Here is a 57,671-nt window from a genome sequence, read left to right as displayed (position 1 = left end):
CTCGTCGTGAACCGCCGCGAGCGCCTCGTAGCGGGCCTGTTCCTGGAACGCCTCGGCCACGAGTTCGAACTGCTCCCAAAGAGTGTAGTACTCGTAGTCCCCCCATCCGGACGGTGGTTCGGCGTGTCGGTCACTCAGCGAGTTGCCGAACCACGGCGAGACGTTGGTAGCGATCTCCTCGAAGTCCGTCCGGCCCCAGTTGTCCTGTTTGGCGATCCAGGCCGGGTCTGCCAGGTGGATATCGCTGTCCAGTTCGTACAGTTTCTCCTTGCTCGGTTCCCACGAAGAGTACAGTCCGGTCCAGTCCAGCGACACGCCCGGCAACCGTTCGACGAACTGGTTCCACAGCCCGCTGTAGTAATCCGGGGCGTGCATGGCCGTGACGGTATCCCCACGTCCCAGGGCGAACGCCATGTCTGCGTGGTGCGTGAGCCGCGTGAAGACGGTCTCCGGTGGCGAGTCGAAGGTCACCTCTCCCATCGGGGACATCGACACGGAGTGCGACTCGTCCGCAGTGGTTGTGTCTGTCTCCGTCACGGCCTCCGTCGGCGCGGAGCCGGTTCCCCGCTCGGCATCACCGCTGCATCCCGCTAGCAACCCGGCACTGAGAACCGTGCCCCCATACTTGACGTACTCTCTCCGCGTCGGTGACTCGATGTCAGTGGTGTCGTCAGCCATTATTTTAGGCTAGCCTAAAAATTATATAGATGTTCCGGTTCACCGACCCGGAACAATCCAGTATCAAGCTCCGAGTCCGGCGTCCGTGGGAAGAGTCCAGTATCAAGCGCAGAGCCCGGCGTCCGTGGGAAGGATCCGTGGGGCAGAGGGCGATTTCGTGGTAGTCTAACGGCCCCTATTCCGCCACGATCTCCTCGGCGCGGTCCGGTTCCGCACTATCGTCACCAGCAGCGTGTTCGTCGCCGTCGTGGCGGGCACGGATTGGATTCACGCGCGGTCCCTGTGCCGTAGCCGAGACCTCCGCCTCGATTTCGAAAACCTCCGCGAGTAGTTGCTCGGTCACGACGTCTTCGGGTCGTCCCCGGGCCTGTATCTCGCCGTCTTTGAGTGCGACCATCCGGTCGGCGAGGCGGGCCGCCTGCTCGATGTCGTGCAGGACGACCACGATGGTGATGTCGCTCTCGTCCCGGAGCGTCTCGATGATCTCCATCACCTCTAGCTGGTGGTGGAGATCGAGGAACGTCGTCGGTTCATCGAGCAATAGTACGTCGGTGTCCTGTGCGAGGACCATCGCGATCCAGGCGAGTTGCTTCTGGCCACCACTGAGGCTACCGACTTCACGTTCACGGAGGTGTCCACAGCCGGCCAGGTCAATCGCCCGCTCGACGGCGGCCTCGTCTTCCTCGGTGACACTGTCGAAGAACCCCCGGTGTGGGTACCGACCGTGGTACACCAGATCCTCGACCGAGATGCTGTTTGGCGACGTACTCTCCTGAGAGAGCAGGCCGAGCTTCCGGGCGATCGCTTTGGTACCCATCGTCTGGATGTCTTGCCCGTCCAGCAACACCGATCCCGCCTCCGGTTCGAGCTGATTTGCGAGGCCTTTCAGCAGCGTGCTCTTGCCCGACCCGTTCGGGCCAACGAGCGCAGTCACGGCCCCAGGTTCGGCGGTGATCGATTCACCGTCGATGACCGGTTCATCCGTCCCGGAGTACGAAAGCACCACATCGTCGCCGACCAGCGGCCGGTCCCGGCGACCGGACTGGGGACCAGCAGCGGTGTCGTTTGCCGTAGCGATACCGTCCGAGTTGGAGTTGTCCTGTGACATTAGATCTCACCCATCTGTTCCTGTCGCCGCATCAGGTAGAGGAAGTACGGTCCGCCGACGACGCCAGTGACGACGCCGACCGGAACCTGCGCGGGGTTCAGGGCCAGCCGTGCACCGACGTCCGCGACAACCATCAGCGCCGGACCGACGAACACGCAGCCGATGAGGAGCCGGCGGTAGTCGCTCCCGACGATGAGTCTGACGATGTGGGGGACCACGAGGCCGAAGAAGCCGATGATGCCCGCGACGGAGATGGCCGTACTGGCCGCCAGAATGGCGACCGCGGACAGCATGAACCGGACCCGCTCGACACTCATTCCGAGTGAATTCGCGGTCTCTTCCCCGAGCAGGAGGAGGTTCAGCTGTCGTGCGCCCGCCAGCGCGAGTAGCGTGGCGGCCAGCGTCGGGATGACAGCGATGCGGAACTCCTCCCAGCCGACGCCCGTTAGCGAACCGGTAATCCAGGCCAGCGCCGACTGGACAACGCCCAGGTCGTCGGCGAAGAAGAACAGCCCCCGCTGGAGGGAGGTAAACACCATGTTGACGATGACACCGGCGAGGACCAGTCTGACCGGACTCGTTCCGCCCTTCCACGCGATCATGTACACGAGCAGGAACGCGATGGAGCCGCCGATCGCGGCAAACAACGGCAGGAACGGAGCGAGACTACTGAACAGAACGAGGGTCAGCAGTACGGTGAGCCCCGCCCCGGAACTCACGCCCAGTATGAACGGGCTCGCCAGTTCGTTTCGGGTCACGGCCTGGAATATCGCCCCGGAGACGGCGAGACACATCCCCGCAAGCACGGCGACGATTACTCGCGGCATCCGGATGTTCCAGACGATGAGCGTCCGTTTCGGCAGTTCGGGCAGCTCAGTCCCGAAGAAAAACGACTGCCATGCCTGGACACTGAACAGTACCTTCGGGTCGAACACGGCCTGCCACGCCTCGAGGATGGTCATCGAGTACGCCCCGAAGCTCACCTGCAGGAGCCCGGCCACAAAGGCGACGGCGACGCTCGCGACACACAGTCCGATCAGGGACCCGTCGAAAGTTCCGAGCCAGGTCCTGGCCCGTGACAACACGTCGGTGGCCCCCCGTGTCTCGCTGGCCATTACTCGCCCACCTCCGCGAGTCCGTCGGTCGCAGTGACGTAGTCACGGATCGTTTCGTCATCTATCGCATCGAGAACGGCGGTCTGGTCGAGTCCCGAAACAACCGTCTCGGGGTCGAGGTAGCCCGCCAGTGTTTCCTGCCCTGCTTCGGTCCGGGTAGCTATCTCGTCAGATGTGATATACGACGACCGCCGCTCATCGAGGACCGCCTCGCGGACTCGCTGGAACCGACCCGAATCCGGATCGACAGGAGCATCCGAAGCGTACCGGTCGTCGAAATATTCGACCCAGGTCGCACGTTCGGTCCACTCGTCGTCGAGTTCAGCCTTCCGTCGGACCCAGTCTACGCCATCGGCGACAGATTCCCACCAGCCGTCGTCGATTCTCGCATCCGCAATTACCCGGCGTGCGACGCGTGCGCCCCGACCGGCCGCAATGATGGCCTGCATATCCGCCGCCTCGGACGGTGACGCAACGTAGAGAGCCGGGACCGGTGTCGTACCGTCCGCATCGGCATACGTGCTGTCGAAGGTTTCGTGTGCCTCGCCGTCGTATTCGTGGGTCTCGAACATCGCCGCGTCGTCGTCCAGGCCACGCATATACTCGCCGTCGTAGCGAGTCGCCGCAATGACCCGCTGAGTCGTGGCGGTCTCCCCGTCCTGCGTTTCGACGACGAATCCCTCCCCGGCGTCGGTTCTGTCGAGCGATTCGACCAGCTCGGAGACGATGGAACAACCGGCAGTTTCGGCGTGGTCCTGAATGCGGTCGTACAGCGTCTCTACGTCGATACCGGCCGGGAAACCGAGGTAGTTTTCGAGGTAGGCACAGCGCTTGAGCGACGACCGGCCGCGGTCGTAGATGACCGTATCGAGGCCCGCTCTGGCCGTGAACACCCCCGCCGAACAACCGGCTGGACCGCCCCCGACGATGATGACATCGTGGTCGAACGTCGTCTCCGTCAGGTTCCCCACTGCCACCATATTCACGACGCTCCGTCCAGTGTCCGTGACACCGACAGCCGGTGTGACGGTTCGGAGGTGTCGATCGATTCGTTCAACATACTGTTTAGGCCAGCCTAAATGGATAAAGCGTTTTCGAAATTTAGGCGGGCCGAAGTTTACGTCAGTAGTTTCGTACTCGTTGCTATGATTAAACCCCCACGGGCTCAGTCACCGGTCGCCACTCTGAGTTCGGGGAAGTACCGACCGTGGAAATCGAACGGGGCTGCGTGGGGGAGCGTTGCCCTGGCGCGCTCCTCGAACGTCTGACCGTCGAGGACGAGTAGCCGGGACCGGTCGGCGTCCGCGTCCAGCGCAACGACTAGCACCACGCCGTCGTCCGCAGCGTCGCCATCGGGTTCGGGGACGAACACCGGCTCACCGAAGTAGTCCCCGCCATCGTCGAACGTCTCGACAGCCCCCGTGTCCGTGTCGAGTTTCAGCACGCGACGGGCCCACTCGGTGACGGGGGTGTCCATCCCCATCGCGTACACGTAGCGATGCGGACGACACCACCGAGCCGGTGAGACGGTCGGCAGCGCGCTGCCGTCGGGGTACACCATCTCGCGCGACACCGTCGCGTCAACGTCGCGGTAGCGAGGCACACCGCTTCCGGTACCGAGGTCAACAGTGAACCGCTCGATGCGGCCGACGATAGCGCCCATTTCGCCCGCCCGGAGATTGTCCAGATACAGCGAGTCGATAGTCGTCGCGTCTGGTACTGTTTCGAGGTCGAACACGAGTTCCCTCCCGCCGGCTCGTTCGAACGCGTTGACGTGGTGAAAGCCGAACACGGCGTCGATGACCGGCTCCGCCACGACCGTCCCGGTGGTCCTGTCCATGACAACAATTCGGGTCCCGCGGTCTGGGTCCCACTCGAACTGCTCGATGAAGGGCGCCTGACGGCCGGGCTTGAGAAAACGTCGCGGGTCGAGTCGAAGCGGGAACTCCGTCAATACGACGTACCGGGGCGTGAGCGCGAAGCTGTGCATGTACGCCGGCTGGTCGGTGTCGACGCTCCCGACGTGTCGCCGGGACCCGTCGGGCGACATGGCAGTGACGTGGTACTGACTGGTCCGTCCGAACGCCGTGTCGACGTTGACGAGGACGCCGCTCGTCGGGTCGCGTTTGACGTGGGCACAGGATAGCTGGCCGGTCGGGACGCCGTCGTCGTGTTCGACGTGACCCGTCTTTTCGAGCGTGTTCGGGTCGAAACGCACCTTCCGTGGCGATTCGGTTAGTGCGACGTACTCCCGGCCGAACCGCTCAGCGATGATGTTCGTGTTGTCGTAGGGGTCTGTCAGAAACGTCGCCAGCCGCGAGCGAAGCGTCGTCTCGCCGGTCGCGAAGCCGCCCTCGAACTCGCCACTCGTCGCTGCCTCGTACGCGTCCGTCCGGAGGAAGCGGTTCCGATAGTGCACGGCGTCACTGTCGGGGTCAAAGGTGAACCGGTACAGCATCGCGAATCCGTCGAACCAGTGGTCGACACTGCTACCGTTTGGGAGGGAGAACGCGCCGGGTCCGTTCCGGATGAGACTGCCACGGAGCCAGTCCGGGAGGTCACCGTTCACGGAGATGGATGCCGCCGTCTCGTCGTGTAGCGAGTGGAACCCAGGGTGGAAAGTCATACCGTTACAATGGGTGACAGCGGCTAAGGCCTGACGCCCATGCTATCAGGGCATCACTCTCGTGTCGTGTACGCGTTCCCGCTGACGACGACACAGTCGTCCTGTGGCCCGTACGGTCGGTACGACGGCGAGTCTGTCCGGCGGCGGCGTAGCGACCGGAGCACGTCGGCTTTCACCCACGCGAAGCCGACCACGATGACGGCGAAGCCGGCGACGGTAACCGGGCCGAGTGTTTCACCGAGCAGGAGCCAGCCGCTGATGGCCGTCACTGCCGGGACCACGTAGGAAACCAGACTGGTTTCAGCGGCCCCGACTGTGCTGATCAGGCGGAAGTAGAGGAGGAACCCGATCGCGCTGGCGACGATGCCGAGGTACGCGATTGCCGCTAGCTGTTCGAACCCGACTGTGACTGTTCCGAGCCGTTCCGAGGGCAGCCCCGCACTGACGGCGTGCAGGATGCCGGCACCGAGCAACGTCATCCAGGCCTGGAGGCTCACGAGCGGGAGCGAACTGGTGTAGCGTTCGGTCAGGACTGCACCGACGGCGAAGGCCACAGCCGAACTGATGAGCAGGGCGACGCCGAGCAGTCGGCCACCGACCGCTCCCGGTGTGGGGTTCGCAATGATAACTACACCGATGAATCCACAGACGGTGCCGATGAGTTCGTGCGGACGGGCCCTGTAGCTCGGAATCAGCGTCGATGCGAACGCCGGCGTCACTACCGGCGTGAGACTGAGCAGGATCGCGCCGAAGGAACTCGGGACGTACTGCTGTCCGAGAAACAGGAGCGCGAAGTGTGCGCCGATGAGGACGGTGCCGCCGATGAGAATCAGTGACCAGTCATCGCGGGTCTGTGGGCGCAGTGACCGGCCACGCCAGAGGGCATAACCGAGCAGTACAACCGCAGCGATATCGTGTCGGACAGCTGCCAGCAGCACCGGCGGAACGCCTTCGAGACCAGTCTTGATCGCCACAAAGGAAAGTCCCCAGATGAGTGCGAGCGCAGCAAACAGCAAGCCAATATGTCGTGTCGAGCGTGTCATTCCAGTAGAGACCTACCGTATGTGCTGGAGGAGTATGAAGCTTCTATCGCCACTGTGACGCACACACACGGACTCTACGGCCTCGCCTGCCGTTCAGAAATTCCCGGAAACAGTGTGTGTCCGCAGTGCTATCGAAGCCAGTTGTACCGAGACGTCTCGTTCTACTCCAGTACGCGACACGGAGTTCTCATTCGGTCACCGTTCGGTCTCCCAGTTCACTGTCAGTAGCGTCGAAAACGAGGACGATGCCCACGTCGGCATCCCCGAGTGGATGCTCCGGGTCACCCAAGTGTATGACCCGGGTCAGGTCGACATCGTGTCGAAGTGCCAGCCCGGGTCGGTCCCGGTTTCGTCGATGTGCTCGGACCGACACGCCGGACAGCAGTCGGGGACAGCGGTTTCGGACCGGGGAACGTACACCGCGCCGTCACACTCCACACAGGCGTCCGCGACGACGGTCACGCAGTCGGCACAGAGATTGAAGTCGTCGACTGTGAGGTCTCGCAGGGGTTCGAGTTGTTTGTCCAAGAGGTACTCGTCGATAGCCGCCTGACAGTTTTGGCACAGTTGCATAGCGATCCAACTTGACGCATGATACCATGACACAAATAGTTGCTGCCCGGTTATCGATTCTGAAGTTACCGGCGGGTGGCGATCCGACGACAAGACCGGCGAAAAGTGACAAATAGCGGTGCGGGCTACGGTGCACGGAACACGCGAATGGTGTCCCGAGACGTGGGTTCTCGAATAAGTTGCGCGAACCCGAGCTCTGAGAACACTTGCTTCCAGTTGCGGTGATACAGTGGGAAGTCGTCGTCGACGTAGCTCACGTCAGTGTCTTCGCGTCCACGTTCGGGACTGTTGCCTTCGTTTTCAGCGATTACGAGGAGGTCCCCTGCGATGCGAGCGATCTCCTCGAACACCCACGCGTCGTCCGGGTGGATGTGCTGGAGCGTCTCAACCGAGTAGACGACATCGAAGGCGTCGTCCTCGAACTCGGTAACGATGTCCTCCAGCGCACCGGTGTGGAACGTCCCCGAATCAGCGAGCCGAGGGTAGTGTTCGGCCATCACGTCGAAGGACTCGTCGTTGATGTCGATACCAGTGAGATTCCCGTACCCGTTGGTCCGGAGGTGTGCCAGATGGCGGCCCGAGCCACATCCCAGTTCGATGATTCGGGCGTCGTCGTGGACGTAGTGGTCGAGCACGTTGCCCAGCGTCTCACTCACCTCGTTCGGCCCGAGTTCAGCGTAGTACGCCGGCGAGAACTTCCCGGAGCGGGAGGCCCAGTCGTCGCGAACGTCGTCCGGGTCCATACCCACCGTACACCGTTGCGGGATAAATGTACCACGAAGTGCGTGTCAGACGCTCCGTGGATGCAGTCAAGAAGTCACAACACATGGTTCGACAAGCCGCTCCTCTGTCGGCCTACAGCGGCTGAAACTCCAGTTTTGTGGCCTACGACTCGTGTTGGAGCAGCCGGTCAGCCCGCGTTTCAAGCTCTGTCTCGTCGATCTCGCCCGACGCGTACTGCTGTTTGAGGGTCTCCAGTGAATCCGGTTCAGCAGTCGCCTCGCGCTGTAACTGCACGTACAGCAGGACACCGATTGCCACAACGGCGATGATGAACGCTGCGAGCAGCAGCCACCAGCCGCCCGGGGCCATTCCCATGCCCGTTGCCCCTCCGTGGGGCCCCATCGGTCCATGCTGGAGTAGCGCAGTTGTTAGTAGCATCTGGGACACCTCTATGTGTAGCTACGGGTCTCAGCCCATAATCAGGGGCGCTGGTTCCCACAGAGTGAGAACGCGCACCGGAGCGAACAACCGTGATTGTAGCGTCGAAGCGGGTCCGGTAACCGGTATAGCCGGTGAATCGCGAGACCGGTTTCACCCGACTCGGAATTCCCGTCCGTACCAGTCGTCGATTCGGAGTTCGTACGGCGTTGTCGTCGATGTATCGTCCCAACTGACTGGATTAGGGGCGAACTGTGTGTTGCTTGCCAGTGAGGCGAGGGCCGGCTCTACTTCGCTGTAGGTCGTCTCAACCAACTCGCCTGTAACCACGACGCTTCGCCACACGGATTTGGGTTCGGTCTCCTCGTAGACGGTGAATCCGACGGTGGCGTCCGCCGTCAAATAACGGTGTTTCTGGCTGTCGTCATTCTCTGACAGGTGAAACGCCAGGCTATCGGTCGCCGGGTCGTACCCGAAGGCGACCGGGACCGGATACGGAGCCGCCTCCGTCGGGCTGGACAGTGCCAGCACGCCGATTCCGTTGTCAGTGAGGACGTCGACAACCGTTTCGTCACGTAATTCTCGCATCTCGACTGCGATGTTAACTGGAAACTACTTGGGATGCAGACCGCATTTTCACTCGGTGGGAACGTGAGAGTTACTTTTCAAATAATGGGTAACAGAACAGGTATGGGCACAGACTCGACGGGGGAGTTTGCCGAGTGGGACGAAGAACGGTACAGCACACATATCGAGCGGTTCGATGAGCAACACAAGCGCCTGTTCGGGCTGCTGAACGACCTCCACACGGCGATGAACGAGGGCCACTCCGAGGAGGAGGTCGGTGACATTCTCCGCGAACTCGAACGCTACACGGAGTACCATTTCGGTGACGAAGAGGAGTTCATGCAGAACTGTGGCTACGCCATGGACTGCAGCGACTGTTTCTACAATCACCGTGAGATGCACGAGGAGTTCGCCGGGAAAGTACAAGAACTCCGCGAGAAACACGAGAACGGGGAGTACGTCACGATGGAGGTCCTGACAGTCGCCCGGGACTGGCTCGATGCGCATATCGCCGCTGGCGACGAGGACCAGAACTACGCTGACTACTTCCAGAGCGAGGTCAGCGACGATTACGAGTACGAACCCGGACAGCTGTATCAGGAGCGAACAACGTCGGAGGACCCCGTGCCAGTTGACCGGCAGCCCGAAGACGCCGGCGTACGCCTCGACAGCGACGTCTACGGCGGCGGCTCGCTTTCGGTCCCGGAGGGGTCGGTCGCGGCCTGGTTCGAAGACATCGTTTCGGACCACGGGGACCGGACCGCGGCGCTCGTCCGGGACGACGGCGAGTTCGTCGAACGGAGTTTCGAGGAGATGGCCGAGCGAGCGAAGGCGGTCGCGGGCGGACTCCTGTCGACGGAACTGCGTCCCGGGGATCGACTGGCCATCAGAGCCCAGTCCCAGTACGAGTGGTCCGTGCTCGACCTGGCCTGTCATTTCGCCGGAATCGTCCCGGTCGCACTCTACCCGTCTGCGAGTGACGACCGGGCAGCTCAGATTATCGAGCGGACCGGCGCGACCGGACTCGTGGCGACGGGAGACGAGGCCGGGGATCTCTCGATGGCCGTCGAAACCGTGCTCGACTTCGAGGCGCTACCGACTGCTGAGGCGAGAGTGCTCCCCGGCCTGCAGACTGACGGTGACGAGGTTGCGACAGTCGCGTTCGACGTGGCAGCCCCTGCGGAGAAGGCCGGCTGCGCGCTGACACACCGGAATCTACTGGCGGCAGCAGAGAGTCTCCGGGAGGAGCTTCCCACCGGCCCCGGCGCGACCGGGACGTGTTCGCTCCCGCTGGCACACATCTATCAGCGCGTCTCGACGTACTATCTCTGGGCGACCGGGAGCGCCGTCGCCTACCTCGGGGCCGAGGAGTTCGTGGAACAGCTCGCGGCCATCAAGCCCGACGTGCTGGTCGGTGTCCCGAAGATGTACCAGCAGCTCTACGGGACGATACAGGACCGTCTCGGCGACATGGGCTGGATGAAGCGGAAGGTCGGCGGTCGAGTGGCGTCCTACGGGCAGGGTATCGTCGAGGGGCGGGGGACACCGCTGAAGTACAGGGCCGCCAAGCGGCTCGTCTACAAGCCGTTACGACGAGAAACGGGGTTATCAAACCTCACCTACGCCCTCTCCGGGACAGGCCGACTCGACGATCATCTGCTGTACTTCTTCCGGGGGCTGGGCGTTCCGATATGCGAGCTATACGGCTCCGTCGGAACAGCCGGTATCGGCGCGCTGAATCCGGCTGCGTCCTTCGTTGAGGAGTCAATCGGCGACCCGATGCCGGGCGTGGAACTCGCCGTCTCCGAAAGCAGGGAGATACTGGTCCGTGGCCCGACTGTCCTCGGTGGGTTCCTCGACGGCGACCAGACTGGCGCACAGACGCTCCGGGACGACTGGTACCACACCGGCGAAGTCGGTGAGGTGGGGCCGGACGGGGAACTGTCGCTCGCCGAGTGAGTGCTGCCAGTCTCGCGTTTGCTAGGTACCAGAACGTTTTCGTTGTTCGGGCCGGGTCAGACGAGGCGAGACCCAAGTGCAACGAGTGGCACGAGAACGAGTAGGTACGCAGCCGCCGAAATCGCCCAGTCGCGTCGGATAGCCGCTATTCGAGCCGACGGCAGTCGGGACCGCGGGAGCACGATAAAGACGAAGAAGCCGACCATCAGAATATAGAGGACAGCAGCGGCGACCACTGTTGCCAGTATCGACTGCCCGCCCACGAGCCCTTCGCTGGTGAGAAGCAGCCAGACGAACAGCGGGCCAGTCAGCCAGCGATCTAATGGACGACGTTCGCGAGGCGTCCCGGAGCGTCGTCCGGGGCGCTGTCCGTTAATACACCGGAAGCAATGAACGGCGGCGTTTCGCCTTCCGGCAGTCTGGCCATCACCAGGTCCATCGCAATCGTCGCGACGACACCGGCGGCCACGCCGACAACAAACCGGAGTGACACCGTAAGCGTCGTGACGAGAACTACCGGCTCTATGTGTCACTGGCGGGACTGGGCCGTATTTTGTCTGGCGGTTCGGGCCGACAGTGATACCGATTTGTTGGGTGCGAAAGCCTGTGAGGCCGTACGCCGTAGTGACGCTATGCGCACACAGGACGCGGGACACCGAGCGGCAGCAGTCGCCGCCATCGCTGACCGGGAGTACCGTCGCGCTGGTGACGAGTACACGCGGGCCGGGTGGCGTGTTCTTTCGGACCCGCGGGAAGGCATCGAGCCGTTCAGTGCCGACGAGAAGGGATGGGTCGGTGACGGTCTCCAGTACCTCGCGACGAGCGCGGTCTGCTACCGCGTCGCCGGAACGGACACGCGCGCCACCCGCCGCGGCGTCGAGGGCGTCGCCGTGGCCCAGGATTTGACCAACGGGCTGGAACACCCCGTTCAGCACGCCTGCCTCAAGGAGTTCGTCGGAGACTTCCGAACAGTCGCAGGACTCGACGATGTCGAGGCGGCGTACCGCGAAGCTGAATCGGCCTACAAGGACGCTGGCAGTGCTGTCGACAACCCGCAAGCGTGGGGGACGACGCCGCTGTTCGAGGCCGCTGCGACCCTCATCCAGCAAGTCGCTCGTGGCCCTGCCAACGGCGAAATCGCTCTTCCCTGGGAAGACCTCCACGGTACAGACCCGGACGAGCCCGGCAGGTTCCTCGCACAGCGGGCCGTCGTCAAACGGCAACGGTTCCCCAGCCTCGTCCAGCAAGTGATTACCGACGGATTCCTTGCCGCCCCTCGCGGGACGACAGAGTACGACACGGACCACCACCGCTGCCCGCACTGTGGCTCGACAGATGTGAACTGGGTCGCAGAGAGTGTCATCTGTCTGCGGTGTTCCCGTCCGACAGCCGAAACAGACTGATACACAGCATCTGTTTCCAGAATAGGGCAATATGTCGGTATTGTGTATCCATATTTCGACTTTTCAATATTATAAGTGTCCTATAAAAAGCCATCTGAAGTCTGTGTTATCCGATTTGACAGCAGCACCTCTATTACAGGCAGATCCGGAGTTACTCAGTCCAGTAAGAATAGAGGATTAGAGAGAAGAGATCCAGACAGGCTGAGCCCACTGGTCACGTTGTCGGTTCGGTCGACTCGGGAAGTGACGCCGAGTCGGTGCGTTCGTCGAGCAGCAGTCGCCGATTGACGATGTGATCGACGACAGTAGTGCTGTCGAGAATTTCCGTCTCACCGTCGTGGGTTTCCGGGTCGCCGGCGTACCGCCGTATCTTGAACGAGTCCATCGCGTTCCGGTTCTCCGAGACTGGTTCGATAACTTCGAGGTACTCGTCGGTGGTGGTGTTACGATAGGTCTCTCCCGTGGCAAAACCGACAACAGGGACATCCGCAGGCCACTCCCACGAGAACTGCCGGAGATACTGGTCGAACTGCCAGACGAGGTGTGCCGGGTCGAGATCGTCATCGAGCGCTCCCACGGCGGCCGAGTCGAGTGTCCGGTCCCAGTAGTCGACGACGCAGTCCTTGAGATCGTCTTGCAGACAGTCCTCGACCAGTTTCTGCTCGATGGGATAGCCGATTTCGATGGCAACGATGGCGTGTCGGTCGAGATGGGTGAGACAGCGCTGGCATTCGATCTCGAACACGGACAGGCCGAGTGGGTTATCCGCAGTCAAGTGCGCCAGTTCGTTCCCGCAACTGGGGCACCAGAGAAACAACACTCCGTTGTCTGCACCGGACAACTCGCCGAGCACAGTCAGGTCATCAAACGCGGTGTCGGGATCGGTCGTCAGGGAATCGGATTCCGACTCCGGAACGGCCTCTGCGGCATCGTCCGCGTATTTGGCCAGCTTTCGGTCTTTCAGCAGCGACTTGATAACCGAATCGTGCGAGGAGTGAGACTCCGTATCACGTATCTTCTCTATCTGTTCTTTCGTCCAATCACGTACGCGTATAGTTGCCATTTATCACACATTCAAACCGGGCTACAAAAACATTTTCCTTTTATAATGAAGGTTAATCTTCGCGCACAACCACCATGTAGAGATCAGTTACCGACTGGCAGCAGTGATACGGCGCTTGATTTCGGCGTTCGAGACACGTATCTGGGTGGCTGCCAGCCGATGGGTGACGAGGTCGAGGAGGTCCAGTTCCGACAGTAATCTCCGGGCGTGTGTCTGGCTCAAATCGAGACGCTGGGTCACCTCGTCCAGTGAGGTGGACTGGGTAACAGTCTGTGCGAGGTCGGCCACAGTCACGTCCTGAGAGATACCGATTCCATCCGCGACGAGATTGTCGTCGCTGTCCTGCGAGTCCGCCTCAGCGAGCAGGTCGGCGACAGATCTGGCCCCCAATCCGTCCGGTCCTTCGGGTTGGCTGTTGTCGGCCACCCTGTCTTCAGAAGGGTCCGACTCGACCGGGGAGCTGGCGTCGCTGTCGGTATCCGAATCTGTCTGCACGTCCGCAAGGCTGAGTCCGCCTGCCTGTGGCGTCGTATCAGTCGGGTCGTGGATATCGTACTCCACCATATATCGGCGCACAGTTTCGGACGTCACGTCGGCGTCAAGCGCTTCGGTCATCTCCGGGAACGTATCGCAGGCCTCGTAAGCCGCCTGAAGTGCCTCGGGGTCCTTGTATGCTGGCACGGAATCCGACTGCGAGAGGGTCTCTGCCAGTTCATTGGACGTGCCCCCCTGATCGTCTGATGGTACTGGTATGTCAGTTCCGACAGGGACGGTAACCGTCACGTCAATCTCAACCCGCTTATCAGTCAAATCGAACCCCTCAGCCTCGACAGATACGTCGTCGTGTATCGATACGCCACCGAATACCGGCGTCGCGAGTGTCAGGTCAGCACTGATTTCGTCGTTATCCGCTGTCGTCTGGCCCCTGACTGAGACCGATTTGACCTCAGTGTCAGACGAATCTAAACACTCGAGCACCTGCGTGAACGTCTCAAAGGCGTCACTAACTACCATATCACACTCACGCACACAGTCCCACTATTACATACGGGAACCGGAAACATTTGCGACAACACACTGCATAGACAGATTTGGTCCGTCAACCTCGCTGCGGTCGAAATACCGTGTGTACAGAATGTGCACATCTACGGTGAAATCGAGATATCTCCCGGTCTTTTACACCCTTAGAATGTTAGTTTCCGTGGCCGGAAAGGGCGACTCTCCGCAATTCGCAGAAGAAGTTAATATACACCCTTAGAGTGTATATATTTGCGGCAGTCGAACAGGTGTCATTCACAGCCGGTAACTCCTACAACCGTTCCCAGAGTTCGGCACTCGCATCGCCGACGGCGGTCATGTCCGAATCATCGACTCCAGTGACACCCGATTGCTGGTCGTACACAGTCTCTCCATCGATAATCGTCCGAGTTACGTCCGCACGGCTTGCGGCGCTGACTACGTAGTAGGGCGCACTCCCCTCCAACACCGGGTTCGGCCCCAGATCCAGCGTGACGAAATCACCGCGTTTGCCGACCTCGATACTGCCGACAGCATCGTCCATCCCCAGCACTGCCGCGCTGCCGATTGTCGCCCATTCGAGGGCAGTCGCCATGTCGAAGCCGCTCGGGTTGCGCTGCTTGAGTTTGTGGATACCGACGGCCGAGCGCATGGTCTCGAACATATCCGGGTCCCATCCGTCGTCACCCAGCCCGATCGTCATGTCGTTGGCTTGCATCGTTTCGACATCGGCGATACCGACGGCGTTGTTGATGTTGGAATAGGGGTTGTGTGCGACGTTGACGTCGTTTTCGGCGAGGATTTCGATTTCGGACTCGGTGGAATGGACGCAGTGGGCGGCGATGATTTCGGCGTCGAAAAAGCCCATGTCTTCGAGCGCTGGCACCGGTCGTTTCCCGTAGTCGGCGATAGATTCGTGAACGTCGATCAGACCCTCTTCGAGGTGTATCTGGATGGGGCGGTCGTCGTCGGTAGCCCGGTTGACGCACTCCGCAACGATATCTTCGGTGTTGGTAAACAGCGTGTGGAGGCAGTAGTGGCCGGAGACGGAGTCGTACTCGTCTTCCGCTTCGTCGATGAATCGCTGATTCTCCGCGATGCCGTCTCTGGCCTGGGACTCGGAGTTTCGGGCCGTCGTCTCGAAGGTAATCATCCCGCGGATCGGCGTCTGTACGACGCCCGCTGCGACGGCGTCGAGGCCGCCCGGCAGCGTGTTCGGCCCGGAGTAGTTGTCACAGAAGGTTGTGACGCCGCTCTGAAGCATCTCGGCACAGGACCCCAGTGCGGAGAGGCGGGCGTCACGCTCGGTGAACGCTTCGTCGACGTTCCACCAGATGTCAACGAGCGCTTCGTAAAAGCTCTCAGGTGAGACAGCGAGCGGCGCACCGCGAATCGGGAGCGCGTACATATGGGTGTGGCAGTTCACCAGTCCCGGGATGACGACCTCGTCAGTGGCGTCGATCACGTCAGCACCGGACGCGTAGCCGTCCTCGATAGCGACGATTTCACCGTCCTCGACAATGACGTGTGCCTCGGACCGGACCGTACGCTCATCGTCCATCGTGATGAGCGTCCCTGCGTTCAGTATCACAGGTTGGGCGATACCGGCAACCGACTAAAAGCTACTCCGCCCCAGAACGGCCTTAGCGGCCATTCTATCACAACCACAGTGTGCGCCGTATGTGGCGTCTCACACACTAACTGTTTTCGTGGTTCGCCCTGGCCGTACTGGCATGACAGAGACTCACATCAAAGACGCAGAGGTGGTGACGGCGTCGGGCGTCCAGCACGGTGAGATCGCGATTTCCGACGGAACGATAGACGCCGCTGGTCCGGCGTCGTCAGTCCCGGCTCCCAGTGACCCGGACACCGTCATCGACGCGGACGGCATGGTCGCGCTCCCGGGCGCTATCGACGTGCACACCCACATGCACGACGACGAACTGTTTCCGGACGGGATCGACTTTGCGTCCCAGACCGCGAGTGCGGTCGCCGGCGGGGTGACGACAGTCATCGAGTTACCGACGCAGACACCCGTCATGACTCCCGAAGCACTGCGGGAGAAAGCAGAGACGTGCTCGGCGCTCGCACACGTCGATTTCGGCCTTGTCGCAGGTAATGTCCAAGAGCCAGACATCGACGTAGCCGGCATCATGGACGCCGGAACGGCGGATTTCAAGACGTTCACCGCCGACCCGTATCTGGCGAGCGACGCGTCCATCGCCCGACTCATGCGGCGCGTCGGCGATGCCGATGGAACGGTTCGTGTTCACTGCGAGACGCAGGGGCTGCTCGACGATGCGCGGTCGACTACCGAAGGCGACGAGCCCGACGTGTACATGGACTCACGGCCGCTCGAAGCCGAACTTGACGCGATTTCCCGGGCGGGCTATTTCGCGGAGTACGCCGACTGTCCGCTGCACGTCGTCCACATCTCAAGCGGGAGCGGCGCACGCGAGGGCGACCGCTTCAAATCCCGAGCGAAAATCCCGGTCACACTGGAGACCTGTCCACAGTATCTGGCCTTCTCGAAGGGAGACGTTGCTGAACACGGGCCGTTCCTGAAGGTGAATCCCAGCCTCAAATCCGACGCCGAGCGGGAGCGGCTCTGGGACGCAGTTCGGGACGGGACGATTGACCTCATCGGCACGGATCACTTCCCAACCTACCGAGAAACACGGGAAGTCGGCTGGGAGGACATCTGGGAGCCATACGCCGGCCTCCCGGGCGTCGAGACGATGGTCGAGTTCCTCGTCAGCGAGGGCGTCCACGAGGATCGGATTTCGTGGCCGCGACTACGTGAACTCGTGTGTGCGGCACCGGCCCAGAACGCTGGCATCTATCCCAAGAAAGGCTCACTGCAAGTCGGAACGGACGCGGACGTGATGCTCGTCCGGACCGAGGAGTACGAGGTCACCGCCGACGACCTCACGTTCGTCGGTGGCTGGACGCCGTACGAGGGACAGCAGTGGAGCGCGCGCGTAGATACCGTCGTCGCCGGCGGTGAGGTCGTCGCGAAGGACCACGAGGTCCAGTCAACGGCGGGCCGTGGCCAGTTCTTGGACCGCCCGCTGTAGCTGTTTTGGTCTCCATTGACCTGATAGATGGTTCACAAATAGATGTGTGACGTGTGCTGGCCGTGTGTGAATGTGTGTCAGCCACGACAGAGGAGGTTCACCACACAATCGAGCTAAAGCCGCAGTACGGTTTTATACCCAGTTGTACTCAGGGAGTAATATGGGCATGACGCAAGTCACAACCCTCGAGTGTACACTCTGTGGGGCGGAGTACGACCCGAACCAGATCATCTACACCTGTCCCGAACACGAGGGCGTAAAGGGAATTCTCGAAGTGACATACGACTACGACGCTATCGACGACGCGTTCGACGGCGACCTCGGCGGGCCGATAGCGAGCCAGTGGAAGTACGAGGCGTTCCTGCCGGTCGCAGCGGACGCCGACATCGTGACGCTCAACGAAGGCGGGACGGACCTCTTCGATGCGCCGAACCTCAGTGACGCGCTGGGCGTCGAGACGCTCGTCAAAGACGACGGGCGGAACCCGACGGGCTGTTTCAAGGACCGCGCCAGCGCTATCGCCGTCACGAAGGCCAAACACGCCGACCGCGACATCATCACCTGCGCTTCGACCGGGAACGCCGCCGCGTCGCTGTCGGGCTATGCCGCCCGCGGGGGGATGGACTGTCGCATCTTCGTCCCCGGTGATGCCCCCACGGGCAAGCTCGCGCAGCCACTCGTCTACGGCGCGGACGTCCTCGCTGTCAACGGCAGCTACGACGAAGCCTACGACCTCAGCGTCGAAGTGACCGAGAAGTACGGCTGGTACAACCGCAACGCGGCCATCAATCCGTTCCAAGTCGAGGGCAAGCGGACGGTCGGCCACGAACTCGCAGACCAGTCTATCGCCCGCGGGCACGTCCCGGACTGGATCGTGTTCTCGATGGGCGACGGCTGTACGATAGCCGGGGCATGGAAGGGCTTCAAGGAGTTCTACGACCTCGGCTACGTCGACGGCCACCCCAAGATGCTGGGGGTCCAGGCCGACGGCGCGTCGGCCATCCACGACGCCTTCCACGACCACGAGGACATCGACGATATCGCCGAAACGCTTGCTGACTCCATCGCAGTCGGCCGGCCGAGAAACACCATCAAGGCATGCCGCGCGCTGGAACAGAGCGGCGGAACGAGCGTGCTGGTCTCTGACGACGAGATTCTGGCGGCAGAGAAACTGCTTGGCAGCACCGAGGGAATCTATTCCGAGCCGGCGGGTGTGACACCCGTCGCCGGCGTCCAGACGGCGCTCGACCGTGGGATCATCGAGCAGGACGAAACCGTCGTCGTGGTGTCTACCGGCTTCGGCCTGAAGGACACGAAAAGCGCCGAGAAGGCGACCGGTGGAGTGGATCGAATCGACCCCGACATCGCGGAGGTCGAAGGCCTGTACGGCACGGCCGAGGAAGCCGCGGCCGACGATTGAGCAGGCCGAAAAGGGATATCGACACCTATCGAGTCGGCGGCCAGCGACCTACAGGTAGCCGTCCGCGAACTCGTCGATCATCAACCGCCGGTCCTCGCCAAGCGGATAGAGAATCGGGCACTGGCAGCCAGTTTCCGCATACTCACGGACCTTCTCTCGGCACTGTTCGGGCGTGCCGCTGGCGGTGAGTTTGTGAACTACGTCGTCCGGAATGAGGTGCATCCCCTCTTTGATGTCGTCCTTGTCGGCCGGCCACCCGCCGATGGTTTCGCCCACCTCGTCGATGAGGTCCTGGCTGACGCCGCTGGCTTTCATAATGTGGGGCTGTTGTCCGAGATACTGCGTGATGAGTTCGCGGGCGTTGTCCAGCGCCTTCTCCTCGTCGTGGTCCATCGAACAGACGACTAACTGGGGCCGGTCGATGTCGTCGAGCGAGCGGTCGCCGCGCTCCGCCCCGGTCTCCAGTGCGTCGAGGGCCTTCTCGTTGTACTCCGGGCTGACGAGGTAGTTCAGCAGCGCCCCGTCAGCGAAGTGACCAGTGAGTTCCAGCATCTTGAACCCGGTCCCGCCGACGTACACCGGGACGGTTCGCGGCCCGTCGTCGCCGTGGACCACGTCCAGCTCCACGTCGCGCATCTGGACGAACTCCCCGTCGTAGGTGACGTTCTCCATGTCCAGCAGGTCCTGTGTCACCTCGACACACTCGCGCATCGCCCGCAGTGCGCCGCTGCGGTCGATGCCGACTTTCTCGGCCAGCGGGTCCCACCAGGCCCCGATGCCGCACATGATGCGGTCCGGACCGGCGAGTTCCTCCAGCGTGCTCATCGTCTGCGCGATCAGCGCCGCGTTGCGCGTCCAGTTGTTGATGACGCCGGTGCCGAGTTTGATGTCGTCGGTGACCGCGGCGTACGCGCCGAGCGGGGACACGGCGTCGCGTGCCAGCCGCGATTCGGCTTGCCAGATCTCGTCGATACCCTGCTCCTCCGCGTACTGTACGAGTTCCACGTTCTCTTCCAGCGAGTGTTTGTCCTGCAAGTAGATCCCGACACGGTCGCCTCTCTCGAAGACCTGATTGGCGCTCATGAGACATGCTGAATTCTTCGAATGCCGATAAATAGATTTGGCCACACACACGGTCTGTGGCAGGTGTGGCCGCTCGATTCGGTCCGTACCCGACTATCCGTTAATCCGTCTCGCGGCTGTAGGACTGCAACAGCGCCGAGGGGACCGCGAGCTGGTCGCTCTTGGTTCGGATGACGGCGTAAGCCAGTACGAGAATCGTCGCCAGATACGGGTACGTCCCCATGATCTGTGGGTTCATGAGGAACTCAACGATGGGATTGATAACCCCGGCGAGTGGCGCGTCAGGACCCACCGTCAGCGAGATGGACTGCGAGCGGATTCGGAGCGCGTCGAGCAGGCCGAACAGGTAGGCTCCGACCAGCATCCGGCGGGGCCGCCACTGTGCGAAGATGACCAGCGCGACGGCGATCCAGCCACGGCCCGCGGTCATGCCGGGGACCCAGAGCTGTGAGAACGCCAGCGAGAGGTGTGCCCCGGCCGCGCCGGCGAACCCGCCGCCGATGAGTACCGCGAGATACCGCAGTCTGAACACGGAGACACCCATCGTGTCCGCCATCTCGGGGTCTTCGCCGACGGCTATCATCTCCAGTCCGAGGTTCGAGTGGTACAGGAAGTACCAGACCACGACCAGCAAGCCGAGCGCGAGGTAGTCCGTCGCCGTGCTCCGGAAGAAGGCCTCACCGATGACCGGGATATCGACGAGATACTGTCCGACAAACGGGAGCGTCATCTGCGGGAAGCCGTCGATGGACTCCTCGACCCAGCCGGAACCGAAAAACGTCGTGAGACCGGTCCCCAGCAGTGTCAGCATGACGCCGCTGATGACCTGGTTCGACTTCAGCGTGATACAGAGGAACGCGTGGACCAGCGCGAGCACCATCCCGAGGAGGATGCCGACGCCGAACCCGAGCCAGTGACTCCCCGTGAGGACGGTAGTGATGAACCCACCGAGCGCACCGACGAGCATCATCCCTTCGACGCCGAGGTTGAGAACGCCCGCCCGCTCGCTAATGAGTTCCCCCATCCCGGCGAGGAGTAGTACCGTCGCCGCCTGAACGGTGGCATCGAGCAGTCCGGCGATGAAACTCACCATCAGTCGTCACCCCGTTGTGGCTGGGCCGGTGTCTCCGCTGGCCCGCGTTTTACGTCGATACCGACACGGTAGCTCTTGAAGAACTCCGCAGTGATGAGGAAGAGGATGACCAGCGCCTGGATGATCTCGACCAGCGCCGCGGGCACGCCAAAGGCCACTTCCATGCTCGACCCGCCGACGAACAGCACAGCGAAGAACAGCCCCGCGAGCATCACCTTGAACGCGCTGTTGCGACCCAGCAGCGCAATCGGAATTGCGGTGAAGCCGTACCCCGGTTCGAACCCGGCGCGGTAGCGACCCTGTGCGCCGGCAATTTCGCTGATGCCGCCCATGGCAGCGAACGCGCCCCCGACGACGAACACCAGGAGGTACACGTAGAACTTGCTCATGCCCGCCTGCTGGGCGGCCTCGTCGTTCGAACCGACGAACGTGATTTCGAACCCGAGTCGCGTTTTCGTCATCAGGACGTAGGTCACCACGACCATGCAGACGGCGACGAGTAAGCCGGCGTGGACGCCGCCGAACAGCTCCGGAATCGTCGCGGCCTCGGAGAACCGCTCGGACTGCGGGAAGTTCCCCGTCCCGCCCTGCATCGGTCCCCTGAGCAGGTAGCTCTGGATTGCGAGCGCGACGAACGTCAGTAGTAGCGACGTGATAATCTCGTTGACGTCCCATCTCGCGCGCAGGTAGGCCGGAATGCCCGCCCAGATACCGCCGGCGACGGCCGCGGCGACGAACATCAGCGGGACCAGTGCGAGCCCCGGGAGCGAGACGTTCAGCCCGACCCAGGTTCCGGCAAGCGCACCGGCGACGAGTTGCCCCTCGGCCCCGATGTTGAACAGTCCTGCCTTCAACGGGAGGTACACCGCCAGGCCCGTGAGAATCAGCGGTACCGCCTTCGTCAGCGTCTCTCTGAGACCGAACTCGGTAAAGAGCGTGTCGACGAACATCGTCGCGTACGCCGCGACGGGGTTCACGTCGAGGACGACGAGTGCGATGGCACTCACTGCCAGCGCGGCCAGCACGGTGAACACGGGCGTCCCGTACGCCAGCCAGACGGGGATGTCCTCGCGTGCGTCGACGTTTACTGCGACGTTCATCAGCTCTCACCCTCCTGTGTGACCCCGGACTGGGGCGGCGACGCAACCGTTTCGTCGTCGCCGTCACCGCCGGTCATCTCCAAGCCGATCCGTTCCCGGTCTGCTTCGGCCGGTGTCGTTTCGTAGACGAACTCGCCCTCGTAGACGACGAGAATCCTGTCGCTCAGGTCGAATATCTCGTCGAGGTCTTCCGAGAGCAGGATGATGCCAGTTCCTGCCTTCCGTTGTTCGAGCAGCGTCTCCCTGATGAACTCGATTGCTCCGACATCCACGCCACGGGTCGGTTGGTTCGCGATGAGCAGGTCCGGGTCGCGGTAGATTTCCCTGGCCAGGATGAGCTTCTGGAGGTTCCCACCGGAGAGGTCGCCGGCGTTGGTCTCGGTGACGTCGCTGACACCGCGGACATCGAACTCCTCGACCAGCGTCTCGGCGTACTCCCGGAGTTCCCCGTAGTCCAGAAACGGGCGGTCGCCGAACCGGCCGTCCCTGAAGTCTTTCATCGTGGCGTTGTGCATCACCGAGAGGTCCTCGGCACAGCCGTACTGGAGTCGGTCCTCGGGGACGAACGAGACGCCGCTGTCGACGAACGTTTTCGGTTTCGCGCCGGTGATGTCCTCGCCGTTGACCAGTAACTCGCCGGCTGTCACGTCGCGAATACCGGCCATGACTTCGGCGAGTTCCTTCTGGCCGTTACCGCTTACGCCCGCAATCCCGACGATTTCACCCTGCCGAACCGTCAGGTCGATACCGGAGAGAGCTTCGATATCCCGATTATCGGTGGCTTTGACCCCGCGTGCACGCAAAACTGGGTCACCGAGGTCGACCGCTTCCCTGTCTATGTCAAACAGCACTTCGCGGCCGACCATCATCTCTGCGAGGTCTGCCCGTGAGACTGACGACACCGCAGCGGTACCGACGTTTTGCCCCTCTCGAAGAACCGTCACCCGGTCGACGATGGCGTCGACTTCCGTGAGCTTGTGGGTGATGAAGATTATCGAGAGACCCTCGTCAGTCAGCCGTTCGAGCGAGTCGAAGAGCCGCTCCGCCTCAGTGGGTGTGAGAACTGCTGTCGGTTCGTCGAGAATCAGGAGGTCGACATCCCGGTACAGCGCTTTGAGTATCTCGACACGCTGTTGCTGGCCGACGTCGAGCTCCCAAATCTTCGCGCTTACGTCGATGTCGAACCCGTACTGGTCCGCCAGGTCCTGAATCCGCTGTTCGGGGACATCGAGACCGAGCGAGAACTGGCCGGCCAGCGACTGGACGAGGCTGTTGTTCCGGACCGTCGCCGGGAGCCAGCTGCCCTCGGCATCGCTGCGGAACGCCGTGGCCGGTTCACGCTCACCGAGCACGACGTTTTCGGCGACTGTCAGGCGTGGTATCAGCATGAAGTGCTGGTGGACCATCCCGATCCCGGCGTCGATAGCGTCCTGTGGCGACTCCAGGTCGAGTCGCTCGCCGTCGAGATAGATATCGCCGTCGTCCTGAGAGTAGAGCCCATACAGAACCTTCATCAGCGTGCTTTTTCCCGCGCCGTTTTCACCAAGGAGGCCGTGGATTTCCCCGCGCTCGACGGAGAGGTCGATGTGGTCGTTGGCGACGACCCCAGGGAACTCCTTCAGAATCCCCTCCATCCTGAGCGTGGTGTGTTCGGACATGCTCTCTGATCTTGGCCGGGTATCAACAATGTAGTGGCATAATTGTTTCCAAAGGTAGCCATATTCGCCGTCCAGAACAGGAAATGCCGGACATTTGCCAAGTATTAGTTGTTGTGTGTTAGCGTCCGTTGTCGACGCTCATCCAGTCTGTCGTGACAGCCAGTAGGATGAACATATGCTGTAGATAGTCACCAGATCAAGTATGATAGTGCCGATTTTGTGGCGTATATTTTGAAAATAGGTAGAAAAAGCTGCACGAACGGGACAATTTAAGTGATTGTTTCTGCAATGGGCACCCGGATAGTGAATGGTTGACAAGAAACACACCAAATCGAGACGGGAGCTACTGACAGCACTTGGGGCAGCAGGAATTACCGGACTCGCCGGTTGTAGCGGTGGGGGTGACGGGGGAGATGGCGAAGCAGCCACCGACACCGCCGATGGCGGGGCTGCTGACGGGACCACAACCGGTAGTGACGGTGGGTCCGGAACGGATTCGGTCACGGCCGCCTGGGTGTACAACTCGGAGGTCGGGGACCTCGGCTGGTCCTGGGCCCACAACGAGGGTCGGGAGGCGGTCGCAGAAGAATACGACTGGCTGAAGACGGAGTACACCGAGGCTGTCGCCCCGGCCGATTCCGAGCGGGTGTTCGAACAGTACGCACAGGGAGACGCCGATATCATCTTCGGCTGTACGTTCGAGTACCAGGACCCGATGGCGTCCGTCGCGGAGCAGTACCCCGACACGTACTTCGAACACAACACCGGCTACCTGACGATGGAGAACATGGGCCGGTACATGGGCCGGATCTATCAGCCTCGATATCTCGCCGGACAGGCCGCCGGTACCGTCACGGAGACAGATACGCTGGGATACGTGGCGGCGTTCCCGATTCCCGAGGTCATCCGTGGCATCAACGCCTACGCGCTCGGGGCCGCGTCTGTCAACGACAGCGCGACGCTGAAGGTCAGATGGACGAACTCCTGGTTCGACCCGCCGACCGAAAGCGAGGCGGCGAACGCCCTGCTGGACGAGGACGTCGACGTGATGGCCCAGCACCAGGACTCCCCCGCCGCGCTCCGAGCGGCCTCCGATGCGGGTATCTGGGCGACTGGCTACGACGCTCCCATGGGCGACATCGCCGGCGAGAACTATCTCACCTCCCCGATCTGGCACTGGGAAGAGTTCTACGGCCCGACAATCGAGTCTGTCAGGGACGGAACCTGGGAGTCCGACGCGTACTGGGAGGGGATCGACTCAGGCATCTGTAGTCTTGACGACTGGGGGCCGGACGTGCCTCAGGAAGCGAAGGACACCGTCTCGGAGTCACGGTCGGCGATACTCGACGGGGATCTGGATGTCTGGGCCGACTCGGCGTTCGAAGGCGAGAGCGACGAGTTCCTCTTCCAGCAGATGAGCAGTTACGTCGACGCTGTCGAGGGGGAGGTCCCGAACTGATTCTGCCACCGGCACACAGCTGACGTACTCACCTCCGGTTACTGGGCCTTTCAGACGGCTGTGACCACGGTCGTAGTAGTATCGAGCCACGAAGACGATTTTCGGGCACGTTCATCCGAATATATTTGTTCGCTGCAAGGTCAAAGATGGTATCTCTTAAGTAGGAGTTTTCGCTACGTCTACCCAGTTCAGTAATGGTGAATACCAACCGAACGATATCGCGGCGAGAGATGCTGGGTGCCCTCGGGGCGTCAGGGGTAACCGCGCTAGCCGGCTGTAGTGGTGGCGACAGCGGGAGCGACGACGGTGATTCGACTGATGGCACTACGACCGGTAGCGACGGAGGCTCCGGGTCCGATTCGGTCACCGCCGCCTGGGTGTACATCTCAGAGGTCGGCGACCTCGGGTGGTCCCATGCACACGACGAGGGGCGAAAGGCGGTCGACGAGAAGTACGACTGGCTGGAAACCGAGTACACGGAGGCTGTCGCGCCGGAAGACTCCGAGCGCGTCTTCGAGCAGTACGCGCAGGGTGACGCCGACATCGTCTTCGGGACGACGTTTGGCTACCAGGACCCGATGTTCACCATCGCGGAACAGTACCCCGACACGTACTTCGAGCACGCGACCGGCTACCGCACCCGAGAGAACATGGGGCGGTACATGGGCCGGATTTACCAGCCCCGGTATCTGGCCGGACAGGCCGCCGGAATGGTGACAGAGAACAACACTATCGGCTACGTCGCCGCGTTCCCGATTCCCGAAGTCATCCGCTCGATTAACGCGATGGCGCTCGGCGCGCGGTCAGTGAACCCCGACGCGACGTTCAAAATCCGGTGGGTCAACGCGTGGTTCGACCCACAGACCTCCAAGCAGGCGGCCAACTCGCTCATCGACGAGGGCTGTGACGTTATCTCACAGGAGCAGGACTCCCCGGCTCCGGTCAGAGCGGCCAACGAGGCGGACGTGTGGGCCTCCGGCTACAACGCGCCGATGGGCGAGTTCGGCGGCGACAACTACCTCGTCTCTCCAGTGTGGAACTGGGAAGAGATCTACGACCCGACCATCTCCGCAGTCCGGGACGGGACCTGGGAATCCGACGCTTTCTGGGGCGGCATGGAGACGAACCTCCCCGCACTCGACGAGTGGGGACCGGAGGTCCCACAGGAAGTCAAAGACACCGTCGCCGAGACGGAAGAGCAAATCGTCAACGGCGAACTCGACGTCTGGGCCGGCTCCGAGTTCGAGGGCGAGAGCGACGAGTTCCTCTTCCAGGAGATGAACAGTTTCATCGACGCCGTCGACGCCGACGTGCCGGAGTAAGACAGTCCGACCTCAGCGGTCGTATTTCAGCCACGGATTGCCACAGCGGTGGCTAGCAGTCGGCCAATCAATCGGGTGCCGACAGGGCGGCCATCTAGTCATCAGCAGCACGGTCGAGTGCCGGACGGGACGCACCACCCCACTCCTCATAGCTCCGAAGCACCGTGCCGTTTCGCTCGCCGGTCAGTTCGCCGTCCCGGACCGCAACCTCGCCGCCAACGAGGACGTACTCCATCCCGTCGGAGAACTGGAACGGGTCCTCGTAGGTCGCGTTCGCCGACACCGAATCGAGGTCGAAGGCCACGAGGTCCGCGACGTACCCCTCCCGGACGTATCCGCGGTCCCTGAGGCCGAGGATATCAGCCGGGTTGCCCGCGGCCTTGTACGCCATCAGTTCCGGCGGGAGTACGTCCCGTTCGCGGACGTACCGTTCGAGGATGCGACTGAACGCCCCGATGGCCCGCGGGTGGGGTTTTCCACCGAAGATACCGTCCGTGCAGAACGTACCGCGGTCGTCCGCGAGGAACCGTTCGATGTCGTCTTCGGCCATCACGAAGTCGGCCATCGTCACGTCCAGTTCTTCGGTGACGAGCAAGTCACACATCGCATCAACCGGCTCACGGCCCATCTCAGCGGCGATATCCTCTATGGTGTCACCCTGGTGGCGACCGCTCCCCGTCCGCGTTATGAGAATATTATCCCACGAACCGGCGGCGTACGCGAGGTTCTCCCAGTCCCCTGGCTGTGAGATGTCAGCGGCGATGCGGTCCCGAACTGCCGCGGAGTTGAGACGGTGACGGATGGCCTCCGAATCGCCCCGCCGTGCCCACGGCGGCAACAGCGCGGTGAGCATCGTCGAGCCGGCCGTGTAGGGGTACTGGTCGAAGGTGACGCGGTGGCCCCGGTCGACAGCGTCGTCGAACAGGTCGAGCACGGCCTCTGAATCGCCCCAGTTCTGCTGGCCGCCGACTTTGAGATGGGAGACATGGGCGTGACAGCCGCCGCGCCGACAGATGTCGAGATACCGGTCGATAGATTCGACCACGCGGTCCGTCTCGTTCCAGACGTGGGAAATCATGAAGGAGTCACGCTTGGCGAGGGTGTCCGCGAGCGCCACCAGTTCGTCGTCGCGAGCGTACGAACTCGGCGGGTAGATCATCCCCTTTGACATACCGAACGCGCCCTGTTCCAGTGCCACTTCGAGTTCCTGTCGAATGGCGTCGAGTTCACCAGGCGCTGTGTCGTGGTCGGACGTTGGTCTGTCCAGCCGTCGACTGGTGACTGGCCCGGCGGCGACGACGTGTTCACCGCCGAGTGGGCGGTCCTCGAACCCGGCCAGCATCGACCTGATGTTGCCGTGTGGGGCGTAGTACGCACAGTTGACGGCTGAGTCGGCGGATTCGAGCGCCGCGAGGTAGCCGTCAACGGTGTGCCAGGGCCACGTTTCGCCGAGCGTGCCGTCGAGTGATTTGACCCGTTGTGCCCATTCGTCGGTAAGGTTCGGTGGCACCGGGGCGACGCTGACCCCGTCCTGACCGAGGACTTCCGTTGTGATTCCCTGCGTCAGTTTCTCCTCCGCATCGGGATGCTCGAACAGTCGGAGCTCGGAATGCGCGTGCATATCGATAAACCCCGGCGCGAGATACGACCCGTCGAGGTCGACCACGCGGTCGGCGTCGAGGGGGGCCTCGCTGATTGTTTCGATTCGGCCGTCGGCGACACGCACGCTCGCAGTGAACGAGGGGCGACCGCTCCCGTCCAGCACCCGCGCGTCTCGGAACGCGATAGACGCGGCACTCGGTTCGGTCATGTCTGCCGACTCGCGGAACGGTCGTTTGGCTCTTTCGGTGGTCTCAACCGTGTGTGACGGCGGGCGAGCGCGTGCCACACATGTCTGTCAGCCTGTGTGGCACTACCCCGACCCAATCTTCAATACGACACCGCGGAACAGCTACCCAATGCCATCTGTCAATCTCGATAGCGAGCGGTTCAGACAGCGCTTCGATACGTTCAACAAGATCGGCGCGACAGAACGGGGCGGGGTGAACAGGCCGAGCCTGTCCGACGAGAACAAGGCGGCCCGTGATACGCTCGTCGAGTGGTTCCGCGAGGCCGGGCTGAAAGTCCGTATCGACACGATGGGCAACATCTTCGGTCGGCGAGCGGGAACTGACAGCGACGCCGCACCGGTCCTGTTCGGGTCACACATCGACAGCCAGTACAACGGTGGGCGCTACGACGGCGTCGTGGGCGTCCTCGGCGGGCTGGAGGTCGTCGAGGCGTTCAACGACGCCGGCGTGACGACTGAGCGCCCGCTGGAGGTCGTCGCCTGGAGCAACGAGGAGGGCGTCCGTTTTCAGCCGGATATGCTCGGCAGCGGCGTCTACTGTGATATCTTCGACCTCGACTACGCGTACGAGCGCGAGGACAAGGACGGCAAGCGGTTCGGCGCCGAACTCGAACGCATCGGCTACAAAGGCGAGACTCCCTGCGAACCGCACGACATCCACTGCTACTTCGAAATGCACGTCGAGCAGGGGCCGTTTCTCGAACAGCAGGACATCCCCGTCGCCGCTGTCGAAGGCGTGTTCGGCTTTTCCTGGCTGAACGTCACCTTCGAGGGGCAGGCCAACCACGCCGGACCGACGCCGATGGATATGCGTCACGACGCGTTCGTGGCGACGGCGGACGTAACCCGCGCGGTCCGACGGATCACGGCGACCGAGGGAACGGACCTCGTCGGCACGGTCGGCAGCGTCGACGTGTGGCCGAACGCCATCAACGTCATCCCCGAGACGGTCGAGTTCACGCTCGATTTCCGCTCGTACGACGACGCGGTGGTCGACGGGGCCGTCCAACAGATCAGGGAGGAGGTCGCCCACGCGGCCGAGCGCGAAGGGCTCGAATACGAGATCGAGGAGATAATGCGGGTCGACGCGGACCCGTTCGACCAGGATTGCATCGACACGGTCGTCGAGGCCGCCGAGACGGTCGGCTGTGAGTACACGCAACTGGTCAGCGGCGCGGGCCACGACGCGAACTACCTCAACAAGATAACCCCGACGAGCATGATTTTCGTCCCGAGCGTCGACGGGATCAGCCACCGCGAGAGCGAGTTCACCGAGTGGGACGACATCGTCACCGGGACAGAGGTACTGCTGAACGCCGTGCTGGCGAAGGCCGCCGAGTGACTAGTTCCGTTCTCAGAGAATAGGTGTCACAGATTTGCCAAACGTCACACATTGACTAGCGCATCTGCCGCGACTGTGTCAACCTAGTGCCGTGTAGTGGGCCGTGCCCGTGATATCGTCTGGCAATATTGCGTTCAGACACCTGTGAAGCATACATATATGAGAGAGTGTTGCACACCTGTTCACTGACAGGCGTGTGTACGTAGCACATACCGAAAACCGGAGGGTACGCTGTGGATATTGAACTCACAATCAACGGCGAGCGAACGAGAGTCGAAGCCGGGTCGGCGGAGGACCTGGCGACGGTTTTGAGACAACACGGCTACATCGGCGTGAAATGTGGCTGCGACGGCGGAGCCTGCGGTGCATCGAAGGTGTTCGTCGACGGCGAGGTGCGCATGGCCTGCGGAATGGCCGCGGCGGACGCCGACGGGAGTGAGATACAGACCGTCGCAGCGCTCGGAACACAGGACGACCTGCACCCGGTCCAGCAGGCGTTCGTCGACAACTTCGCCGTCCAGTGCGGGTTCTGTATCCCAGGGATGGTAATCCAGGCGGTGGCGCTGCTGGATTCGAATCCCGACCCGACGGAGCGAGAAGTCCGTGAGGCGCTGGACGACAACGTCTGTCGCTGTACCGGCTATCAGAAGCCGGTCGAAGCCGTCCTGGACGCGGCGGGCAGGACGCGGGGCGAGGAGTCGGTGGCAGCGGACGGCGGCCGGTCGGTCGATGGGGCCCCGCGCAGAGCCGAGTCGACCGGCTGCTGTGGAGGTGAGTGCGATGAGTGACGACGACGAGACAGCCAAGGCCGACGGCGGCACGGCCTCGCAGTCAGAGACCGTCGAAGACGAGCGGTACGAGGAGCACCCGCTGGAGTGGGACGAACCCGACAACAACGACAAGGCCCCCGACGAGCGCGACAGCGTCTCTCACCGGACGGAGAAGTACGACGACCGAAAGCTCGTCACCGGGCAGGCGAAGTACACCGCCGACTACGAGGCGCGGTATCCGGACCTCGCATACGCAGCGGTCGTCCGGAGCGAAATCCCACATGGCCGCGTAACCGATATCGACACGAGCGCGGCCGAGGCGATGGACGGCGTCGACGCGGTCCTGACGCCGGAATCCGACGCGGTCCCGGACACGAAATACACCAGTGCCGGGCAGTCCTACCCCGAGCCGAGCCCGTGGGACATGCGCGTGCTGAACGAGCACGTCCGTTACATCGGTGACCCGATTGCCGCTGTCGCGGCCGAAGACCGGTCGACCGCGACCGCCGCCGTCGAGGCTATCGAGGTATCCTACGAGGAGGACGACTACGTCACCGACCCCGAGGACGCCTTCGACGAGGATGCGCCGCAGTTGTTCGAGGACGGCGAGGTCGAGAACGAGATTGTCGGCCACGACTACGACCGTAACCGGATGGCCCACATCGGGGGCGAACTCGGCGACGTGGACGCGGCACTCGACGGCGACACCCACGTCCACGAGACCGAATGGGAAACGATTCGCCAGTCCCACGCCAACGTCGAGAAACACACCTCGCTGGCCTACACGGACGAGGACGACCGCCACGTCCTCATCACCAGCACGCAGGTGCCGAACCACACACGCCGCCAGCTCGCCCACCTGTTCGATATCCCGATCCGCGACATTCGCGTGACGAAGCCGCGGGTGGGCGGCGGCTTCGGCGGCAAGCAGGCGATGGTCGTCGAGCCGATTCCGCTCGCGCTGTCGCTCGCCACCGACCGCCCGGTGCTGTACGAAGCCAGCCGCGAAGAGGAGTTCTACGCGATGCGCTCGCGCCACCCGATGAAAGTCCGGGCCCGGACGGCCGTGACCGACGACGGCGACATCGAAGCCATCGACCTGTACGCGCTGTCGAACACCGGCGCGTACGGCAGCCACGGCATGACCGTCGCGGGCAACGTTGGCAGTAAGCCGATGCCGCTGTACTCGAAGGTCCCCAACGCCCGCTTCGAGGCCGATATCGTCCACACGAACACGCCCCAGACCGGCGCGATGCGGGGCTACGGCGCGCCACAGGGCACGCTCGCGCTGGAAGGCCACCTCGACGAAGTGGCCCGCGATCTCGATCTCGACCCTATCGAATTCCGGCGACGGCACCACATGGAGGTCGGCGACCTCGACGAGATTGCGGGGATGATGGGCGGTGAGGGGGCGAACCGCCGTATCCGCTCGTGCGGCCTCGACGAGTGCATCGAGCGCGGGAAGGACGCTATCGGCTACGACGACCTCGAACAGCCCGACGACGACCACCTGCACCGCGGTGTCGGGATGGCGCTGTCCGCGCAGGGGACCGGCGTCGCCGGCGACGAACTCGGGGCCGCCCAGATAATGATGAACGAGGACGGGAGCTTCCACCTGCAGGTCGGCGGCGTCGACATCGGGACCGGCGCTGACACGGCGTTCCTCCAGATTGCCGCGGAAGTACTGGGCTGTGACGAGGACGACATAATCGTCAAATCGTCCGATACAGACGTAACGCCCTTCGACTACGGTGCGTACGCCTCCTCGACAACGTACATCAGCGGTATGGCCGTGAAGAAGGCCGCAGAGGACGCGAAAGAGCGGATTCTCGACTGGGGATCGAAACTGCTAGACGAACCAGTCGAGGCTCTGGAAACCGGCGGCGGGACGGTGTATAGCGAGACCAGCGGTGATTCGGTCACGCTCGAAGAGATCGGCTACGAGGCGGCGTACGGCGACGAGGAGCGCGAACACATCCTGGGGAAGGGGACTCACTGCACCGAGGAGAGTCCCCCGCCGTTCGCCGCGCAGTTCGCCGACGTGACGGTCGACGAGACCACCGGCGAGTTCGAGGTGCACAAACTGGTCGTCGCGGTCGACTGCGGCGTCGCCATCAACCCCGGGATGGCAGAAGGACAGATCGAGGGCGCGAACCACATGAGCTACGAGATGGCCGTCAGCGAGGGGATTACGCTCGACGACGAGGGACGGGCAGAGGTAGCTGATTTCGACGAGTACGGACTGCCGTCGGCGACCGAGACGCCGCCCATCGAATCTATTCTGGTCGAAACCCACGAGCCGACCGGTCCCTTCGGTGCGAAATCGGTCGCCGAGGTCCCGACCAACACGGTCCCGCCGGCGCTGTCTAACGCCATCCGGGACGCCGTCGGTGTCCGTATCCGGGAGATGCCGATTACCGCCGAGAAAATCGAGGCAAAACTGGACGAGCGCGAAGCCAGACTCGGAGACCTGTGACAGTCACGGCAACAGAACCGGTGTGGCGGCGTGGCATATCGCAAATCCGCGATAGCTATTTACCGTTCTGTTCGTCACGTTGCTGACATAGCCACCGAGCTGATGAGCCATATGGAAATCGAACTGGAAATAAACGGTGTGGAACAAACGGTCGAAGCCTCGAAATCCGATTCGCTTCTCGATGTCCTTCGGCGGAACGGGTACACCGGAGCGAAGCGGGGGTGTGACACCGGCGCGTGTGGCTTCTGTACGGTGCACGTCGACGGCGAGCCGGTGAAATCCTGCGTCGAGCCGGTGACGAAAGTACGGGACGCATCGGTCGAGACAATCGAAGGGCTGGGCGAACAGGACGACCTGCACCCGGTCCAGCAGGCATTCGTCGACAACACCGCGTTGCAGTGTGGGTTTTGCATCCCGGGGATGATCATGCGCGCGACGGCGCTGCTAGAGACGAACCCGGACCCGACCGAACAGGAAGTCCGGGAAGCGCTGTCGGACAATCTCTGTCGGTGTACCGGCTACAAGAAGATCGTCGAAGCGGTGCTAGACGCCGCCGAGCGGATGGACGGCGGGACAGTCGCCGCCGACGGTGGGAAGGCATTCGAAGGCAACGAGAGGGTCGCAAATTCGACCGAGTGTGCAGTCAACGACTGCGACTGCATGGAGGGCGGTCAGTGAGCGATTCCGACCGGGCTCGGGAGACGAGCGAGCAGCCCGACAGGACAGGGGTGGAAGACGCGGCCCCTGCCGAAGCCGAGAAGGAGTCAGAGGCGGACGTGGCACGCGAACCCGACCGGAAGCCCGAATCCGAGCGCGACGCCATTACCGTAGACGAGGAGAAAGACGACGCGCGGAAGATCGTGACCGGAGAGGCCCGTTACACGGCGGACTACCGCGACCGGTTTCCGGACCTCGCGCACGGGAAGGTAGTTCGCAGCGACATCGCCCACGGGTACGTCGAATCGGTCGACACGAGCGCCGCCGAGGCGATGGACGGCGTCGACGCCGTCATCACGCCGTTCGACGACGTGGTCCCGCACAAACTGTACTCCAGTTCGGGCCAGTCCTATCCCGAGCCGAGCCCGTGGGACCTGAAAGTGCTGCGCGAGCACGTCCGATTCGTCGGCGACCCGGTCGCCGCCGTGGCGGCAGACGACCCGGAAACGGCCGACCGCGCCGCACGGAAAATCGAAGTCGAATACCGGGAACTGGACGCCGTGTTCGACCCCGAGGAGGCTTTCGACGATGACGCGCCACAACTGTTCGAGGCCGACGACGTGGAGAACAAGCAGTCGGGCGCGGACTACAGTAGAAACCTCGAATCACACTTCGAGGGGGAGCTCGGTGACGTGGAGGCAGCGTTCGAACGGGCCAGCAACGACGAGGAGCGGCACGTCATCGAGACGGAGTGGGAAACGCCGTACCAGTCCCACTGCGTCCCGGAACCCCACACGACCATCGCCTACACCGACGAGGACGACCGACACACGTTCATCACGGCGACACAGGTCCCCTTTCACACCCGCCGCCAGATAGCCCACCTGTTCGACGTGCCCATCCGCGACGTGCGGGTGAAGAAGCCGCGTATCGGCGCGGGGTTCGGGTCGAAACAGGAGATGGCGATAGAACCAATCGCGTTCGCGCTGCACCTCGCGGCCGGCCGACCGGTCAAACTGGAGATGAGCCGTCAGGAGGAGTTCACCGCGCTTCGCTTTCGCCACCCGATGCGGATGCAGATGCGGACCGCGGTGACGGACGACGGCGACATCGAGGCGATGGACCTCTACACGCTGTCGAACACCGGGGCCTACGGCACCCACGGTATGACCGTCGCGAACAACGTCGGGACGAAGCCGCTCCCCATCTATCCCCGGGTCCCGAACGTCCGCTTTTCAGGGGACGTGGTACACACGAATCTCCCGATGGGCGCGGCGATGCGGGGCTACGGCGCGCCACAGGGGCACTTCGCCGTCGAAGCACACATGGACGAGGTGGCCCGCCGCCTCGACTTCGACCCCATCGAGTTCCGCCTGCAGAACGCGGTGCGAGAGGGCGACCTCGACCGGAGCGTCGCAATTCTGAAAGACGGCGACCGCTTCACCCGGGAGATCCGCTCGTGTGGCATCCGCGAATGTGTCGAACGCGGGAGGGAAGTCATTGGCTACGACGACCTCGAACAGCCCGAGTCGGACCACCTGCACCGCGGCGTCGGGATGGCGCTCATCGCCCAGGGCAGCGGCGTCGCAGGCAAGGAACTCGGCGCGGCGCAGGTGCAGATGAACGAGGACGGGAGCTTCCACCTGCAGGTCGGCGGCGTCGACACCGGCACAGGTGCGGACACGATGTTCTCCCAGATTGCCGCCGAGGTGCTGGGCTGCACTCCCGAGGATATCGTTGTCATCGCCGCCGACACCGACCTGACGCCGTTCGACTACGGTGCGTACGCTTCCTCGACGACGTACATCAGCGGCCGCGCGGTCAAGAACGCCGCCGAAGACGCCAAAGAGCGGCTGCTGGAGTGGGGGTCGAACCTGCTCGACGAGCCGCCGGACGTGCTCGACACCGGCGACGGCGGCGTGTACAGCGAGCGGAGCGGAAACCGAGTCTCGCTGGAGGAGATCGGCTACGAAGCGACCTACGGCGATGACGAGCGCGAACACATCCTCGGAGACGGGAACCACTCGACCGACGAGAGCCCGCCGCCCTACGGCGCGCAGTTCGTCGACGTGACCGTCGATACGGAGACCGGCGAGTACGAACTCAACAAGCTGGTGTTTGCGGCCGACTGCGGCGTCGCCATCAACCCCGCGCTGGTAGAGGGGCAGATCGAGGGCGGCGAGCACATGAGCCTCGAATACGCCACCAGCGGCGACCTCACCTTCGACGAGGACGGCAACCCGGAAGTGCTCGGCTTCCGCCAGTACGGGATGCCACGGACGACGGACCACCCTGAGATGGAGACCATCCTCGTCGAAACCCACGAGCCTACGGGTCCGTTCGGCGCGAAGTCTATCGCGGAACTCCCGACGAACGGTGTCCCGCCGGCGCTCTCGAACGCCATCCGCGACGCCGTCGGCGTTCGGCTGACCGACCTACCGTTCACTGCGGAGGACGTGACGGCGGCACTCCACGAGCAGTCTGCTGGCGATGAGTGAGTTGGTTTCGAACAGTTTTCGTCCGATTAATATCACACATGGAGTGTTTTTTGTTGTGTCGAGCAAACTATTAAGAGCAGGTCGGCAAAATTTCGACAGTATGGCGTACATCGGGTTTCTGCTGACAGGCGGTCCCTTCGACAGCGAGCGGTGGCGCACCGCCTACGAGCTGGGGCGAGCGGCGCTGGACCGGGGCCACGAGGTGAGCTACTTCCACTACCTCGACGGCGCGCTGGTCCCCGTCGCCGACCAGACCCTCCCCGGCTGTTCGGACAGCGGACTGTACGACGAGATGCCCACAGAGAAGTTTCAGGAGCTTATCGCGGATGGTGCCGAAGTCATCTGCTGTGGACTCTGTGTCGACGCGCGGGGAATCGATGCGCCGGCCGACTACCCCGAGGGCGTCGAAGTCGGGCTGCTTCCGGACCTCGCGGACATCATCGGCGAGGCCGACCGGGTGGTTTCGCTATGAAGCGAGACGTCGTCGTCTTACTCACCCGCGCTCCGTACGGACGAGTCCACATCCCGGAGGGGCTGCGTGCCGCCCGCGGCGTCGCGGCTGGCTTCGATATGCACGACGTGACCGTGATATTCACCCAGGACGGCGTGTACGGCGCTCGGGACGCTGTCGACCGCGAGGCGCTCAACATGAGCGGACACGTCGCCGACTTGGCGGAACAGGACGGACAGATGGTCGCGGACGGGGCGGCGATGGCCGAGCGCGGCGTCGCCGAGCGCGAGATCGCTGACGACGTAACAGTCTGGTCGGACGACCGCGTTACCGCCCGCATCCGCGACGCCGACCGGACACTGGACTTCTGACAATGCTGTATCTCATCGACAAGCCGATGGCCGAGGTCGGACTACGAACCGCCGCTGAGGACCCCGAGGCGCGTATCGTCCTGATTCAGGACGGCGTCTACCTCGCACCGGACGTCGACGCACCCGTCTCCGCAGTCGCGAGGGACGTCGACGTGCGTGGCGTCACGCTACCGTCGGATATCGACCGGATATCCTACGACGCCGTAGTCGAGAGCCTCGTCGAACAGGAGGTAAAGAGCTTCGTATGAGCCTGTTCGAACAGCTCGACGAACTGGCCGCACAGGGAGAGCCGGCGGCGCTCCTGACTATCGTCCGCAAGGACGGCAGCGCGCCGCGGGAGGTGGGCGACAAGATGATCGTCACCGCCGACGAGGAGTACGGGACTATCGGTGGCGGCACGGTCGAACACCTCGCCGTTCAGGACGCCCGATCAGTGCTTTCGGGAGCCGACGACCCCGGCGTCCGGACGTACGAACTCGAACGCGGCGGCAACACGGGCATGGTCTGTGGCGGCGAGATGGACGTGTTCATCGACCGCGTTCGCGGGCAGGCGCGGCTCTACATCGCCGGCGGCGGCCACATCAGCATGGAGCTTGCTCCGCTGGCAGAGCGACTGGGCTACGCCGTCACCGTGGTCGACGACCGCGAGGCGTACGCCGACCCGGGGCAGTTCCCCGACGACACCGACGTGATTCACGGCGACTACGACGAAGCGCTCGGCGACCTGCCGATGGGGACCGAGACAGCCGTGGCCGTCGCGACGCGGAGCGGGACGTTCGACCAGGATGCTGTCGCCGCGGCGCTGGACGGCGAGGCTGGCTACGTCGGCCTCGTCGCCAGCGAGACGAAGGCCGACCACGTCCTCGACTCGCTGGCCGAGTCGGGGTACGCCCGTCGGGACCTCAGCCGGATCCGGACGCCGGTGGGGCTCGACCTCGGCGGGAGCGGCCCGGCCGCCGTCGCGCTATCGATTCTCGCCGAAGTCAGCATGGACCGCCACGACACGACCGGCGAGCGGGCGACGCGGCTAAACCTCGAAAATCTCGTCGTCGTCCGTGGCGGCGGCGACCTCGGCAGCGGTGTCGTCTACCGGCTCCAGCAGGCCGGCTTCCCGGTCATCGTCACCGAAGTCGAACAGCCGACGGTAGTCCGGCGAGCAGTCGCTTTCGGGGCGGCGCTGTACGAGGACGAGGTGACGGTTGAAGGGGTCACTGGCCGGACAGCGGCAGATATCGACGAGGCACTCGAACTGCTCGCCGAGGATGTCGTTCCGATACTCGTCGACTCCGAAGCGACCGTCGCCGACGAACTCGACGCTACAGTACTGGTCGATGCCATTATGGCGAAAGGGAAGTTCGACACCGGCACGCGTCGGAGGGACGCCGACGTGGTTGTCGGGATGGGGCCGGGTTTCGAGGCCGGAGAGGACGTGGACGCGGTCGTCGAGACGGACCGCGGGCACGAACTCGGCCGCGTGTTCTACGACGGAACGGCAAGCGAGTACGACGGCGAGCCCGGAGAACGGCGCGGCTACACCCACGAACGGGTGCTTCGCGCGCCGGTCGATGGTAACTGGTCCCCAGCAGTCGCTATCGGTGACAGTGTCACAGCCGGCGACGTGGTCGGCACCGTCGACGACCGGCCGGTCGAGACTGAGATAGATGGGCTGGTTCGCGGTCTGGTCCACGGCGGCCTCGGCGTCAGCGAGGGCACAAAGCTCGGCGACGTCGACCCCCGCGGTGAGTCCGTCGACCCAGCGAAGATCTCCGACAAGGCGCTGTGCCTCGGCGGTGGCGTGCTGGAGGCGACGCTTCGATTGCGGTAGAACATCCCTAATCGTCGTTAGCGACGAACTTCTTCGATGGTCGGGTCGTCGAGCGTGACGCCGCGTCCAGCCGTAACACGCCCGATAGCTCGGTAGAACACGCCGGCGTCGTCGAACGCCGATTCGACGACATCGGTCGCAGCCGGCGGGACGGAGACGAACAGGCCGCCGCTGGTCTCAGCGCTCTCTCCATCAGTTAGCCCGTATCCGAAAAGCGTCGAGAGGGCGGGCGTTCCCGCGATGACCGGAAGGTGTGTCAGTTCGATACCGACGTCCGAGCGGGCGGCCACCACGCGGCTCTGCCCGGCGAGGCCGAAGCCGGTGATGTCGGTCGCGGCGGTCGCGTATTCGCGGCATGCGAGCGCAGCGTCCCGGTTCGGCGTCGTCATCCACCCGACGGCCTCGGACGCAATCCGGCCGAGCGGGCGGTCAGCGGCCTCGCGGACCGTCCCGACGAACTGCTCGTCAGTCACGCGAGTCGCTCCCATAGCCGACTGTGTCCCGAGCGGTTTGGTCAGGTAAAGCCGGTCGCCGGGGCTGGCTCCCTGCGAAGTGAGCAGGGCGTCTGGCCGTGCTGTCGCCGAGATGGCACCGCCGGCGAACGGCCACGGACTCATGATGGTGTGGCCGCCGGCGATGACGCCGTCCATCGCGTCCAGCGCGTCGGCCATGCCGGCGAGGATCGGCGACGCGCTGTCGGTCAGTTCTCGTGGGAGGCCGAGGACGACCAGACAGGCGACGTTCTCGACCGCCCCCGTGGCGAACGCATCGCTGGCGGCGTTACAGGCGGCTATACGGCCGAAGTCGTACGGGTCATCGACGATAGGCGTGAAGAAGTCCACCGTCGAGACCAGCGCGAGGTCGTCAGTGAGTTTCCGGGCAGCGGCGTCCTCACCGATGCCGAACAACAGCGCGTCGCTGTCACCCGTGAGGCCGGCATCGGCGAGCAGCGAATCGAGGTCGCTCTGGCCGACTTTGCAGGAACAGCCGTGGAGTTCCGTGTACTCCGTCAGGCAAGCCGTCTCGTCGTCTCGATCAATCTCTGTATCGGTCCCCACACTCAGGCCTCCGATAGCGACGCCATCTCGGTCACCTGGAGTTCGAGTTCGAACTCATCGGACTCGCCGGCGGTCTCCGCGGTCGTCACGTCGATGCCGTGAGTCGTACACATCCGCCGAAGGTTCTCTTCGGCCGGTGGGTAATCACCTCGAACGACGAGCGTCTCCCCAGGGTCGAGGTCTGAAAGCGCCTGTCGGACAATGAGCGCCGGCCGGGGACAGATTTCACCACGAACGTCTACGCGGGGCATACGGATACGTGTGTTACTAAGTCACAAAAACGCTGTCGGCGACACACGTCCGTTGCCCCGGTAAGCTATTTCTGTGCCTCCCGTGGAGCGACCGTATGCATCTGGCTGGTGCGCTGGGCCTGGGTTCTAGCGCCGCCGTCGCCTTTGTCGGGGCCGGTGGGAAGAAAACTGCGATGGGACAGTTGACCGCCGAAGGGACCGACAGGGGGTACGACGTGGGTTACACGACAACGACAGCGATGCCACCGCCGCCTGACCTGCCGCTGACGCTCACTGGCCCGGACGAGTGGCGGGCCGACCTTCACGCACACGAACTGCCAGTTGCCTTCGCTCGCGAGGAGGTAGCCGATCCGGCGCGAGTCGACCGGAAAGTTCGTGGGTTCGAGGCGGACATGGTGTCACAGCTATCCGAGGTCGGACTGTTCGACTGGCTGCTCGTCAAGGCTGACGGCGCCCGCAAGCGGGAGTTCAAAGCGCCCGGTGATGGGGAACCGGTCGTCCCGGGGACAGCGAGCCACGTCGTTCCGGTCGCCTCGGTCGCCGCCGTCGGTGAAGTGCTGACGACGGACGTGGTCCACCGGCCGGAGCGGGTAGCGGACATCTCAGACCTCGATGTGGGCGACACCATTACGGCGGAGGCTGTCGGGACAGTGCTCACACATCCTGAGGGTGGGCTCCGAAACGCGCCAGCCGAGGCGTCTGTGATACCGCTAGTCAACAAAGCGGATACCGAATCACAGCGGTGTACCGCCAGAGACGTGCTCAGCCACGCACTGTCGCAGACAGAGCGGTGTTCTCGGGGCGTGATTACGTCTTTCACGTCGGAGATCTGTGAGGTCGTCGCTGCGACGGATGTGCAGGAGGCCCAGCGGTGACGAACGTCGGTGAACTACTCAGTATCGTCGTGAAACGAGGCCCACGATGAGCGGGCAGCACCGGACCGAAGTCGGCGGCGTCATCCTCGCCGCTGGGCGGAGTTCACGGTACGATCCGGGTAACAAACTACTGGCGACCATCGGCGGAAGGGCAGTCGTCCGACAGGTAGCCGAAACCGCTTGCGAGTCATCGCTGTCGGACCTTGTCGCCGTCCTCGGGTACGAGGGCGTGGCCGTCGCTGAGGCACTGGAGGGGCTCTCAGTTTCGCTTCGTCATAACGACGATTACGCGACCGGCCAGAGTGCGTCGGTTCGACATGGAGGCGACTATGCACAGGAATCCGGCTGGGACGCCGCCCTGTTCCTGCTGGGCGATATGCCCTTCGTCCGGCCCGAAACTATCGAGGTGCTTATCGAAGCGTACCGTACAGGGACGGCAACCGTCGTCGTTCCCGAACACGAGGGGACGCGGGGCAACCCCGTGCTATTCGACGGCTGCCACTTCGATTCGCTCGCCTCAGTCTCCGGCGACCGCGGCGGTCGGGATATCATCGAGACCACCGAGCGGACAGCGTTCATCGAGGTCGAGGACCCCGGCGTCCACTGGGATATCGATACCGATGCTGACCTCGCCGAGTTCGCGGACCGCCGCGACAGCCTGTAAATTTAAGACACTGATGGTGGAACACTCGACTGATGAAACGGACCATCAGCACGGCCGATGCACCCGATGCGGTCGGCGCGTACAGCCAGGCGACGACAAACGGCTCGCTCGTGTTCACCGCGGGCCAGATTCCGATGACGCCAGACGGCGACCTGCTGGACGACGAACCGATAGCGACGCAGGCGGAACAGGCGCTATCGAACGTCGAAGCGGTGCTAGCTTCGGAGGGACTGGAGATGAGCGACGTGTTGAAAGTGACCGTCTATCTGGACGACATCGACGATTTCGAGTCGATGAACGACACGTACGCCGGCTTTTTCGACGACGAGCCGCCGGCCCGGAGTGCGGTCGAGGTCGCAAGCCTGCCAAAGGGCGTGGGAGTCGAAATCGAAGCAATCGCGACGAGCGAGTAAGGGCACCGCCAAGGGCCACTCAGGGCTTCTGTTCCTGTGCGGACTTGCGTTCGTCTTCGAGGTCCATCTCAAGCCCCATAGTCGAGGCCTCTTCACGCACGGCGTCGGCGTCGATGGTGGTTACCTCGCCGTGTTCCATAAGCACGTTCCCGTCGACCATCGTGAAGCGGACGTCGTCGCCGTGGGCCGCAAACACCAGATGGGAGAGCACGTCGTGCAGCGGCGTTGCCCGCGTAAGGTCCGTATCCAGACCGACGATGTCGGCGCGCCACCCCTCCCGAATCGCCCCAAGCTTCTCGAAACCGGCGGCTTTCGCACCGTTGCGCGTCGCCATCTCGAAGATCTCGGCCGCGGGCGTCACTGTCGGGTCTAGCTGATCGACCTTCTGGAGGAGACTCGCCTGTCGCATCTCGGTGAACGCGTCGAGCGTGTTGTTACAGGGCGGTCCGTCGTTGCCGATGGCGACGTTGATACCGCGGTCACGGTAGTCCCAGATCGGCGCGATGCCGCTGGCGAGTTTCATGTTCGAGGACGGGCAGTGGGTGACGTGCGTCCCCGTTTCTGCGAGGACTTCGCGCTCGCTCTCGTCGGTCCAGACGCAGTGCGCAAGGACGACGTCCTCGCCGGTGAGACCCACCTCGTCGAGCCAGTGGATGTTGCGCATCCCAGTATCCTCTTTGACCGTCTCGATTTCGCTCTGGTTCTCACTGGCGTGGGTGTGGATGCGGACGCCATCGTATTTGTCCACGAGTTCGCGCACTCCCCGGAGACAGGCCTCGCTACAGGAGACGGCGAATCGCGGGGTGACAGCGTACCGAATCCGGTCGTTGTAGGCACCGTGATACTGCTGAATGAGTCGCTCGGACTCCTCCAGTGCAGCCTGCGTATCCTCCAGCAGCCCATCCGGCGAGCGCTGGTCCATCAGCACCTTGCCGAGCACGCCACGGATACCGATCTCGCCCGCCGCTTCGAAGGCGCGGTCCGCGTGGGCGACCGAGAGGTGGTCGATACAGGTCGTAGTCCCGCTTTCGATCATCTCCAGATAGCCCAGTTTCGCCGCGACTTCCATCTCCTCGGCGGTCAAGGAGGCCTCCATCGGCAGAATGTAGTCGAATAGCCAGTCGAGCAGTTCCGTGTCGTCGGCGATGCCACGGCCAAGGCTCTGTACGGAGTGGATGTGGCCGCCGACGAGTCCCGGCAACAGCACGTCGTAGGACTGGTGTTCGTGGTCGGCGTACTGCGATTCGAGTTCGGCACGTGAACCCACAGCCTCGATACGGTCCCCGGAGACGACGACCGCCCCGTCCTGCAGAACAGTCTCAGAATCCGCAACGACAGTCCCAGTGAGTAGCATACGTCCTGCAAGACGGTCTCTACATAAAGAAGGTCCTCATATCGGGACGACCGCCGAGTGCAGACAACCCGGCCACAGACGTGTGGCACTCCGTGTGTCGCGTGTGCTTCGCAGTGGCCTCATCTTTGCGAACCGTTCCGTGTCCGTTTTTGACGGGTGATGTATCTGGTGAGTCGGGTTTGGGTACGAAACGAATCCACGCTGGCGAGTCGCTGAACGAGACGAGTGTTTGTCTCGTACTGCTCAGTAAACAGTTCGGGGTACTCCGACAGTAGCCTGTCGCCGATGTCGATTATCTCCTGGGGGTCGGCCTGCATGGGTGTGAGAATCGCGGAGTGTGGCTGTTAACTGCTTTGCTCACAGAAATACCACGTTTGGCTCGTACTGTTGGCTGTCCCTCTTGCGAGAGATTTGTGACTCCCCAGGGGTGGCGAAATACGCCACAGACGAACAGCCGACAGTGTCAGTTATCCATCGATGGCTTTGGTGGCGTGTGTCGTTTGTGGCGCGTACTGGCACACCACTGAACCGTACGCTCAACGACAGATTCGCTGACGCCGACCTTGTCGGCAACCACCGACGCGGAACAGCCTCTATCAATCGCGAAGTGGAGGACGCTGTCGAGGTCTCGCTGGTCGATACCCAGTTCCGCCGCATCAGTTGCCCCAGTGTGCTCCATTGGATGGGGTGACTGGTCGAGGAGGTCCGATGGAACCGCAAGTGCATCAGCCAGGGCCTCGATCTCAGTTCTATAGAGGTCGCCAAACAGCGACAGGTCCACGCCGTTCTCGCCGTGTTTCGCAACGGAGCCCAGCAGTCGGTCAGTCCGGGAGACAGTCCCTACAACGAGTTCGTTCCTGGTGTTTGCGACGTAGTACTTACACGCCATCCGGAAGCGTTCGCCGGCGTTTTGCATCGCCACGAGGTCGTCGGTCGGCCCACCGGTCTCACCGACGACTCGCTGGAACGCCGTCAGCACTGGCTGCAGATTGAGCCGGTGACAGTCGATATCAAGCAGCGACGCAACGGTTTCAGCCGTCCGAGCAGGCCCCTCGTCGCTTAGCTGTACCGGCATCACCAGTCCGGTCACGTAGTCGGCTCCGATGCCGTCGACAGCCAGCGCCGCCGCAACTGTCGATTCGATGCTGCCGTCGAGCGGAACGACCAGTCCGTTAGCTTCCGCCTCCGTGATCCTGTTCTCCAAGAACACCGGAAGAATGCCCTGTATCCGTCTGGTCGCTGCCTTCGACGTCGCCAATCCGTGGTCCTCACGCGGGAGTTTGAGCGTGTGAGGGTGCGTCGCTTTACTCACGGACACTCTCCTCCCGCGCTACCCAAGGCACGCTCGGAGATGCGACTACCGAAACGCACGCATCCAACCAGCCTAATCATACTACAACGTAGGTCACTGGTGTGGTATAACTGTTGTCGACAAACGTCATGAGTGTCTTCGGTAGCCTCGATACACCTTATATATTATCTTCAGTTATCCAAAACTATATCCGGGCATTTACCCAATATCACAATATTCTTGTGGCTGTAACCCGGCATACAATTCACTACGCCCGGAATATCGTCCAGTCCTTAAATCTTTGCTGAGAGGGAAACGGCGCTTTCAGAGCGAAAATATACTCCACCGCTCATCTCGGCACGCCAAACCGTGTTCTGAAAGGCAGACCACGTTCACCAGAAATAACCCAAGACGGTTGGCATCATGATCATCACGTCTTGGGTTTGGTCGATTCAACGGCCTGTTCGGCGACGACAAGTTCCCGGTTGACGATCCGGTCAACGATTGCACTGCTGTCTAGCTGGTCCGAGACGACATCGCCGTCTGCAGTGTAGCGTCTGACTGTGTACGCATCCATCGCGTTCCGGTTCTCGGAGACAGCTTCGACGACTTCGATTCGCTCGTCAGTCACGGTGTTGCGATACGTGACGCCGGGGACAAAACTGACAGTCGGGACATCAGTCGGCCAGTCCCAGGCGAACTGCTCGTGGTACTGATCGAACTGCCACACGAGACGGTCGGCGGGAGCCTCCGTGTCGAGGGTGCCGTTAGCCGCCCGCAACGTCCGGTCCCAGTAATCTATGACGCAGGCTTTGAGATCCGCCTGAAGCTGTCCCTCGATCATCTTCTGCTCGATTGGATACTGCAGTTCGATAGCGACGATGGCCTGGCTGTCGAGATGGGTGAGACACCGCTGGCACTCCATCTCAAACACGGAGCAGCCAAGCGGCCGCTCGACCGTGAGGTGGACGAGTTCGTTCCCGCAGTTCGGACACCACAGGAACAACACGTCGTCGTGGTTACCAGTCAGTTCCGCCAGCACAGTCAGATCGTCGAACGGCTTGTCGATGTCAGTGTCCTGTGACTGGACGGACTCGCCAGTCACGGTATCGGAGGCGTCGTCCGCGTACTTCGCAATTTTACGGTCTTTTAGTAGTGTTTTGGCGACTGAATCATACGATGAGTGTGACTCGGCATCCCGTATTTTCCTCAATTTATCTTTCGTCCAATCCTTGACCCGGATATTTGCCATCTGATTTGAAAAAGCCGGCTTTGCTAATAGTATTTCTGTATTATTGTCCTAAAAGTGAACTTATACCTATCCGATTGTTCCATTATCAGACACCAGAGACCTGCAGCTAAGGGTATCGGCGTCAGTGACGGGGACACTCAAGTTCAGTCGCTATCAGTCAGCCGAGGCCTCTTTCTCGTTCGCAACGGTCCACTGGGTCGGGTCGATCTCGCGTCCGTCAAACGCGGTGTACTCCGGGTACGCAGTAAATACCAGATACTCCGTGCCCTGCTGCAGGTACTCGATCAGGGTGTGGAGATTGTCGTCGTCGAGGCCGCCTAGGCCGTCGACGAGCAAGAGCGGGACAGCGTCGTCGACATCGAACGACTGCCGACCGGCCAGCGCTGCCACAAAGCCGATGAGTTCGAGTTCACCCTCGCTGAGGGCATCTAAGCTCGCTTCCTGGCCGTCGCGGGCGACCACAATATCGAAGTCAGCGGTGAGTCGAGCCGTTTCGAACCCCGTCCCGAATCGGGAGAGGATATCCTGCATCGCGGTGTCGAACGCTTCCCGTGCCTCACGCTTGATTCGGTCTTTCCGGTTTCGAAGTTCAGCGAGGTCGTCACGGACGGATTCGAGGTCGGTTTCGAGCGTGTCGACGCGGGCCGCTCTCGTTTCGAGGTGAGCCAGTTCGTCGGCGGTGTCTTCGAGTTCGGCCTCGCGGTACTTGATCTCACTTTCGACGTCCGAAAGCTCCGCCACGGCCGCATCAACGTGGTCGGAAAGCTGCTCCACGTCCGCCTGGGCCTGTTCGAGCCTGTTTCTGGCTGCGTCGAGGCTCTGTTTCCGGTCGGCCAGCGTCGCCTCTAGCTCAGCGATGTCTTCCTCTAGATCGGCCTTTCGACGGCGGGCCTGGCTGATCTCCTCGCGCTGTGTTTCCAGTTCCTCGACAGTATCTCGGTAGGTCTCCTTCTGGGCCCGAAGCGCCGTGAGTTCGTTCCCGAGCGCGTCCAGTTGGTCAGCCAAGTCCGCCCGTGTCGTCTCACTGCCGCACGTCCAACAGGCGACGGTGTCACCGTCGATATCGCGCTCCACCTCGGTAAGCAGGTCAAGCCGATCCTCGCTGAGTACCATCTCGGTGGCCGAGTACACGGACTGGAGTACCTCGGCGTCTCGCTCCACTTGCGAGAGGCTCTCGCGGGCCTCCGAGAGTTTGTCCGCAACATCATTGTACTCCGGTATTTCGAGAGCGTCGAGAGCGTCCTGGCGCTCCGAGAGACGCTGTTCCGTCCGCTCGATACTTTGCTCGAGTCGTTCGACGCGGTTTTTCGCCTGGTTCTGTTCAGTCCGAGCCTGGCTGAGTTTGCGGCGGACCGACTCCGAACTGTCGTCGCTTCCTGCCTCACTGTCGATCGTCTCGCGTTTGGCCCGCAGGTCTTCGATCTCGTTTTCCAGTCGTGTCACTTTCTCCTGAACGCTGGGAATCCGCTTTTTCGCCTCGCGCGCCTGCGTGAGTTCCGTTTCGATCTGTTCGCGCTCCCGCTGTAACGTCTCGATCTGCGAGTCGATGTTCTGGAAGTCGAGCGGCCGTAACAGTACGTCCTCGAGATTTTCTCCTGTCCGGACAGCGCGACGGACTTCGTTACGCTCGTCCAAACACGCGAACAGTTCAGCGCGGATCACGTCGTACTCGTCGCTGAGGTACGGCTCGCCGTGCCGGACTACGGTACCGTTCTCTCGGGTAAGCGTCACGTCGTAGACACCGGTTGGCGTTTCGAGATGCACCGCACCGCTGTCTGCCCCTTCAGTCAGTTCAGTGGAGGTGCCAAGGGCCGTCTTGATGGATTCGATGAAGCTCGATTTCCCCTGCCAGTTCGAGCCACGGACGACGTTCAATCCCGGCTCTACCGTCGCCGACCCGTCAAGGATACCCGCGATTCGTTCGATTTCGATGTCCCAGGTCATGAATTGTGTGTTGACAAGTTCGCGCTCCGGTGTTGCTTGCAGACGTACCCACGTTCGAGTGCAACGTCGAACGGAACACGGGTCGGACAGTCCGGGCATCCCAGTTGTATCTGGGCCTCTATCTCCGCGGTGTCACCGCCGTCGATATCGCCCTTCTTCGCGAGCGAGGACAGTGCCGTTTCGGCCTTCCGTTCGACGACCGTTTTGGCCGTTGCCACGCTCTCCTGCTCCCAGTTAGTTGTCGCCTTCCTGGGCTCTTTTTCACCGTCTAAACAGTCGTTGAGGTGCGTTCGCATCGTTCCCCACGACACCATATCGTCGTGAAGCGACGCTCCCGGGATACCCGTAGCTTGCAGTCGCTCGATGAGTTCATCCCGTCGCAAGTCGTCGTCGCCACGCAACGTGTCGTAATCGCTGTCTACACGCGTGTCAAGGGTTTCACGCCCGTGTTCAGTATAGACTTGTTTAAGCAGCCGTTTGTTGAACCACGCTGTCAGCGACCGATACCCCATTTCGGTTCGGTCATCAGCGCCCGTCCAGCGTGCGAGCAGGCCATCATCAAGGGTGTCGTAGACTGGGTCTGTTGATGCCAACCCGTACTTGTCGATAACCGCGTCTACTTTGCAACCGGAGTCAACAGCCATTGTCCGGTTTTTTCGGCCTGCTCAGTAATAGTTTTTGACGGCCGGTGTACGCACAGTGTAGGTGTGGCCTGTACAATATACACCCTAAGCGTGTTCTTTAGAAATGGACAACAGGGTTGAACAGAGAGTGTATTTGTAAAACGAACATACTATCATATTTACGATACTTGAGATATTTGTATTGTCACCCGATATTTCAAATGTACTATTCTACGATGATCACACGCAGAACTAAAGTCGAGTTTCTAGGCAAATCTTCGATAATGGGCGTTTCAAAACGTATCACATCTGTAGAATAGTGTAACTAAAAAGTGTATTTCAAAACACACAAATTTCCAATATATGTAACATTCCTGTGAAATAGGAGATATATTATTGCAGAGGGCGCAGCATCCGCATACATTCTAAAATATGAGCTATCTACTAATTTGGAGAGCAGACCGAATTCCTCGCGAGAAGCGTTACTGCTAACAGACGTAGAACCATACAGCGTTGGGACCAAGTCAAACGTTTATACGGACTGTCGCGTAAGTAGTGTAGTATGCGGAAGTTGGCCGGTGAGACTGGACCGGCACCAACGGATAGTGGAACGGCAGCCTCGAAAATCAAGGTGCTGTTAGTCGATGACTACGGAGAGTTCCGGCGGACGACGGCGGAACTGCTGGAACACGAGAACGACCGTATCGAGGTCATCGAGGCCGCAAGCGTCGAGGATGCGCTCAGCTACTTCGATTCCGAGTCGATCGACTGTATCGTCAGTGACTACGAGATGCCCGAAGCAGACGGGATTGAATTCGTAGAAACGGTGCGACAGTCTAACGGAGACCTCCCATTTATCCTGTTGACAGGCCAAGGAAGCGAAAAACTCGCCAGCGAAGCGGTTTCAGCCGGCGTCACCGATTACTTCGTCAAGGGCGGCGGGCCAGAGCAGTACGCGGTGCTCACAAACAGGATAGAGAACGCGGTGGAATCACACCGATTCCGCCGAGAAACAGCGCGACTATCGCGGATTAATTCACTATTCAGGGAAATAAATCGCCAAGTGCTGAGGGCGTCAACAGCCGAGGAAATCAAAGAGGCTGTCTGTGAAATCCTGACCAGTTCGGATGCCTACCAGTTCGCCTGGATCGGCGAAAAAAACGAGGCAGGCGATATCGTCCCCACCGCGGGCGGTGGCGACGCACTCGAATACGTCGAAGCGATGCTCTCCCGCTACGGCCGCTCAGTTTTCGATGACGGGCCGTTCGGTCACGCGATCGAAACCGGTGAACATCAAGTAGCGTCAGATATCCGGACTGGATCGTCTGTCCAGCCCTGGCACGAACTCGCATCGGAGTACGGGTTCCGGTCGATGATCGTTCTCCCGATCCAGTACACGGGATCAGTACAGAGTGTGATTTCGATATACGCGGACACGCCTTTCGCGTTCGACGAGGCGGAGCAGGCAGTGCTGACAGAGCTTGCGGAGATTGTCGCCGATGGCCTCCATTCAACCGCAACGCGTGCCGAACTCGAAATGCGGGAAGAAGTCCTGCGAACAATTACCGAAGTGTTCACATCGCGGGACGGGGCGCTCCGGGAACAGATAGCGGATCTCATGCAAGTCGGTCGCAGCGTGCTTGGAACCGAGTACGCGACACTCTCTCGTGTCAACGGGATGGAATACGATTTCGAAGTGCTCCAGACACCCGACGAAACGATTTTTTCAGGCGGAACGGTTCCGTTGTCGGAAACCCCCTGTGCGAAAGCTATCGCGAACGAGGAGACGGTCGTGATGACAGACGTCGATGCCGAATGCGGCGACGCTGACCGAGATCAGATATGGGATGACGAAGTCAATCGGTATCTCGGAACGCCACTCACTGTGGGTGGGAGCATATACGGGACACTCTGTTTCTATGGGTCCGGAACGGGCGGATCAGAGTTCTCGGACTGGGACGTGACACTCGTAGACCTTCTGAGCAAGTGGATCGGAAACGAACTACAGACGCAGCGGGCTGAGATGGGTTTTACACAGTTGTACGAAACGGCGACAGATCTCTTGGGTGTGACTTCAGAGGAGGAAGCCGCTCAAATTGTCGTCTCGCGGACCCGTGATATCATCGGTCTCCCTGAGGTCGTGCTGTACGCGTTCGACAGCGATACGAACACCTTTCGCCCGCTTTCGACCACGGAGACCGAGGAGCAACAAGCTATCCCAGCAGACGGTGATAGCTTCGTGAGTTCGGCCTTTTTCACCGAGGAAACTATCGTTTGCGACGGAAACTCGACCTCGAAAGCGGGCGAGGACACGATGACTGGCGGAAAGGCCGTGTTTGTCCCGCTGGGCGACCACGGAGTGCTTCGAGCGGGCGACACGATCGGCGGCGAGTTCGATACCCAGACCCGTCGAATTACCGAACTCCTGGGGGCGACGATTCGAACGGCGTTCGATAGGCTGACATACGAGACAGAACTCGAAGACAGGCAGCGCGACCTGGAGCAACAGACGGTTCAGCTCGAGCAGATGAATCGGTTGACAGAGCTGAGTCAGAAAATTCACGAGCGAGTGCTCAGGGCAGACAGTCGCTCAGAAATAGAGCAAGCGGTGTGTGACCAGTTGGTCGCGTCCGACATCTGTTCGTTTGCGTGGATCGGGGAATACGAATCCGATACCGACCGAGTCACGCCACGGACGTGGGCAGGGACCGACCGTGGCTTTCTGGAGGAATCGCGCACGCCCTCTAATGAGACACCACCTCCACCAGCAGTCCAGACAGCCCGGACTAACGAACAGACGCTGAACAACAACATCGCGGACGGACTCAGGGGAAAAGGGTGGCAACGGCGGCTACTGGAACGTGGGTTCCAGTCAGTCGTCAGCATTCCGCTCAGCTATCAGCAACTCTCCTACGGCATCCTGACTGTGTACGCGAAAACGCCGGACGTTTTCGATCTGCCGACACAGTCAGTACTCGAGGAGGTGAGTGAAACGGTCGGATACGCCATCAACAGTATTGAGACGAAGCAGGGGCTCGTCGCGGACCGGGCTGTCGAACTCCAGCTAGAAGCAACGGAATCCGACGATATCATTCATCGGATTGCGGACGTCGTCGATACAGAAATCACATTCGAGGGTATCGTCCCACAGGGAGATACCAGCTGTATCGTGTTTTTCAGCACTGACGCTCCACCAGATGACCTACAAGCGTGTTTGGACACTCTTCCACGGATTGAGCGATTAGAGTGTTTAACTGACACAGAAGACACGAGTTTGTTCGAAGCAACAGTGTCGGGTACACAGCTCGCACTGACAGTCGCCGAACAAGGAGGAGCCCCGCAATTAATCCAATCTGACGGGAAGACTCTGGAGATTCAGCTTGAGGTCCCACAGACGGTCGACATTCGCCAGCTCGTAGCTGAATTACGGCGTTCATGTCCGGACATCGAACTCGTGGGCCGCCACAAGCGGGAACGTGGTGTTCAAACTCGTGAGTCGTTCCACTCAGAATTGACAGCACAGCTGACCCCCCGCCAATTCGAAGTCCTGCTCGCAGCCTTTTATAGCGGATTCTATCAATCACCCCGTGACAAGACCGGTCAAGAGATAGCCGATACACTCGATATATCACAGCCGACGTTCAGCCACCACCTTCGGGTAGCTATCCGGAAGCTTCTAGAACAGTTGTTTAGCGAAGGGGGAACGACCCAGCATCTAGATAGATAGCACCTGTTGTCTGAGTTTGCTAGTCTGATAGAGTATATGCTGATACGGGAGTGTGTTCATACAAAGAACAATGAGTCTGGAGTGGAACGAGACAGAAACTGTCTTTTGGACAAACCAGTACGAATCACCGAGTGAAGCGATTGTGACCGCTATAGCAGCTAAAGAATCCGTAACGGAAACCAGTCTCCCACCGTTGTACAACCGAATCGACCCGGACGCCCTTGATACTATTGTCTCAGGGCAGACCAACGACGACATTCAGATTAGTTTCACATACAGTGGGTACACCGTTCGGATTCGAGACAGCGAGACCATCGAGATCACGCCGACGTAACCGGCTAGAACTTTCCTCCTGGTTCTTAACTGAGCGGATAACGAGGAACCTCCGGTAAGAGAGTATGCCGTGGAGAAGATCCGGGAGAGTTCATGATATGTTATTAATAGGATGCTATGTAGTTTCTGTCTATCCTCACTGGAATTCGATAGCGTAGTACTAATATATGTATCTAAACTAATACGAAAAGGTTCGGAGTTTCGCAGTAATGAAACAGAGACTTGTACCGAGCCGAACAATAACACACTGTACTGCGTTTTCACATGCAGACTTATTTTTATTTATTGCAGGTCATTGTGATTGAGTCATGTAGTACGCCAAATGATTCCGGATGTCACAAACTGAGGGATTATATACAGACTGTGGTCAGTCGGTGAAGAACGGGAGTACGGTGTGCGATACAAGTAGCTATTTCTTACTCAGGAATTAGAAGGTAACGGGGGTGTAACAAAACGGTACCCCGGGTTTCGTGTATATATGTGGCTCTCGCGGCCTGAACACAAACCAATGCAGCAATCGAGGTCATGAGTGAACCGATGGTAGAGGAAGAACCAGAGCTCTCACGCGACCAAATGTTCGATATCCTCAGCAGTTCGAGGCGTCGATATACCCTTTACTATCTACGCCAGCAAAAGGAGCCAGTCCAGCTAACCGACTTAGCTGAGGAGTTGGCTGCGTGGGAGAACGACACAACCGTCGAAGAACTCTCCTCGCAGGCGCGAAAGCGGGTGTACGTCTCGCTGTATCAGACCCATGCTCCGAAGCTTCAAGAGGCAGGGCTAATAACGTACGACGCCGATACGGGCGAGATTGCTCTTCGAGAGGATGCTCCGGAGGTTGAACCATTCATCAGCAATAGTGATAATGATTCTAAATGGTATCAGTACTATGGGGCCGTAGCCCTGTTGAACGCCATTTTACTCCTCGCAGCAATTGTCGGTGTGTCGCCGCTCAGTGCAATCAGTCCATTAGTTATCGGACTAGTCGTCATTAGTTCATTTCTCGTGCTTTCTATTGTTCACGCAGTCTCCAGGCGGCGAGGGGAAAACAACAAGACCTTCGAGATCGGCGAGCCGTGAGCTGAACTATGCGCTGACCGAAAATACCCCCCAAGGGTATGTTATTCTTCGTCGTCGGCCGCACCGTCCGGCAGTAACTGATCGGGCGACCGTTTGTACATCGGAGTGCTCGCGAATTCCGAAATCCGTTCCATTTCGCTGTCGGAGATATGTTCCGGCATACACCGCTACGTGTAACTGTTACAGTTTAGTAATTGAGTTCATATTTGAGGTAGTCGGCTACTTCTATAGTAACAATTGAAACGATGTACACACTGATCGCACTGCCGTCGTGCGAGCAGGTGTGCATTGATCCAATCGCTACTATAGACGCTTGCCAGTTGTCGATGTCCGGGGTATACTAGTGTTGAGCTTTAGGAATTTTGTTGTAAAACCCCTCCGGGTATTGCAACTATCAGAAGTACTCACCCAGATATCGGCTATAGGAGTGTTTATCGGGGATTCTGAATGCAATCATAACATCCGTTACTCGGTCACAAATTCTGGTATGCAGTTTCGCTGTGTCTGCTGGGCATCAATGACTTCTGATGACCTAAGTTTAAGTTAAGGACGTCTGGAGTGTATCCACAATTAGTTCGGAGAATCGGCGAAGCCTTAGCAAAGGATTAGAATCCACGTCATAGCTAAAAAGTCAAGACCGGAGTGAGCCGGAAAGGACGGTGTGACCGAAGCCGTTCCGGCTCACTATCAAAGTGGAGAGAGCGATCCGAGTCGACAGCGACTAACAGGGCACGAGCGTCCCTGAGGGGGGTGGTAAGGATTGGGCCGGTGTTGTGGGTGTCGGGTAACTGCCCTCTCCACCAGTATCTTATGTGCAGGGGTGTATTGTTATAGTCGTGTTATTCCGCCATAGCGGAGCTTACCACTCCAAAGGTATGTGGAGCAGTTGTAGCTGAGCCTTTTACTCAAGTGTTGAATGCGGGTTGAAGTACGTGGTGGCGCCATTTGAGAGGCATTTTCGGTTTAGAGCTTCAAGCGTAACGATCACGGGTAAAAGAGAGTAACATAGATAACATCAGTACCTCACAAAGCCCGTTAGTTGAGAGGTCTGCTTGGCTGAAGTGTGACCAAACACAAGCAGCAAGCAGACGGTGAAATCCACGNTCAGTACCTCACAAAGCCCGTTAGTTGAGAGGTCTGCTTGGCTGAAGTGTGACCAAACACAAGCAGCAAGCAGACGGTGAAATCCACGAGGACCAGCTCCTTAACTTTCTCGTCAACGCACTCACTGGCTCATTTGGCGTGAGTCTCGGTGAGAACGCTGATCTTGATCCCGAAGACATCTACGAGGTCCTCGTCGGCGCGACCGCCGACGGGACCTCGATCTCCACACTCTGCGATCGGAGTGAAGATAGCTCATCCAGCACGAACATCCTTCGCCACCTTCGAACGAAACTCGACCTTGACACAGTCACAACCGTTGGGAACACGCTTCTCCAGGAGTACACACTCGATATGCTCCCCGAGCAGGTGGAGATCGTTGTTGATCTCCACCTGCGGCCCTACTACGGTGACACTGACGAGACTGATGGCCTCTACTTCAACGAAGCCAAAGACGGAACCACGGCGTTTCACGCGTACGCGACACTGTACGCTCGGGTTCGCAACAAACGCTACACGCTGGCGGTGCGCCGTCTCACCGACGGCGACACCGCCAGCGACGTCCTCGCAGAGTTTCTCGGCCTCGCCAATAGCTTCGACTTCGAAGTCAAGGCACTCTACGTTGATAGCGAATTCTACGACGGGAAGTGCCTCACGCTGATGCAGGCGCACAACTACGCCTACGTCGTTCCAGTCATCGCATGGGGGAACGACATTCAGCAGGAACTCTCGGAGGGATGGAGTCGTGAGATTGACCACGATCTCACGACGGAATTCGACGGTCACGAGTGGACCGTCGAATTCCCGGTCATGATCGACTGTACCTACAAAATGGGTCGCTACGACGATCATGAAGTGGCGCGTCACGGCTACGCCGCTGACGCGCCGTTCATCGATACACCACAACAAGCTCGTCGCCACTACAGCAAGCGGTTCGGTATTGAGGCGACGTACCGCCTGTCAGAGTCGTCGTTGATCTCCACGACGGTGACTGATCAGATGCGACGACTGCTGTTCGTGGTGATTAGCCTGCTTCTTCAGAACATCTGGCGATATCTGCATTGGGAATACGCGGCGACGCCCCGCCGAGGCGGGCGTCGCCTCTGGTGGTGGCCCTTCGAGGAATTCATTCGTATGGTCACCCGCGCAGCGTGGAACGCTCTCTCAGTTCGGAGGTCAATTCCGGCAAATCGTCCGCCTGACGACCGGTTCGAGCGGTAATCACCGACCGGGACGGGACTACTGGTAGTGGCAACGCTGTCGTGTCGGCGGCTTTCCGCCGCCGACTCCGACAGCTTCGTGTCATCACTGGCCTAGAGTGAGTGTCAACCGCCGTTCCAGCCGCTGTTCCGAATGAACCCACCCGTCAGAAGCAGTTAGCTGAAGACGCTTTGTGAGGTACTGANGAGTGAGTGTCAACCGCCGTTCCAGCCGCTGTTCCGAATGAACCCACCCGTCAGAAGCAGTTAGCTGAAGACGCTTTGTGAGGTACTGACTATAGCTCCGGTGCCAACTACGACAGTGCGATGACCGAACGCTCTTCCCCGCCAGAATGACACCTCAGGCTACTGATTCCGATATTTCGGATACCGCTGCCGAGACACCTGTTCGAACAGCCGACTCGACGTGGTGGCTCGTGGCGAGTGCGAGCCTGATCTCGATGGGATTGGCCGCATACGAGATCGTCCCCGCAAGCGTCACACCACTTATTCGAGACTCACTGCAGGTCGGGCCGACAGCCGCCGGCCTCCTCGTCGGGGTCATGTTCGGCACCGCTGTCGTCGTCAGCCTCCCTGCCGGGGCTGTGCTGGACCGGACTGATTCGAGGAGTGTGATAGCCCTTGCGGTGGGCATCTTAGTCATCGCAGGGATGTGGGGCTGGCAAGCCGGCCGCCGTGGCCAGTACGAGACAATCCTCGCATCTCGTGTACTGGGAGGCACTGCGTACGTCGTTGTCTGGAACGCCGGTATCGACATGGTGAGCCGGGCCGTCGACAGCTCCAACCGTGCGACAGCAGTCGGCATCTTCACTGCCAGTGGGCCGGTCGGCTTCGCACTCGGACAGGGAACGGGGCCGCTTATCGCCCAGCGGTTCGGCTGGCCGGCTGTCTTTCTGGCCTTCATTGGTCCTGTAATCGCGGGCCTGGCCGTCTTCTGGCCAGCGAGTCGCGGGCACGGCGGGAGCCGCGGCGATGCCCCGTCCCTGCAGGAATTCGGCGCAGTGCTCCGGAGCCCGAGCGTCTGGCTCGTTGGTATCCTCGGCTTCCTCGGCTACGCGCTATACCTGTTCGTAAATAGCTGGGGCTCGTCGTATCTCACGCAAGGCCTTGGCTTCTCTCTGGCTGTGAGCGGACTCGTCGTTGCCGTATTTCCCGCTGTTGGTGTCATATCTCGAATCAGTGGCGGGCTCATCTCGGATCGGGTCTTCGACGGAAGCCGGCGACCGGTCGTGTTGTGGTCGTTCGGACTCGCCGCTCCGCTTCTCCTCGGGTTTCCGCAGTTCCGCTCGCTGGCACTGCTCGTTGCTGTCCTCCTGTTGATCGGATTTGCGGTCCAGTTGACGCTCGGCCTCTCGTTCACGTACGTTCGAGAGCTTGTCGATCCGCGCGTCGCCGCAACGGCGGTCGCGTTCCAGACCAGTATCGGCCTGGCAGGGGCGTTTATTGCACCGATCGCCGGTGGAGCCGTAGTAAACAGAGTCGGGTTCGAGCCGGCGTTTCTACTGGCTGGCGTGGTCGCCATCGCCGGTATCATCGTCGCCTGGCAGGCCCCAGAGCCGGGACGGCAGTAGGAAAGAGCCCGGTCGGTTCCGTGTCCCACGAACAGTTCTGAGACCGCACCCCCGGCGGATCGGCTCAACTGATTTGATGCTGGCCTGTGAATTGGAAACGAATGCCAGCTGAATCGTTCACACTCGCGGCCGCGCAGGTAGAGCCTGTCT

General features: G+C 61.3%; 50 protein-coding genes and 1 pseudogene (2 of these 51 only partly in view). 24 read left to right on the top strand and 27 right to left on the bottom strand.

Features of this window, described 5'->3' with window-relative positions; translation table 11 throughout:
• The 10 genes from C442_RS15705 to C442_RS15660 all read right to left on the bottom strand — a co-directional run.
• A protein-coding gene (locus tag C442_RS15705; RefSeq protein WP_008312122.1) for an ABC transporter substrate-binding protein crosses the window boundary here: on the bottom strand, window positions 1–678 show its 5' portion. The gene continues 534 nt to the left of window position 1, outside the view; 678 of the gene's 1,212 nt are visible here — the first part of the coding sequence; the start codon lies at window positions 676–678; its stop codon lies off the left edge, out of view.
• A 175-nt stretch (window positions 679–853) separates the two neighbouring features.
• Complete coding sequence (locus tag C442_RS15700; protein ID WP_008312120.1) at window positions 854–1,786, bottom strand: ABC transporter ATP-binding protein; 933 nt, start codon at window positions 1,784–1,786, stop codon at window positions 854–856.
• Entirely contained in the window at window positions 1,786–2,901 is a 1,116-nt protein-coding gene (locus C442_RS15695; protein WP_008312118.1) for a FecCD family ABC transporter permease, read from the bottom strand. Before C442_RS15695 ends, C442_RS15700 begins: the two co-directional genes overlap by 1 nt.
• The gene (locus tag C442_RS15690) at window positions 2,901–3,881 is read right to left on the bottom strand and encodes an NAD(P)/FAD-dependent oxidoreductase (RefSeq protein ID WP_008312116.1); all 981 of its coding nucleotides are present in this window, start codon (window positions 3,879–3,881) and stop codon (window positions 2,901–2,903) included. The genes C442_RS15695 and C442_RS15690 overlap by 1 nt, the downstream gene beginning before the upstream one ends.
• A 185-nt stretch (window positions 3,882–4,066) precedes the next feature.
• On the bottom strand, window positions 4,067–5,527 hold the full coding sequence (locus C442_RS15685; protein ID WP_008312114.1) for a carotenoid oxygenase family protein: 1,461 nt from the start codon (window positions 5,525–5,527) through the stop codon (window positions 4,067–4,069).
• A 53-nt stretch (window positions 5,528–5,580) separates the two neighbouring features.
• Window positions 5,581–6,570 carry a DMT family transporter gene (locus C442_RS15680; protein WP_008312113.1) on the bottom strand — a complete coding sequence of 330 codons (990 nt, stop codon included), beginning with the start codon at window positions 6,568–6,570 and terminating at the stop codon, window positions 5,581–5,583.
• Between the two features lie 303 nt (window positions 6,571–6,873).
• Entirely contained in the window at window positions 6,874–7,143 is a 270-nt protein-coding gene (locus C442_RS15675; RefSeq protein WP_005532887.1) for a DUF7571 family protein, read from the bottom strand.
• A gap of 125 nt (window positions 7,144–7,268) precedes the next feature.
• Entirely contained in the window at window positions 7,269–7,886 is a 618-nt protein-coding gene (locus tag C442_RS15670; protein WP_008312112.1) for a class I SAM-dependent methyltransferase, read from the bottom strand.
• 142 nt (window positions 7,887–8,028) lie between these two features.
• Entirely contained in the window at window positions 8,029–8,241 is a 213-nt protein-coding gene (locus C442_RS15665; protein WP_049943035.1) for an SHOCT domain-containing protein, read from the bottom strand.
• Between the two features lie 216 nt (window positions 8,242–8,457).
• A complete protein-coding gene (locus C442_RS15660) occupies window positions 8,458–8,892 on the bottom strand; it encodes a pyridoxamine 5'-phosphate oxidase family protein (protein WP_008312109.1) in 435 nt (144 codons plus the stop codon).
• Window positions 8,893–8,994: 102 nt separating this feature from the next.
• On the opposite strand from C442_RS15660, the gene C442_RS15655 reads away from it, so the two are divergent.
• Window positions 8,995–10,830: a bacteriohemerythrin gene (locus tag C442_RS15655; protein ID WP_008312108.1), complete on the top strand. Its 1,836-nt coding sequence runs from the start codon at window positions 8,995–8,997 to the stop codon at window positions 10,828–10,830.
• 56 nt (window positions 10,831–10,886) lie between these two features.
• On the opposite strand, the pseudogene C442_RS23110 reads toward C442_RS15655, so the two are convergent.
• Window positions 10,887–11,356, bottom strand: a pseudogene (locus C442_RS23110) (hypothetical protein).
• A gap of 106 nt (window positions 11,357–11,462) precedes the next feature.
• On the opposite strand from C442_RS23110, the gene C442_RS15645 reads away from it, so the two are divergent.
• Complete coding sequence (locus tag C442_RS15645; RefSeq protein ID WP_008312106.1) at window positions 11,463–12,233, top strand: hypothetical protein; 771 nt, start codon at window positions 11,463–11,465, stop codon at window positions 12,231–12,233.
• A gap of 214 nt (window positions 12,234–12,447) precedes the next feature.
• On the opposite strand, the gene C442_RS15640 is transcribed toward C442_RS15645, so the two are convergent.
• The 3 genes from C442_RS15640 to C442_RS15630 form a co-directional block, all read right to left on the bottom strand.
• Complete coding sequence (locus C442_RS15640) at window positions 12,448–13,296, bottom strand: hypothetical protein (protein ID WP_008312103.1); 849 nt, start codon at window positions 13,294–13,296, stop codon at window positions 12,448–12,450.
• Window positions 13,297–13,383: 87 nt separating this feature from the next.
• Entirely contained in the window at window positions 13,384–14,310 is a 927-nt protein-coding gene (locus C442_RS15635; protein ID WP_008312102.1) for a hypothetical protein, read from the bottom strand.
• A gap of 295 nt (window positions 14,311–14,605) precedes the next feature.
• Window positions 14,606–15,904 (bottom strand): amidohydrolase family protein, encoded by a 1,299-nt coding sequence (locus C442_RS15630; protein WP_008312100.1) that lies wholly within the window; start codon window positions 15,902–15,904, stop codon window positions 14,606–14,608.
• 142 nt (window positions 15,905–16,046) lie between these two features.
• Here C442_RS15630 and C442_RS15625 point away from each other — a divergent pair, with 142 nt between their 5' ends.
• Window positions 16,047–17,390 (top strand): dihydroorotase, encoded by a 1,344-nt coding sequence (locus C442_RS15625; RefSeq protein ID WP_008312097.1) that lies wholly within the window; start codon window positions 16,047–16,049, stop codon window positions 17,388–17,390.
• Between the two features lie 160 nt (window positions 17,391–17,550).
• On the top strand, window positions 17,551–18,810 hold the full coding sequence (thrC, locus tag C442_RS15620; RefSeq protein WP_008312095.1) for a threonine synthase: 1,260 nt from the start codon (window positions 17,551–17,553) through the stop codon (window positions 18,808–18,810).
• Between the two features lie 48 nt (window positions 18,811–18,858).
• Here thrC and C442_RS15615 read toward each other — a convergent pair whose 3' ends face one another.
• The 4 genes from C442_RS15615 to C442_RS15600 all read right to left on the bottom strand — a co-directional run bounded on the left by C442_RS15615 (window position 18,859) and on the right by C442_RS15600 (window position 23,744).
• Window positions 18,859–19,893 carry an LLM class flavin-dependent oxidoreductase gene (locus tag C442_RS15615; protein ID WP_008312094.1) on the bottom strand — a complete coding sequence of 345 codons (1,035 nt, stop codon included), beginning with the start codon at window positions 19,891–19,893 and terminating at the stop codon, window positions 18,859–18,861.
• Between the two features lie 100 nt (window positions 19,894–19,993).
• Window positions 19,994–20,986 carry an ABC transporter permease gene (locus C442_RS15610; protein ID WP_008312092.1) on the bottom strand — a complete coding sequence of 331 codons (993 nt, stop codon included), beginning with the start codon at window positions 20,984–20,986 and terminating at the stop codon, window positions 19,994–19,996.
• Window positions 20,986–22,086, bottom strand: a complete 1,101-nt coding sequence (locus C442_RS15605; protein ID WP_008312090.1) for an ABC transporter permease — start codon at window positions 22,084–22,086, stop codon at window positions 20,986–20,988. The genes C442_RS15610 and C442_RS15605 overlap by 1 nt, the downstream gene beginning before the upstream one ends.
• Window positions 22,086–23,744 carry an ABC transporter ATP-binding protein gene (locus tag C442_RS15600; RefSeq protein ID WP_008312088.1) on the bottom strand — a complete coding sequence of 553 codons (1,659 nt, stop codon included), beginning with the start codon at window positions 23,742–23,744 and terminating at the stop codon, window positions 22,086–22,088. Before C442_RS15600 ends, C442_RS15605 begins: the two co-directional genes overlap by 1 nt.
• Window positions 23,745–24,051: 307 nt before the next feature.
• Between C442_RS15600 and C442_RS15595 the strand changes: the two genes are divergently transcribed.
• Window positions 24,052–25,203 carry a BMP family ABC transporter substrate-binding protein gene (locus C442_RS15595; RefSeq protein ID WP_008312086.1) on the top strand — a complete coding sequence of 384 codons (1,152 nt, stop codon included), beginning with the start codon at window positions 24,052–24,054 and terminating at the stop codon, window positions 25,201–25,203.
• A gap of 194 nt (window positions 25,204–25,397) precedes the next feature.
• The gene (locus C442_RS15590) at window positions 25,398–26,525 is read left to right on the top strand and encodes a BMP family ABC transporter substrate-binding protein (RefSeq protein WP_008312083.1); all 1,128 of its coding nucleotides are present in this window, start codon (window positions 25,398–25,400) and stop codon (window positions 26,523–26,525) included.
• Between the two features lie 94 nt (window positions 26,526–26,619).
• Here C442_RS15590 and C442_RS15585 read toward each other — a convergent pair whose 3' ends face one another.
• Window positions 26,620–28,335, bottom strand: a complete 1,716-nt coding sequence (locus tag C442_RS15585; RefSeq protein WP_008312082.1) for an N-acyl-D-amino-acid deacylase family protein — start codon at window positions 28,333–28,335, stop codon at window positions 26,620–26,622.
• Window positions 28,336–28,483: 148 nt separating this feature from the next.
• Here C442_RS15585 and C442_RS15580 point away from each other — a divergent pair, with 148 nt between their 5' ends.
• The 9 genes from C442_RS15580 (at window position 28,484) to yqeB (ending at window position 38,764) form a co-directional block, all read left to right on the top strand.
• Window positions 28,484–29,716, top strand: a complete 1,233-nt coding sequence (locus tag C442_RS15580) for a Zn-dependent hydrolase (protein WP_008312081.1) — start codon at window positions 28,484–28,486, stop codon at window positions 29,714–29,716.
• Window positions 29,717–29,949: 233 nt separating this feature from the next.
• Window positions 29,950–30,504 carry a (2Fe-2S)-binding protein gene (locus tag C442_RS15575; protein WP_008312080.1) on the top strand — a complete coding sequence of 185 codons (555 nt, stop codon included), beginning with the start codon at window positions 29,950–29,952 and terminating at the stop codon, window positions 30,502–30,504.
• Window positions 30,497–32,962 (top strand): xanthine dehydrogenase family protein molybdopterin-binding subunit, encoded by a 2,466-nt coding sequence (locus tag C442_RS15570; protein ID WP_008312079.1) that lies wholly within the window; start codon window positions 30,497–30,499, stop codon window positions 32,960–32,962. The genes C442_RS15575 and C442_RS15570 overlap by 8 nt, the downstream gene beginning before the upstream one ends.
• A gap of 111 nt (window positions 32,963–33,073) precedes the next feature.
• The gene (locus C442_RS15565; protein ID WP_008312078.1) at window positions 33,074–33,640 is read left to right on the top strand and encodes a (2Fe-2S)-binding protein; all 567 of its coding nucleotides are present in this window, start codon (window positions 33,074–33,076) and stop codon (window positions 33,638–33,640) included.
• The gene (locus C442_RS15560; protein ID WP_049943034.1) at window positions 33,637–36,117 is read left to right on the top strand and encodes a xanthine dehydrogenase family protein molybdopterin-binding subunit; all 2,481 of its coding nucleotides are present in this window, start codon (window positions 33,637–33,639) and stop codon (window positions 36,115–36,117) included. The genes C442_RS15565 and C442_RS15560 overlap by 4 nt, the downstream gene beginning before the upstream one ends.
• A gap of 100 nt (window positions 36,118–36,217) precedes the next feature.
• Window positions 36,218–36,589, top strand: coding sequence for a DsrE/DsrF/TusD sulfur relay family protein (locus tag C442_RS15555; RefSeq protein ID WP_008312074.1), 372 nt, complete (start codon window positions 36,218–36,220; stop codon window positions 36,587–36,589).
• Window positions 36,586–36,939: a DsrE family protein gene (locus tag C442_RS15550; RefSeq protein ID WP_008312072.1), complete on the top strand. Its 354-nt coding sequence runs from the start codon at window positions 36,586–36,588 to the stop codon at window positions 36,937–36,939. The genes C442_RS15555 and C442_RS15550 overlap by 4 nt, the downstream gene beginning before the upstream one ends.
• Window positions 36,940–36,941: 2 nt before the next feature.
• Complete coding sequence (locus C442_RS15545) at window positions 36,942–37,187, top strand: hypothetical protein (RefSeq protein ID WP_008312070.1); 246 nt, start codon at window positions 36,942–36,944, stop codon at window positions 37,185–37,187.
• Entirely contained in the window at window positions 37,184–38,764 is a 1,581-nt protein-coding gene (gene yqeB / locus C442_RS15540; RefSeq protein WP_008312069.1) for a selenium-dependent molybdenum cofactor biosynthesis protein YqeB, read from the top strand. Before C442_RS15545 ends, yqeB begins: the two co-directional genes overlap by 4 nt.
• Window positions 38,765–38,781: 17 nt before the next feature.
• Here the strand turns inward: yqeB and selD are convergent, their stop codons facing one another.
• Both selD and C442_RS15530 read right to left on the bottom strand, forming a co-directional pair.
• Window positions 38,782–39,822 carry a selenide, water dikinase SelD gene (selD, locus tag C442_RS15535; RefSeq protein ID WP_008312067.1) on the bottom strand — a complete coding sequence of 347 codons (1,041 nt, stop codon included), beginning with the start codon at window positions 39,820–39,822 and terminating at the stop codon, window positions 38,782–38,784.
• 2 nt (window positions 39,823–39,824) lie between these two features.
• Complete coding sequence (locus C442_RS15530; RefSeq protein ID WP_008312065.1) at window positions 39,825–40,073, bottom strand: sulfurtransferase TusA family protein; 249 nt, start codon at window positions 40,071–40,073, stop codon at window positions 39,825–39,827.
• Window positions 40,074–40,168: 95 nt separating this feature from the next.
• On the opposite strand from C442_RS15530, the gene yqeC reads away from it, so the two are divergent.
• Genes yqeC through C442_RS15515 form a run of 3 tightly spaced genes read left to right on the top strand, consistent with a single transcriptional unit; the run spans window position 40,169 to window position 42,025 of the window.
• Complete coding sequence (yqeC, locus tag C442_RS15525; protein WP_008312063.1) at window positions 40,169–40,948, top strand: selenium cofactor biosynthesis protein YqeC; 780 nt, start codon at window positions 40,169–40,171, stop codon at window positions 40,946–40,948.
• Window positions 40,949–40,994: 46 nt separating this feature from the next.
• On the top strand, window positions 40,995–41,612 hold the full coding sequence (locus C442_RS15520) for a nucleotidyltransferase family protein (RefSeq protein WP_008312060.1): 618 nt from the start codon (window positions 40,995–40,997) through the stop codon (window positions 41,610–41,612).
• A 32-nt stretch (window positions 41,613–41,644) separates the two neighbouring features.
• A complete protein-coding gene (locus C442_RS15515; RefSeq protein ID WP_008312058.1) occupies window positions 41,645–42,025 on the top strand; it encodes a Rid family detoxifying hydrolase in 381 nt (126 codons plus the stop codon).
• Between the two features lie 19 nt (window positions 42,026–42,044).
• Here C442_RS15515 and C442_RS15510 read toward each other — a convergent pair whose 3' ends face one another.
• The 6 genes from C442_RS15510 to rdfA all read right to left on the bottom strand — a co-directional run bounded on the left by C442_RS15510 (window position 42,045) and on the right by rdfA (window position 48,510).
• Window positions 42,045–43,379 carry a 5'-deoxyadenosine deaminase gene (locus C442_RS15510; protein ID WP_008312057.1) on the bottom strand — a complete coding sequence of 445 codons (1,335 nt, stop codon included), beginning with the start codon at window positions 43,377–43,379 and terminating at the stop codon, window positions 42,045–42,047.
• A gap of 119 nt (window positions 43,380–43,498) precedes the next feature.
• The gene (locus tag C442_RS23105) at window positions 43,499–43,696 is read right to left on the bottom strand and encodes a 30S ribosomal protein S17e (protein ID WP_008312056.1); all 198 of its coding nucleotides are present in this window, start codon (window positions 43,694–43,696) and stop codon (window positions 43,499–43,501) included.
• A gap of 146 nt (window positions 43,697–43,842) precedes the next feature.
• On the bottom strand, window positions 43,843–44,691 hold the full coding sequence (gene nadE, locus C442_RS15500; RefSeq protein WP_049943033.1) for an NAD(+) synthase: 849 nt from the start codon (window positions 44,689–44,691) through the stop codon (window positions 43,843–43,845).
• 409 nt (window positions 44,692–45,100) lie between these two features.
• A complete protein-coding gene (locus C442_RS15495) occupies window positions 45,101–45,922 on the bottom strand; it encodes a hypothetical protein (RefSeq protein ID WP_049943032.1) in 822 nt (273 codons plus the stop codon).
• Window positions 45,923–46,075: 153 nt separating this feature from the next.
• Window positions 46,076–47,866 carry an archaea-specific SMC-related protein gene (locus tag C442_RS15490; RefSeq protein ID WP_008312053.1) on the bottom strand — a complete coding sequence of 597 codons (1,791 nt, stop codon included), beginning with the start codon at window positions 47,864–47,866 and terminating at the stop codon, window positions 46,076–46,078.
• Window positions 47,863–48,510, bottom strand: a complete 648-nt coding sequence (gene rdfA / locus C442_RS15485) for a rod-determining factor RdfA (RefSeq protein WP_008312051.1) — start codon at window positions 48,508–48,510, stop codon at window positions 47,863–47,865. The genes C442_RS15490 and rdfA overlap by 4 nt, the downstream gene beginning before the upstream one ends.
• Before the next feature lie 541 nt (window positions 48,511–49,051).
• On the opposite strand from rdfA, the gene C442_RS15480 reads away from it, so the two are divergent.
• From C442_RS15480 to C442_RS15455, 6 genes are all read left to right on the top strand, one after another.
• Complete coding sequence (locus tag C442_RS15480; protein ID WP_008312050.1) at window positions 49,052–52,216, top strand: GAF domain-containing protein; 3,165 nt, start codon at window positions 49,052–49,054, stop codon at window positions 52,214–52,216.
• Window positions 52,217–52,286: 70 nt separating this feature from the next.
• Window positions 52,287–52,550, top strand: a complete 264-nt coding sequence (locus tag C442_RS15475) for a HalOD1 output domain-containing protein (RefSeq protein ID WP_008312048.1) — start codon at window positions 52,287–52,289, stop codon at window positions 52,548–52,550.
• A gap of 536 nt (window positions 52,551–53,086) precedes the next feature.
• Window positions 53,087–53,629: a DUF7344 domain-containing protein gene (locus C442_RS15470; protein ID WP_008312046.1), complete on the top strand. Its 543-nt coding sequence runs from the start codon at window positions 53,087–53,089 to the stop codon at window positions 53,627–53,629.
• A 1,152-nt stretch (window positions 53,630–54,781) separates the two neighbouring features.
• Window positions 54,782–55,951 (top strand): ISH3 family transposase, encoded by a 1,170-nt coding sequence (locus C442_RS15465; protein WP_008312041.1) that lies wholly within the window; start codon window positions 54,782–54,784, stop codon window positions 55,949–55,951.
• Window positions 55,952–56,282: 331 nt separating this feature from the next.
• Entirely contained in the window at window positions 56,283–57,521 is a 1,239-nt protein-coding gene (locus C442_RS15460) for an MFS transporter (protein ID WP_008312039.1), read from the top strand.
• 101 nt (window positions 57,522–57,622) lie between these two features.
• Window positions 57,623–57,671, top strand: the 5' end (the start) of a protein-coding gene (locus tag C442_RS15455) for a carbon-nitrogen hydrolase family protein (RefSeq protein WP_008312037.1). Its footprint extends 1,052 nt past the window's final position; 49 of the gene's 1,101 nt are visible here — the first part of the coding sequence; its start codon is at window positions 57,623–57,625; the stop codon falls past the right edge of the window.

This window comes from Haloarcula amylolytica JCM 13557 (assembly GCF_000336615.1).
Classification (GTDB): domain Archaea; phylum Halobacteriota; class Halobacteria; order Halobacteriales; family Haloarculaceae; genus Haloarcula; species Haloarcula amylolytica.
Note: the sequence above shows the minus strand (reverse complement) of the source record. Positions and strands in the feature narration are given on the sequence as shown.

Bases quoted from the DNA above. Each gene is read 5' to 3' on its own strand.
- C442_RS15700 (WP_008312120.1), bottom strand. From the start codon at position 1,786: ATGTCACAGGACAACTCCAACTCGGACGGTATCGCTACGGCAAACGAC.
- C442_RS15695 (WP_008312118.1), bottom strand. From the start codon at position 2,901: ATGGCCAGCGAGACACGGGGGGCCACCGACGTGTTGTCACGGGCCAGG.
- C442_RS15690 (WP_008312116.1), bottom strand. From the start codon at position 3,881: ATGGTGGCAGTGGGGAACCTGACGGAGACGACGTTCGACCACGATGTC.
- C442_RS15685 (WP_008312114.1), bottom strand. From the start codon at position 5,527: ATGACTTTCCACCCTGGGTTCCACTCGCTACACGACGAGACGGCGGCA.
- C442_RS15680 (WP_008312113.1), bottom strand. From the start codon at position 6,570: ATGACACGCTCGACACGACATATTGGCTTGCTGTTTGCTGCGCTCGCA.
- C442_RS15675 (WP_005532887.1), bottom strand. From the start codon at position 7,143: ATGCAACTGTGCCAAAACTGTCAGGCGGCTATCGACGAGTACCTCTTG.
- C442_RS15670 (WP_008312112.1), bottom strand. From the start codon at position 7,886: ATGGACCCGGACGACGTTCGCGACGACTGGGCCTCCCGCTCCGGGAAG.
- C442_RS15665 (WP_049943035.1), bottom strand. From the start codon at position 8,241: ATGGGAATGGCCCCGGGCGGCTGGTGGCTGCTGCTCGCAGCGTTCATC.
- C442_RS15660 (WP_008312109.1), bottom strand. From the start codon at position 8,892: ATGCGAGAATTACGTGACGAAACGGTTGTCGACGTCCTCACTGACAAC.
- C442_RS15655 (WP_008312108.1), top strand. From the start codon at position 8,995: ATGGGCACAGACTCGACGGGGGAGTTTGCCGAGTGGGACGAAGAACGG.
- C442_RS15645 (WP_008312106.1), top strand. From the start codon at position 11,463: ATGCGCACACAGGACGCGGGACACCGAGCGGCAGCAGTCGCCGCCATC.
- C442_RS15640 (WP_008312103.1), bottom strand. From the start codon at position 13,296: ATGGCAACTATACGCGTACGTGATTGGACGAAAGAACAGATAGAGAAG.
- C442_RS15635 (WP_008312102.1), bottom strand. From the start codon at position 14,310: ATGGTAGTTAGTGACGCCTTTGAGACGTTCACGCAGGTGCTCGAGTGT.
- C442_RS15625 (WP_008312097.1), top strand. From the start codon at position 16,047: ATGACAGAGACTCACATCAAAGACGCAGAGGTGGTGACGGCGTCGGGC.
- thrC (WP_008312095.1), top strand. From the start codon at position 17,551: ATGGGCATGACGCAAGTCACAACCCTCGAGTGTACACTCTGTGGGGCG.
- C442_RS15615 (WP_008312094.1), bottom strand. From the start codon at position 19,893: ATGAGCGCCAATCAGGTCTTCGAGAGAGGCGACCGTGTCGGGATCTAC.
- C442_RS15610 (WP_008312092.1), bottom strand. From the start codon at position 20,986: ATGGTGAGTTTCATCGCCGGACTGCTCGATGCCACCGTTCAGGCGGCG.
- C442_RS15605 (WP_008312090.1), bottom strand. From the start codon at position 22,086: ATGAACGTCGCAGTAAACGTCGACGCACGCGAGGACATCCCCGTCTGG.
- C442_RS15600 (WP_008312088.1), bottom strand. From the start codon at position 23,744: ATGTCCGAACACACCACGCTCAGGATGGAGGGGATTCTGAAGGAGTTC.
- C442_RS15595 (WP_008312086.1), top strand. From the start codon at position 24,052: ATGGTTGACAAGAAACACACCAAATCGAGACGGGAGCTACTGACAGCA.
- C442_RS15590 (WP_008312083.1), top strand. From the start codon at position 25,398: ATGGTGAATACCAACCGAACGATATCGCGGCGAGAGATGCTGGGTGCC.
- C442_RS15585 (WP_008312082.1), bottom strand. From the start codon at position 28,335: ATGACCGAACCGAGTGCCGCGTCTATCGCGTTCCGAGACGCGCGGGTG.
- C442_RS15580 (WP_008312081.1), top strand. From the start codon at position 28,484: ATGCCATCTGTCAATCTCGATAGCGAGCGGTTCAGACAGCGCTTCGAT.
- C442_RS15570 (WP_008312079.1), top strand. From the start codon at position 30,497: ATGAGTGACGACGACGAGACAGCCAAGGCCGACGGCGGCACGGCCTCG.
- C442_RS15565 (WP_008312078.1), top strand. From the start codon at position 33,074: ATGGAAATCGAACTGGAAATAAACGGTGTGGAACAAACGGTCGAAGCC.
- C442_RS15555 (WP_008312074.1), top strand. From the start codon at position 36,218: ATGGCGTACATCGGGTTTCTGCTGACAGGCGGTCCCTTCGACAGCGAG.
- C442_RS15550 (WP_008312072.1), top strand. From the start codon at position 36,586: ATGAAGCGAGACGTCGTCGTCTTACTCACCCGCGCTCCGTACGGACGA.
- C442_RS15545 (WP_008312070.1), top strand. From the start codon at position 36,942: ATGCTGTATCTCATCGACAAGCCGATGGCCGAGGTCGGACTACGAACC.
- yqeB (WP_008312069.1), top strand. From the start codon at position 37,184: ATGAGCCTGTTCGAACAGCTCGACGAACTGGCCGCACAGGGAGAGCCG.
- C442_RS15530 (WP_008312065.1), bottom strand. From the start codon at position 40,073: ATGCCCCGCGTAGACGTTCGTGGTGAAATCTGTCCCCGGCCGGCGCTC.
- yqeC (WP_008312063.1), top strand. From the start codon at position 40,169: ATGCATCTGGCTGGTGCGCTGGGCCTGGGTTCTAGCGCCGCCGTCGCC.
- C442_RS15520 (WP_008312060.1), top strand. From the start codon at position 40,995: ATGAGCGGGCAGCACCGGACCGAAGTCGGCGGCGTCATCCTCGCCGCT.
- C442_RS15515 (WP_008312058.1), top strand. From the start codon at position 41,645: ATGAAACGGACCATCAGCACGGCCGATGCACCCGATGCGGTCGGCGCG.
- C442_RS15510 (WP_008312057.1), bottom strand. From the start codon at position 43,379: ATGCTACTCACTGGGACTGTCGTTGCGGATTCTGAGACTGTTCTGCAG.
- C442_RS23105 (WP_008312056.1), bottom strand. From the start codon at position 43,696: ATGCAGGCCGACCCCCAGGAGATAATCGACATCGGCGACAGGCTACTG.
- C442_RS15495 (WP_049943032.1), bottom strand. From the start codon at position 45,922: ATGGCAAATATCCGGGTCAAGGATTGGACGAAAGATAAATTGAGGAAA.
- C442_RS15490 (WP_008312053.1), bottom strand. From the start codon at position 47,866: ATGACCTGGGACATCGAAATCGAACGAATCGCGGGTATCCTTGACGGG.
- rdfA (WP_008312051.1), bottom strand. From the start codon at position 48,510: ATGGCTGTTGACTCCGGTTGCAAAGTAGACGCGGTTATCGACAAGTAC.
- C442_RS15480 (WP_008312050.1), top strand. From the start codon at position 49,052: ATGCGGAAGTTGGCCGGTGAGACTGGACCGGCACCAACGGATAGTGGA.
- C442_RS15475 (WP_008312048.1), top strand. From the start codon at position 52,287: ATGAGTCTGGAGTGGAACGAGACAGAAACTGTCTTTTGGACAAACCAG.
- C442_RS15470 (WP_008312046.1), top strand. From the start codon at position 53,087: ATGGTAGAGGAAGAACCAGAGCTCTCACGCGACCAAATGTTCGATATC.
- C442_RS15460 (WP_008312039.1), top strand. From the start codon at position 56,283: ATGACACCTCAGGCTACTGATTCCGATATTTCGGATACCGCTGCCGAG.